Here is a 57,671-nt window from a genome sequence, read left to right on the forward strand (position 1 = left end):
AGCATTTTCAGCTTTTCCTGGTGAAACGCGAGCCAAGCCCCGGCAAACACGGCTATGGCGCCCAGAGAGCCGATTCCTTGTGTAAAGACTTCGGTCAGCGCGGACGGAAAGACCTCGAACCAAAGGCGCAGCAGCATGTAAAAAGAAGCCTTGATGACCAGTCCCGACAGCAGAGCGCTGACCGGAGCCAAAGCACTCCCGTGCGCAGGCGGCAACCAGAAATGGAGCGGAAAAAGGGCAGTCTTCAGCATCAGTCCCACGGTAATCAGGCTCGCCGCCAATGTGTTTGCGGGTTCCGGGCGGAACAATCCCGCCATCCGCTCCAGTGACAAGGTGCCGTAGGCGCCGTACAGCAGGGCTACGCCCATGAGATACGCCAGAGAGCCCGCCAGCGCCGCGAGAAGATAGCGGAGCCCGGCAGCGAGCGAGTCTCGGTCGCCCGCGAGCACGACCAGACCGACGGCGCTTAGACTCAACAGTTCGAGGGTTACGTACAAATTGAAGAGATCGGCCGAGAGAAAAACGGCGTTGAGCGCCCCCCACAAAAGCCACCAAAGCGGCCAGAACCGGATGCCGCGGTTTTCGTCGCCGGCAAAATAACCCAGAGCATAGAGGCTGATGAAACTTCCTACGGTCGCCGTCATGCCCAACATCGCGAGGCTCAGCCCGTCTGCTCGCAGATCGATCCCGAGAGGTGCTCCCCAGCCTCCGATCGGATAGTGCTGGAGACCCGCATTTTCGAATTCGAGAATGAGCCGTATCAGCGAGAACCAAATGCCGGTCATCGTTGCCGCCAGCAGGCTTCTGTGGCCGCGCGGTCCGAACAGGAAGGAAAGAGCTCCGGCCATCAGAGGAAGCAAAATCAGCAAGGGTATCCATGGCGCGGCGAACGAGATGCCGCTCATGGCTCGGGCCGAGGATCGTTCGGCAGGCGAGTTTCTCCGGTCAAGTCGTAAAGACGCCGGACCAGCGCCAGCCCAAAAGCGGTAGCGCTGACCGCGACGACGATTCCGGTGAGTACCAGGGCTTCCGAAACCCGGTCCGGCGGCGTTCCGGCGACTCGCTGCGGCAACCCCACGAGGACCAGGAACACGCCGCTGCCCATGATGTTGAATGCGATCAGTCTCCGTACCAGATGAGCATGGATGATGAAGCCGTAAAGGCCGATGGCGAACAGAACCACGCCGGCCATGGCATAGATCAGCCCGCCGCCGATCATGACTGTCCCGCTCTTTCGCCCTCCGCCGAGTGTGCCGGTCGGGACGGTGACATGCATCGAATGCGGGGAGGTGCCGCGCCGATGAAAGCGGTTGCGAGAATCGCCGCGATCGACACGGTCAGCGCCGATTCCACCACCAGGATAGCCATCGCAGCTTCCGCCGTTCGGTATTCCAGCAGCCTCGAACCCTCGAACAGCGGCAGAGCGGCAACCGCAAGAAATACCCCGAGGCCCACAACGAGGCTTACACGCAACCATGCATTCGGCGACTCGAAGCTTGGAATCGTGCCGGTCAGGCGCAGCAGAACGCCGCCCCCCGCGAGCACAGCCCCCGCTTGGAATGCTCCACCCGGCCGGTGCGCGCCCGCCCATAACAGATATCCCGCAGCGAGAACGATGAGCGGAACTATCAAGCGACTCAGAGCCGCGAGCACGGGGCTCGAATCGGGCGCGGCGTCGGGTATGGAGGCGGGGCCTGGAGGCCGGAATGCCAGGATTCCCAGCACGGCCAACAACAGCACGGCAATCTCCAGAAGAGTGTCGTAGCCGCGATAATTCAGCAGCACGGCCGTTACCGGGTGTCGGACGCCGCTTTCCTCCAGATGCGCTTCGACGAGTTCCGCCAAGCCGAAGTCCGGGCGGGAAAGCGCGACTATCGCGGCGCTAAGGCCGATGCCCAAGATCCAAGCGAGCGCGGCGGCGATCTGTCGGATCGGTCCGTACACCGCGCTCATGATGGGTTCCTTCCCGCACGCCGGCGTCCGCGTTTACCGGTGATGTGCGCCACGGCGTCGAGCATCAGGGCTCCGGTTAGCCCGGTCCCGATGGCGGTTTCGGCCATGGCGATGTCCGCAGCGTGCAACCTTACCCAGGCCAGCGTCATCAGAAGGCCGAAGGCGATGAACAGCACCACCGCATTGAACAGATCAGGGGTTGTCACGGTCCGCCAGGCAATCCAAATCAGGATTGCAGCCAACGAAAAATCCAGTATTTCGCCGAGCATCACTGTGGTTCCTGCCAAGTGGAGACTCTGGTCCGGTGTTCGGACCGCAGGGTATGGCGGGCGAGCAGATGACAGGTCGTGGCGCTGGCCGGCAGCGCGAGCAGCCAGATCAGCAAGAGTTTCAGTATCACCGCCCAGGATTCGGTCTGCAGCATCAGACCGAAAATGACCAGGCCTAACCCTAAATTATCGGCTTTGGTGAGGGCATGAATTCGGGTGTACGTATCGGGAAAGCGCAATAGACCGACGGTTCCGGCAAAAAAGAATGAAACGCCAAGAAACAGCGAGAAGGCAGAAAGCCATTGAAGCGCAATCTCGTTCACGACTCGTCATCCCCGTCGCTGCGATCGGAAAACCGCCTTACGAACGCCACTGTCGCAAGCACCGCGAGCAGCACGAAAGTCAAGGCGACATCACGGAGCGCCGGCAAGTTTTGCGCCTCCGCCAACAACAGCAAGACCGCTACGCCGGTCGTGCCGAACAACTGTGCCGCCAGCATTCGATCGGCCGAGGCAGGACCGCGCACGATCCGGAGCAATCCGGCGGCGATGTTGAGGAGCAGAAAGAAAGCGAGCGCCAGGTTCAGTTCAGGCATGGGGCGTATCCCCGGCTTGATTCAAGGAGAGGCCGAACAGAGCCGCAACCCGTTCTTCCACCGTTCGCAGGGATTCGAGAATGGGCAGCCCCTTGTCTAGGACATGAACCTGCAGCCGCTGCTCGTCCAGTTCGGCGACCAGGGTGCCCGGCAGCAAATTGACGGTGTTGATGAGAAGTACGCAGGCCGCCTCGTCTGTCAGCCGCAGGGAAAAATCCACGAATGCCGGCGCCAGAGGCATTTTCGGATGCAAGGCGCGCCGCGCGACATCGATGCCGCCGAGCAGCGAGTGCCAGAGAAAGAAACCGAGAAAACGGGGCAGACCGTACAGGGGCCTGTATCCGGACGGATTGATGAGGAAGCTTGAAACAAGCGCGATGAGAATGACCGGCACGCCGAAGGCCCAGGCCGACGACCCCTCCGTCAAGGCCCACCAGCATAACGCCAGGAACAGAATGCGCTTGAGTCCTGATTTGACGAAAAAATCGAACATGACCTCGACTTTCCATGTCAACCGAGGCCCCATCATATCAGATCGACCGGAGCGCTCCATCCTCTTTTGAGAACACGCAGAAGCCCACCTATGGGGCTGGCGTAGGGTGCATTACACTGAGGCTAGAGCATTTTCATACCTACTGTACGGGCACTCGCGAGTAGGTCGGGAATCCTTCCCAATCGCAAACGGCGTCTTCGGGAAGGGCGTGGCCGGCGCTCCCGGCCAGGCCGTTTGCGATTGGAGCGCCGAAGCCCCCCTTCCCGACGCCACGTCCCGCCGAGCGTCTTCGTCGGCAAAGGATTGCCGACCTACGAAAGCTTGAGTCGATCTACCCGAGCCGAAGGCGCCAACGACTCCAGCAGGCCTGTTTTGCCGTACGAGCGAGATGAAAACGCTCTAATATGCCGAAAGGGATGTCCCCATGCGGCGAAATGCGCGAGTACGCTATTCCGCCTTATGCAGGCTGATGTTCGGGAATAGCAAGCAGCAATTCCGACGCGCCAAACTGCTGAGCAAGAACATCTTAAAACGGTTTAACTTGTGAGGATGGAACAGCGTCGACCGCAATGCTTCTTGAGAAATGTCAGGCACGTAACGCAGTAATGAACTCATCGGGTGATACGCCGGCTTGTTTGAGAATGCCAGTCAATGTGCCCGCCTTCAGCTCCCGGTGGTTTGGTACAACACACCCGGATGATCCACGGCGAAGAACAACGTGACTGCCACGCTGCCGTACAACGATAAACCCAAGCCATTCCAATGTCCGTACTGCCTCTGCGCCCGAGACGACGGGCAATTTAGGCATGTTCGGCTACGTGAAAAGTTGTCAGTAGTGGACGCCCCATGATGGACAACGGGAATTCTTCGAGGTAAAGCTCGGTCGCCTCACGTAAATTAGCCAAGGCTTCCTCGACAGTCTCGCCTTGCGTAGTTGTCCCTGTTTCAGGATTGAAGGCGACATAGCCACCTTCGGGTGCCGGAGTTAAGACAGCGGAAAGTTCCATGACGATTCCTTCTCTTAAAAGGTGAGGTAAATTTTATAACCGCTCAACGATTTGCTTAACGTGTGGAGGAAAGCGCGCACTGTTTTTCGGAGATAGATCGATTCTATTCTTATGCCACTAACCCAATGTGTATTCATTGAATCTTTGCGCTCTTCTCTAAGGTTGTGACACGCGCACAGAAGTTGAATGTTCTCGGCTTTCAACGATGTTCCGACTTTCGAAAACGGAACAATATGATTAAAATGCAGTTCATTGGTACCGCCACAGGCTGGGTTGAGGAACGAAACTCAGCTCTATGACACCTGGATTAGCTGGGTTTTCGCTATCGCTGCAGTTCAGCCTACGGTCCTCATCCGGAAAGAAAATGTCCTCCCGCTGATCGCCCCGTGCCGTGATGTGGTAAGGAGTGCCGGCATATTTAAATCTCAAGGGGGCTTGCTACACCGAAAGTGTCGACGATGATGTTGGAATGTTAGAACTGACCCCATTTGCCTGTGCCTGGGTGCGGGAGGCGTGGATGGCGGCCTAGGGATCAATCCGTCCATCGTCCCGAAAAACCGGGGCAATGGACGAAGAAAGCCCCGCCCGAGGGCCGCCATCTCGCGAAAAAAGCCCCCTTTAAGCGGAAAATCTCGGCTCGACTCTCGAAATCGCTGGAAGAGCGCACTTGTTCAGAGCTTCCTTACTGTAATCAGTCATCATCGAAATCTTTAGGCTTCCACCCTGCAAGATATTTGTCTGCTAATTCAAACAAATCCCCAATTTCGTCTGGCGGAGTAGCTTTCAACTGTTCGATACGAGCACGTAAAATATCTTCACCCCCGTACAGTTCGACCAAAATATCCCAAGCGAGTTGGGGTTTCCGACGAACAGCGCGACTTCCCATTGACTGACTCCGCGTTTCACTTCTCGCGCTCTTCAGTAATGCGTATGTAACTGCCGGAGTGTCCGGGACTACTAACTCCGGTTCTTCAGATTTCGCTTCCTGTTTAGCGCGCCAAAACGTCCAAAGTAGACCAGTCTCATCTGCAAGTTGCTGAGGAGTTGTCGCGCGTACTTCAGCCCGCCATTCAGCCTCAAGAGTTTTTGCAGCCGCCTCAGAAACCAGCTTATGGCCAGCATTTTCACGGTATCCAACAATACAAATGAGCTTCTCTTTTGAAGACAGAGACTGTATTTGAGGCAGTATCTCTTTAACCGCCATCTCGACGGAATCGGGTTCCTTGAGTGCACGCACAAGACGATACACAACTCTTCCAACGACCATCCTTGTGTCTAGATCAAACATTCCCCGCTGACGATCGGGAAGCAAGGGAAGAAGATTTAGTAACACTATCGTTGCGGGGACAACATGCTCTGCACCGAATTCATCCTCGTATGCTTCAAGTGATGAAATAACGTCCTGTAGCCTCTCTATCGGGAGTGACTGCAGATAGCTCTCAAAAGCTGTCTTGTCAGTGATTCTTGCCCAAGCATTTTCAGCATCTGAGAAGGCTTGTAATTGTTCGCCCACGACACGTTCCAAATAGTAACGGAGTACATCTTCATGGGCCACACGTCTTTCTCGAAGCCAACGATTCTTCCAGTCACCGCCGTAGTGTGAGCCGCCCAAATGTCTAGCGCCGCCGGGAAACAATCGACTAATCAGACTGCGAACACACTCCGCACGTTCACCACCGGCACTTACCAGGTTTTCAATCTGTTCCTTTAAATGTGGCGGTTCATCTCGGTAGCCATAGCCATTTGTCGTAGCCGTTAGCCCCTCTACCGAAGTATGCAAACTATGAAACACATCAGGAAGAAATACGCGAATTGCTTCTAACGCCAACGCATCAACAAGAGCTACCTGTCCATCCAAATCTCGAACGGTGCCATGAATGGCAGCCGCGTATCGACGAACATCTCTCATGTTTCTTATGAGAGGTTGAATGACTTCCATAAATACATCAGGCCAAACTTCTGAATCAAAGTGTCCTGGGTTTTCTATGTCTTCGAGCGCAGAATCAATCGCCTTGAATATTTGAGAGTTTAATACATGGCTGGGCACAGCAGGTAGGTCGATCCCGATTTGGAGGATTTTCTCGAGGTAGTCTCTCCCCGGAATACCTTGTTCTCCCAAAGCTTGTTCAACACGATAGCGGTCGAAAGCCAAGAGATAAATAATGTTTGGGAAGTTCGCTGTTAATCGAACGAGCTTGAATACGTCTCGTATTTCTGGAGTGGATAGACGATCAATATCATCCAAAACAACAACAATTGGCTTGTCTACTTTCTTTAGGGCTTCGCGCAGTTTATTTTGACTCGCCCTAACGCCCTCTTTTTTGCGTTGGAGAATCTTAGCAAGAATGTCAGTTACTACTCGTCCCCGCTCAATCCACGGCCCTATGACTGGTAACCAGCCAAGACCTGAGAAAGTATCGCCATAGTCCTCGACGAGCTCGCCGATTTCAGCCAAGCCAGGGCGAAGTTTCAGCTGAGCAGCAAGTTCTATGAAGAAAAACTGAACGAGTTGATCTGCACCACTAAACATCCATGGGTTAAATTCAAGTACCGTGACACCTGATTCCTTGAGGAAAGCTTGAGATAGGTTCACGAAAGAAGTCTTTCCAGCCCCCCACGGTCCTAAGACACCAACCACCACGCCTTCGCCAGGATCGAGTGCTAATACCTGCTTTGCAAATGAAGAGGCAGGCTTAATACGCCCAAGAGCATCTTCCTCTAATTTAGTTATAGGGTTGTCTGCACTAATGCGAACCACTTTCTGGTTAACTTGGGACGCAGGTGTCTCTGTTTCTTCTTGGTTCACTGTGTCAACTTGCTTCCTTGAAAATATGCTGCGTATCCAGTTCATGGTTTCTTTAGTTGCCTAACGAGGGTGTAGAAAAACCCGATTTTTGATCATTTTTGGGTCTGTAAGTCGTTGATTGTTCATTGACTGAATTGTCGAGTTAAGCGTTTTCCTACACCCTCAACGTTTGAGCTGAGGGGCCGACGCCGGCAAGGCACTTGGCCCGCGAGCCGGTGTGGTCCATCATCCGCTTCGCGGGCCAAGTGCCTTGCCGGTGGAGGTCCACTCGAGCGAAGGGTTAGGCGTCGGCGAGCGCGCGTTGCGCAAGCATGCGTTTACGTGCAGAAGCATTCGCCTGTGCGCCGGACGCCCAGGACTCGAAATGGCCGTTTCCGGGTGACGGGTGAGCCGCGTAGACCCAGAGTGCACCGCCAGCGCGAAAGGCGACTTCGTTGACTGATGAGAAGTTGGCGTACATCCCGGAGAAGATGGCTTTCGTCTTCTTGATGTACGCGTCGGCTGTTCCTAGCAGAACCACGCGCCTCACGCTGGGCGGCAGAGTCTTGAGATGAGTAGCCGCACAGCGTTCGATGATTCTCACCGTGTCAGCATTGGTGAATGCTGAGGGAATCACGTCGCCGCTCGTCTTGCACTCGCCACCCTTCATCTTGCAGAAGCTGCACCTTACCAACGACGCGACGCCAAACTCTCGTTCGCGGGCAGTCATGAGGTCATCGATGGATCTGTCGCGCGGCATCAGCCCAAGCACTGCCAAGACAGTCTCCAGACGGTGACGCGCTCCCGCGAACGCGACTTTGTCGAAGTTTCCGGCTTCTGCGGCGCGGTTCTGAGTAGCTCCTTTGGAGAAGCCGAGCACAAGAGTGCTTGGCGTTGAGCTCCCGTAGTAGCCGGGGTTGTTGTGCAAGCGCCAGTCGCCGAGAGACAGGGTGGCTTCGGTGCTACTGAAACAGAGACGGCATTGCTTGGGGCCGTGAGCGTATGCGGTTGACAAGGGTGGTTTCTGTGTAGATGAACGGCGGCGCGCGCTTTCCGATGCCTAACGCCGCAAATCACCGGCAAATTGGAGCAATGGATATTTTGTGCTATTAAAAGCACAAAATATCCATTGCGGAAATTTGTCCGAGTGAATTTGCCTTGTTAGGCATTTTTCTTAAACCCCTGTGTATCTGATTTTGGCCAGCTTTCAGGAAAATTAACCCAATCATGTTTCGATCTATTCCATGCTGCCGCAACTGGCTCTGGGAACTTCGGATCTTCAAAACACCCAACAGCCACACCAACTGCGTTTGGCATGAACTCAGCTTCCCAATGAACGGTAGAACCGCAATTAGGGCAAAACGAACGGTAGAGTTTTCTCCCATCATCGCTCGTATCAACGAACAACTTTGGGTCGCCTTGTTTTGATACTATTTGGTCGTTACCAAAGTACGCCCCAACTCCAAATACCGAGCCCGTTCGTTTTTGACAGTTTAAACAACTGCACGTAATCACCATCTTTGGATCACCTGCAAGCTCTATTTGTACTTTCCCACACGAACATTTTGCTTTTCTGTTCATTATTGTCTCTTACATATAATTTCTTGACGGAACGAGTAATGCCTAACTTAAATTCGACCTCAAAACTAAAATCGAATCCGGAATTCGCCCATATGCAACGTCTTTGTTTATGTCAACTTTGACGTCTAAAACAACGGCGCTAGCCTTGATCACGTGCCCTGTGCACTGGTTGCCGGCATTCCAATCGCAAACGGTCGTCCTGGGAGCGCCAGGACGACCCTTCATTGCGGACATGACGATGTAGCTAGGCATTATCGGCTGAAAGCGTCTCTCCATCACGCATTATCCGGTACGAAAAAGAACGGGCTGCCTTCGTGGCCGGCGTGCTGGAGCGGGGCGTACTGGGGCATTTGCTCGAAACCGGCTTTGGAGGCCGAGGCTTTGACTTGGCCGGCCACGGCTCGGAAGACGTCGTAGTCTTCCAGGATTCCCTTGTTGCCGCGCAATACGCTGAGAAAGGCGTTGGCGAATACCGAATGGCCGCCGCCGCCCAGGTCGAGCACGGGTTTTACGCCGCCGGAGGTCAGTACCGTCCGCGCCTTGCGGGTGGCCATGATCTTCAGCCACTTGGCGCGCTTGCTTTCGTCCATGGCGTCCGGGAGTTTGGCGATGGCCGAACCGGTCATGGCGCCGGAATAGCAGGAGTCGGCGACGACCAGAACGTGGCGGGCGGGCATGATGCTGAGGAATTCGGTAATGCTTTGGCTGGAAATCCAGTTGGCCGGATTGCCGACTTCGGCGTCGGTGGGCAGCCAGTAGGCGAGGTTCGTGTTGGGGTCGATTTCGCCGTGTCCCGCGTAGTAGATCAACAGGTTGTCTTCCGATGTCAGCTTTTTGTGGATTTCGTTCAGCGCCGTCATGATTTGATGGCGGTTGGCGTTGAGGAGGAGCTTGGTGTTGAAGCCGTAGCGTTCGCGCAGGATGACGTCCAGGCTCTTCGCGTCGTTGGCCGGGGTTTGCAGGGCAGGATAGGCGCTGTAGCTGTTGTTGCCGATGATGAGCGCGTAGAACTTGCCGAAATGGATATCGGTCGGCCGCCCCGCGCGTTTGCTTTCAACCGGCGCCGTGGCCGTCGTCTCTGAAGGCTGCGCGGATTGCCCGATGAGGGTGACGTCCAGGCTGGTGACCTTGTTTTTCTTGTCGGTCGCGGTGATCTTGACCGAACCCGTGGATTCGCCGGGATTGATCGGGTACCGGAAGATACCGGAGGTATCGAGTGTCAGAGGCTTGTCGTTGACGATCAATGAAAGCAGTTCCGCCGAAGACTCGATTTTCCCGACGATCTCCCTGGCTTCCGGCCCCACCTGAATCACCCGCGCGCCGCGGGTCATGGTGACGGGCGGGTCGATGATCTCCACCTGCGGGCCCGCCTGGGCGAGCATTTCCGGAGCAGGCTGTTCCTGAACCTTGAACGCCAGTTGTTCCACCTTTTCCTTGAGCAGGGCGATCTCTCTGGCCTGGTTCTGAAGCTCGGATTTTCGGCGGTCGATCTGCGCACGCGAGACGTCCCCGTTCGGCTTGTCCTTCTGAGTCAGCCATGCGGTCAGTTCGGACGACCTCTTTTGATAGTCCTCCATTTTTGCTTGGAGCGCGGTTTCGGCTTCGTCCAGTTGTTTGCGCGCGGAATTGACGGTTTGGCCGTTCGTTCCGGTTCCTGCCGGGGAACCGGCCTTCGCCGGGGCCGTTTGGGTCCGGACCGCCGCCAGTTCCTGCTTGAGCTTTTGGCGCTCCCGGCCGAATGCGGCCGCCATCTGGCTGACTTTGGCTTGCTGCGTTTTGAGCAGGGCGGTTTTCTGCCGGAGTTCTTCCTCGAGTTCGCGTATCTTCGGATCGTCGCCGGTCGATGAGGCCGCCTTTTGCTTCGCGAGCTTCTCCCGAAGGTTGTCGATCTCATCCTGCGATTTGCGCAGAGCATCTTGCTGTTCCTGTAGCTGCTGCCGGGTCGAGTTGAGTTCGCTGCGGAGTTCCTCGGCTTCGAGACGGCTGCGCTCGGCGGCCTGGCGCAGGGTTTCGATTTCCTGCCGCTGTGCATCGGAAGCCGCGACCGCCGGCGTGAAATTCAAATCGCTGCCTTCGAGCCCGGATGCTTTTTGATACCAGCGGCTCGCGGCAGCGCTGTCTTTAGTGACGCCCAAGCCTTTTTCGTAGAGATGTCCGAGGTTGATCTGCGCCTGGGCATTGCCTTTTTCGGCCGCCTTCCGATACCACTCGGCCGCTTTCCGATAGTCGGGCTCCTGCCCGAGGCCTTTTTCGTAGATCTGCCCGACGTAGAGCTGGGCCGTGGCGTCGCCTTCCTGGGCTTTGGGCAGCCAGACCTTCAGGGCGGATGAATAATTCGCGCGGTCGTAAGCGACATATTCGCCGCCGCGCACCTCGCAGTCGGCGGCCGTGGTTCGGATCGGACGGCGGGCACTGAGATAGGTCATTTGCGACCCGAGTTTTCGCACCTGGCCGGGAAGGAGGCAGTCGACCACGAACAGTTTGTCCGCATCCTCGATATAACCTTCGACGGCGCGCGCCGCTTCCTCCTGACTGACCGGCTGAGAGGCGCAGCCGATCAGAAGGGTGGTGGATAAGGCAAGGGCTAAGGATGTCTTACGCAGCGGCTTCATGGTTGCAGTTTCTCCGGAGATCGGGGCGGGATGGCTTAGAGCGTTTTCCATCCCGGTGTACGGATTCGTGCAAGGAGGGGAGAACGTAGGTCGGCAATCCCTTGCCGACAAAGCCCTTCGCCGAGCCGATACGTCGGCAAGGGATTGCCGACCTACATATCCGAATCCCTTACACCGATTCGGAAAACGCTCTAAAAATGTAGCATTCATTGTGCATGGGCGCTTGCGGAGTTTGATCCGAGATCGGCCGTCTTTTGCAGAATGCCTTTCCAGACTTCTTGCCAGCAACAGTGGTGATCGAAGTTGGGAAGCACGAAAACCTGGGCCTGGGGGCGCCGTTTGGCGATCGGTTCGAAGACGGAGGGCGGGACGATTCGGTCGGTCTCGCCGAGATAATGGTATTCGATGACGCCCTTAGCATTGATTTCGGCCGGGTTCAGCGAGCCTGCAAGAGAGCTGTATCCGTGATGGGCGGTCCAGGCCTCGATGTCGAGATTTCCGGCTAAGGTCACGACTGCGGAGGTTTCCGGGAAACGCGGTGCCAGCAGAACGGCCAGCGCGCCGCCGCCGCTGTGTCCGAACAGAACCAGCCGCTCGAAGCGGTTTTTCGAAAGGAAGCTCCGCAAGGCGTGCGCCAGGCTGTCGACCACCTCGGGGCCGTACCTCCGATGTGTCCACAGCGCCGGCGAACAGCCGAGATCGGCCGAATGCCCGTAATAACAAGGACGCCCGAGATAAAGAGCCGGGCCTTCGTCCAAGGCCATCAGCCTCAACATGACCGGATCGCGGGGAGTAGGGTCGTCCGAGATCGTCCTGCGCGATAGCCAGGGCGTTCCGTCGCCTTCGAGATAGAGATGCAAGCTGTTGCCGGCGCCTGTCGCACCAGGCTTGAAAAATGCCGCGAGCCTGAAGCCGTTTCCCTCCAGATTGAGCGGCCGGTATCCGAAGCGCGCCGCAGCGTGTTCAATCCGCCGAGCGGGCGATGCGCAGCCGGCAATTAGCAGGACCGAAAACAACGCGGCGGCGACGAACCTATTTGGCGGGCGCTTCATCGGTCGGTTCGGGAGATCCCAAGTCGAGCCGGTCGCTGGTTACGCGCAGTTTGATGATGCTTGTGGTATTCGGAGGGATCGCAGCGGAGGCTCGCCATTGGGCCGAATCGAGATCGCGGTAAGCCGCGAACACCCCGACGGCCTTTGCGTCGGGTTTTGCTTCGAAAGAAAGCTCGCGCTTCTCTCCGGGACGCAGAATGAATTCCTCCTTGCCCGCGATATCTGCGCCGAGGACGCTTTTTTCATTCTGATAAAGCTGGAAGAAGTCGGCGCCGTTGAAGGCGGCCAGCTCCTTAAGCTGATACACGCGAAGCAACAAAGGCGACGGACGGCCCTCGCCGTCGAGATTGATATCGGGCAGCGCCTCGATCCTCAACTGTACGACGGTGGGCGGTGGTGGAGTCGGTTTGGGCTCATCCGCCGCACATCCCGCGAGGAGAAGAAAGGTTACAAGGATCGGGAGAACTGTGGTTACACGCATTGGGAAGACTCTGGCTGACTCATAAACGAAGGAAATTTTGGCGTAACACTCTAAATCAGAAGCGTTGTCGGATGGGCACAAATCCGCCGGGAGCAAAACTGAACAGGCGAAGCCTAGAGCATTTTCATACCTAAGTGTACGGGCACTCACGCGTAGGTCGGGAATCCCTTCCCAACGGTGCAGTTGGGCCAACGGGTTCGTCGGCAAAGGATTGCCGACCTACGAATGCTTGAATCCATTCACCCGAGCCGAAGGCGCCAACGACTTCCGCCAAGCCTGTTTTGCCGTACGAGCGAGATGAACAGGCTCTAGCCGAAGGGCGAGCCCCACGGACGGGCGAGTAAAGCATAGCGAGCCCATGGAAGTTGGTGAGCGGTGGGCGCGGCCCAAGGGCCTTTGCCCGTGCAGCGCGGTCTTCTTCCCTCTTTAAGTGATACACCGGCTTTGAGCTTAGCTCTCGATGCCGTGGTCGGCAAGCGGCTGGTATCGTATCCGAACCGCGTTTTGCCTGTCCGGCGTTCGCGTGTAAGCTATCGGCGACTCGATGGAACGAATACAAACGGTTCAGGGAAGGCAGGATGGGCTGAGACCCTGGATCGCTTCGGACATGGCCGGTTTTTCCGGGGGCCTCAGTTTTCCGTCGTTACGATTGTCTATGCTTAATGCCTGACAATCAGGGGCTCAACCGAAGCACGCATCATGGCACTCATCCTCAAAGTTCTCAGCTACAAGGGCGCTCCCGTTCCGGAGGAACCATCCTGCACCTTCGACCAGGAAGGCGGTTCGGTAGGTCGCTCGCCCGACAACCGCTTCGTTTTGCCGGATCCCGACAAGTTCATTTCCCGCAGGCACGGCTCGATCGAGTATCGGAACGGCGTTTACTGTTTCACCGACTTGAGCACGGCGGGCACCTATGTTGTCAATAAAGACCTTCTCCTTCAGCACGACACCGCGCCGCTGTCGAATGGGGACGTACTGAAGATCGGCGAATATGAAATCGCGGTCGTCGAAGTGTCGCTTCCGCCAGCAGAGCCCGAGGAAGCGCCGTTCGGCTTCGATCCGTTCGAAGCTTCGCACGAGGCGCCCGCCGCGCCCGTACCGGAATCTGCAGCTTGGCCCGAGCCGCCGACGTGGGACTCGCCGTTCGATCTTCCTCCGCCGGAACCGGAGAGATCCCAGCCGTCGGGACCGAGTTTCATCGATCAGCCCGACGCATCGCCTTTTCATGACAGTTTTATTCCGCCCGATATCGCTGACAAACCGGAAGAAGCGGCACTGCCCGATTTCGATTTGACAGACCTGTTGCGTGACCTGGATGCGAGTGAAAGTGGATCGGGGCATCCCACACCCGCTCCGGAAAGTTGGGAACCGCCGGACGATTTCTTTAAAGGGCTCGATTTGAACGAACTCGGCCCCGGCGCAACCGAATCCGCCGACTCGCATGACTCGATGCCCGAAATCGGACGGCTCGGCGGATTCGAGGAGATGCCGGGTTCTGCGAGAACCGAGAGCGCCGCTCACGGCGGACAAGCGGCGGGATTGCCGCCCGATGCGCCGATACCGCCTCGTGCCAGCGTTCCGCCAGTGGATGACGCACCGGTAGATCTAAGCGGTGCGGCCACATCGCCGGCCGCTCCGGAACCTGTTTCGGCCGTGCTGCCGGACGGTTCCTCCTCGGTTTCGAAGAGTGCGGCAGACCGCGAGTTGTTCGCGTCTTTTTTGGCCGGCGCCGGAATCGCGCCCGCCACCGGATGGGTGAAGGACGAGGACATGGCGGCGGTCATGAATACGTTGGGTGTTCTGCTCCGCAGCTTCGTCGAGGGCATGATGACCGTCATGCGGGCACGTGCGGAATTGAAAAGCCAATTTCGCGTTTCTGTTACCACCATGCGTCCGGTTGACAATAACCCGCTAAAATTTACCCCGAACGTGGACGACGCGCTCAAGATCATGCTGGCGCGCAACCATCCGGGATTCTCTGATCCCGTCGAGGCGGTGCGGGGGGGATTCGCCGACCTCATGAATCATCAGATGGCCATGACGGCGGGGATTCAGGCGTCGCTGGCGGCGGCCTTGAGGCGGTTCGATCCCCAAGGGTTCGAAAAGCTTTACGAGGATGCCATCGTCTTTCAGAAGAAGGCGAAATGCTGGGATGCCTACGGAAAAGCGTATCCGGAACTGGTCAACGAGATTCTGGAGAACTTTTTCGGAGAGGAGTTCGGGGAAGTTTACGAGCGGCAGATGCGCATACTGCAATCGGCCCGTTCGCGATAAGAAAATACAACAGGAACCGATATGTCCGAATACAGCAGAGTGGTGTGGTCGGAGGGAATGTTTCTTCGTCCGCAGCATTTTCAGCAACACGACCGTTATCTGGAGGCGTTGGTCGACGGCCGGTGCCGCGGTCTGCGACCGTTCGATTGGGGGTTCGGCACGCTGAAGCTCGATCCGCGGCAACTAGCTGTCGGCAAACTGGCGCTGGTTGAAGTGCGGGGCGTTTTTCCCGACGGCACTCCGTTTAATCTGCCGGATGACAACGAGCTTCCCTTGCCCCTGGACGCGCCCGACGACGTCAAAGACAACGTCGTGTATCTGTCGCTTCCCGTTCGGCGCCCGGACTCGGCCGAGATCGACAGCGAAGCGTTCGAGGACAGTTTGGCTCGGTATCGTCTCGGCGAGCGCGAGGTGCGGGACCACAATAGCGGCGCCGACGGACGGTTTCCGGTGCAAATCGGCAAAATGCGCACCCGCTTGATGCTCGAACGGCAGGAGCGCTCCGGCTACGTCTGTCTGGGGGTAGCCCGCATCATCGAAGTTCGCGCCGACAAAACGGTGGTCCTGGACGAGCGATATATCGCGCCGGGCCTCAATTGTTTCGGAACGGGGCTGCTCGGCGGATTCCTCCGGGAACTGCACGGTTTGCTGCATACCCGCGGCGAAGCCCTCGCCGGCCGCGTGGCCGAGGCCGGGAAAGGCGGCGTGGCGGAAATCGCCGATTTCATGCTGCTTCAGATTATCAACCGTTACGAGCCCTTGCTGGAGCATCTGGCCAACACCGCGGCGCTGCATCCCGAGGATTTTTACCGCCTGGCGGTGCAGATGGCCGGCGAATTGGCGACCTTCTATCGTCCGTCCAAGCGGCCGATCGGCTTTCCGGTATACCAGCACGACGATCTGCAGAAATGTTTCACGCCTGTGATGGAGGAGTTGCGGCAGCTCCTCAGCATGGTGTTGGAGCAAAACGCCATTCAAATCCCGCTCAGCAAGCCGAAGTTCGGGGTATACGGCGCGAAACGGCCGGACCTCAAACTTCTGGAGAATGCCGTTTTCGTTCTCGCCGCCAATGCGCAGGTACCGCCGGAATTTCTGCGCAACCACTTCCCTCCCCAGGTCAAGATCGGGCCGGTGGAGGAAATCCAGCAACTGGTGCGGTCGGCGCTTCCGGGAATTTCCGTACATCCCTTGCCGGTGGCTCCCCGTCAGATTCCCTATCACGCCGGCTTCTCCTATTTCGAACTCGACAAGCAAAGCGAGCTGTGGAGAAAAATGTCGGTTTCCGGGGGATTCGCGATCCATATCGGCGGCAATTTTCCGGGGCTCGAACTGGAATTGTGGGCGATCAAGAAAACCTGACGCCAATGCACGCCGCCCGTGAACTGAATCCGACATCCCATCCTGCCGAGTGCATTTTTTGTTGCCATATGGCGGGTTAAATGTTCGAAAACTCGACTAAGGTGCCGCTAAGCGCGGCGATGGTTTCAGAGCGGGGAGCCGCCCCGCACGCGGGGTACGCTGCGAAGTCCGTCCGTGGACCTCGCCTTTCGGGCCAGCGTACCGCTGTCCCAATTCGCTCCCGGCGAATTGGTCTTTGCGTGGCTAAAAGAAAGGAACCAAAGACAAATCGGCCGGGAGCCGATTTGGGCGCCAAGGGCGCGCGAAGCGCGAGCGCCAGGGACGGTGCGAGCCCAAAGGCCACCCGGCGAGCACCCTTATCCTGCGCGTTTCGCCCGGCACCGGGGGCGACCGAAGGCACTTCCGGGTGCCTCGGTCGCCGCACGCGATCCATCGCGTGCTCCTTTGGACAATTCCGGTGCCGGGCTCCAATGCTCGGGGACGCTCGAACGGGACCAAGAAGACGTGTAGCACCCGCTACCGCGGGCACTACACCAAAGCAGAAAACGCCTTAGCCGTCCAGGAAAAGCCAAAGTGAATTCAGACGATCCCTTCGCACCCTTCGACGACGAAGACAAAACCGTAATACGGCCGACGCCCGGCGGGCGTCGCCGTGCCACGCCCGCTGCGGCGGCACCGCCACCCGAACCGCCTCCGATCCGGGTGCCCGACGTGCAACTGGATGCGCGCCGGCAAGCGGTATACGGCGAAAATCCGGTGGTGACGGCGGCGTTGTCGCTGCTCTCCCTGGTTTCCCGGCTGCGCAGCACGGCGGTCCATCAAGCGGTGGCCGAGCTTCAGCAGCAATTGGTCAGCGAGCTGCGCGGTTTCGAAAACCGGGTGCTGCAGCAAGGGGTCACGCAGGAGCATGCGCGCATCGCCAGCTACGCGCTCTGTACCTTGCTGGACGAGACAGTTCTGAACACTCCTTGGGGCGCGCAAAGCAACTGGGGGCACCAAAGCCTTTTGGTGATCTTCCACAAGGAAGCCTGGGGCGGCGAAAAGTTCTTCCTGTTTCTCGAGCATTTGGCGCGCCAGCCGGCCCAAAATCTGAACCTGATCGAGTTGTTCTGGCTGTGTTTGAATCTCGGCCTCGAAGGCAAGTACCGCATCGTGCAGAACGGCGCAAGCCAATTGGAGCGCGTGCGCAGCGAGCTGTATCAGCTGATTCAGCGCCTTCGAGGAGATTTCGAGCGGGATTTGTCGATTCGTTGGCAGGGGCTCAAGGACGTACGCAACCCGATCGTCCGCTACGTGCCGATCTGGGTGATCGCGGCGGGTGCCGCGGCGTTGCTCGTTCTGGTCTATTTGGGCTTCGCCTTTGCCGTCAATTCCGCGTCGGACCCCGTCGCCCGCGATCTGTTCGCTTTGGCGAAAGACGAGGTGAACCTTCCGGTTCAAAAGGTCGCGACGCCGGCACCCGTACCGGCACCGAAACCGGTCTCGAAGACGGAAAGATTCAAACCCATACTGGCTTGGGAGATTTCCCGGAATATGGTGGAAGTGGTGGACGACCGGATCTTGCGGGTTCGAAATTCGTTCGACTCGGGCAGCGATCGCGTGAAGCCGGAATTCGTTCCGATGTTGGCCAAGATCGCCAAGGAACTGGAGGCCGGCGGCGACGGCGCCCTGGTCACCGGCCATACGGACAACAAGCCCATCTTTTCCGCCCGCTTTCCGTCCAACTTCGAATTGTCGACCTCCCGCGCCAAGCACGTCGCGGAACTTCTGGAGACCTCCGCCGCCTTGCAGGGCAGGATTCGCTTCGAAGGGCGGGCCGATTACGAACCGCTGGTTCCGAATGACTCGGCCGAGCACCGGGCCATCAATCGGCGCGTGGACATCCTGATCCAGTGAGGCAAGTCGTGAAAGGCGTCATCAATTTCTTGAAAAAAAAATGGGTAATTCAGGCGATCGGGATGATCGCCCTATGCGCCTTGATCTGGTTCGTCGGCCCATTGATCGGGATCGCCGGTTCAGAACCCTTGGCGTCCGAATGGGCTCGGGGCTTGACCATGGCCGTGGCGGTCGTGGTCTGGGTGATCTGGCGTTTGGTGGCGGAAATCCGGGCGGGACGCAAGGAGCAGCAACTGGTGAAGGATCTCGCCGCACCGGGCGAGGGTGGCGAGGGAAAATCCGCCGAAGCGGTGGCGGCCGACGAGAATATCGAACTGCTGACCGAGAATTTCACGAAGGCTCTGAAACTGCTGCGCGAAACCCGAGGCGACAAGCAGCACCTGTACGAGCTGCCCTGGTACGTCATCATCGGCCCGCCGGGTTCGGGCAAGACGACGGCTTTGTTGAATTCGGGGCTGAAGTTCCCCCTGGCCGACCGGCTGGGCTCGCAGCCCATCCGCGGCGTCAGCGGCACGCGGAATTGCGAGTGGATGTTCACCGACGAGGCCGTACTGATCGATACCGCCGGTCGGTACACCACTCAGGAGAGCTATCAGGCGGTAGATGCGGCGGAATGGGGCGGCTTTCTCAAACTGCTGAAGCAACACCGTCCGCGCCGGCCGATCAACGGGGTACTCGTGACCCTGAGCCTCTCGGATTTGCTCCAGCACACCGAGGAAGAACGCGCTTTGCATGCCAAGGCGGTCCGTCAGCGCGTCCAGGAGCTGTATTCGACACTGGGAATCCGATTCCCCGTCTACATGCTGTTCACCAAGTGCGATTTGGTCGCGGGATTCAACGATTTCTTCGCCGACCTCACGCAGGAAGAGCGCGCTCAGGTTTGGGGCGAAACCTTCCCGGCGGAGGATTTCAAGCAGCCGGTGGATGTATTGGCCCGGTTCTCGTCCGGCTACGACGAACTGCTTCAGCGCTTGAATCGGCGCATGCAGAGCCGCATCCAGGAGGAGCGCGACGTACAGCGGCGCAGCCTGATTCTCGATTATCCGCAGCAGATGGCGCTTTTGAAGCCGGCAATGGAGAAGTTTCTCGAAGACGCTTTCGGCGCGAACCGCTACGAGGTCCGTCCGCTGCTGCGTGGCATTTATCTGACCAGCGGCACCCAGGAAGGAACGCCGATCGACCGGGTGATGGGCATACTCGCCGCCACGTTCCGGCTCAACCGCCAGGCGACGCCGATCTTCAGCGGAAGGGGAAAGAGCTTCTTTCTCACCCGCCTGCTGAAGGAGGTCATCTTTCAGGAAGCCGATTTGGCGGGCCTCGATCCCCGCGTCGAGCGGCGCCGGCGTCTGATACAGGCCGGGGCTTACGCATCGGTGCTGGTCCTGACCCTGGGCTGCATCATCCTTTGGCTGGTGAGTTACCAGCGAAATACCTCCGCAATCGAGCAGGTGGAGAAAGAAATCGAACGCTACCGTGCGGCTCGCATCGATGGGAGCGATTGGCAATCGAGCCTCCGGACCTTGATTCCCAAGCTCGATCCGTTGCTGGCGATCAACGACATCTACGAAAATTCCGGCCGGTTGGCGCATTTCGGGCTTTATCAGGGCGAAAAAATCCAGCTCGCGGCGAATCATGCCTACGAGCACTGGCTCAGGGATTATTTCCTCCCGGTCAACCTTCAGCGCCTGGCGCAGCGCATGACAGGCCCGGAAGCTTCCAACCCCGATATTCTTTACGAACTTCTGCGGGTCTATCTCATGCTCGGCCAGCCGGATCGCATGGACGCCAAGATCGCAGCGCCCTGGATTCGCAGCGATTGGGAAAGCCGTTTCGGCACCGAACCCGATTTGCTCGCCCGATTGAATCTCCACCTCGACAATCTTCTCAAGTTGCGGCTCGATCCTCAGCCCATGGATGAAGCTCTGGTCGCCGGCGTGCGAGCGAAGCTTTCGCAAGTTCCTCAGACCATTCAGCTCTATGCCCGTTTCAAGAACGAAGCGCTACTGGATCGTTCTCACGATTTCAAGCTCGACTCCGCGCTCGGGCCCGACGGTGCGCGGGTGTTCGTCGCGGCGGACGGACGGGATATCGGGACGCTTTCAGTGCCGGGTTTGTTTACGGCTTACGGTTATTCCGAGCTGTTTCTCAAGAAAAGCTTCGATTTCGTCAAGGACGCGGTTACCGAGAACTGGGTGCTCGGCAAGCAGGCGAATGTCGACCTGACCGAAATTCAACGCTTGCACGGCGATTTCAAGACACTTTATCTAGCCGATTACCAGAAGGCGTGGAGCGGTCTTCTAGATAGCATCAAGCTGCGCCGACCCAAGGACATCAATCAGACGATCGAGTGGCTGGACATATTGTCCCGCCCGACCACGCCGGTGCGTCCATTGCTCGAAGCCGTCGAAAAAAATACCTCGCTGACCAAGATCGCCTCGCTTACCGCACAGCTTCTGAACAAAGTTCCGGCTGTCGCCGAGGCGAAGGTCGACGACCGTACCCAGAAACTGCTGGATGCCGCGCGCCTGGTGGACGCCGGCAGCGCTCCGCAAGCCGACCCGGTTCAGAGCGTGGAGACTACGTTCGAAGACCTCAGCTATCTGGTGCGGAGCAGCGCGGATCGGCCGGCGGCCCTGGATTCGACCCTGCAAACCGTGGCCTCTCTGCGGGATTACATGCTGCAAATCGGCAGCGCGGCTCTCAGCGGCGAACAGGCGCTGAAAAGTGCCTCCGGGCGAGTCGCGGGTGGTGGCGGAGACGTGCTGCTCCAGGCCAAGAGCGAATTCGGGCGCTTGCCGGAACCCTTGAAAAGCTGGTTTCTCTCGTTTCTGACGGTGGGATGGAGGCAAACCCTGGCCGGAGCCAAGTCCGAATTGAACGGCATGCTCAAGACGGCGGTGGCCACTCCGTGCAAGGCCGCTTTCAGCGGTCGCTACCCCTTCGTGGGCGGCAGCTCGAAGGACGCGACGCTGATGGATTTTGCGAAATTCTTCGCGCCGAACGGCGCCCTGGATCAGTTTTTCCAATCCAATCTGAAGACCTTCGTCGACGTCAACCGCCCGGTGTGGACGGAAGTCGCCATGGACAACCAATCTCTGGGACTTTCGCCGGCGACCATCCGCCAATTTCAGAATGCCGCCGCCATTCGTTCCGCTTTTTTTTCCGCGGGGGGGCAAATGCCCGCGGTGTCGTTCGAACTCAAACCGATTTCTTTGGATGAGAACGTGGCGACTTTCCGCTTCAATCTGGAAGGGCAGGAGGTCGTTTATCGGCACGGCCCGGAACAAGTCACGCGGCTTCAGTGGCCGGGGCCGTCGGCCGGAGCCGGCGTTCGAGTCGTGTTCGAGGCCGTGGACGGAAGGCAGGTCAGCCGCTCGAAAGAGGGCAGTTGGGCTTTTTTCCGTCTGCTGGATGAGGCCGTGGTGCAACAGACCGAGCTTCCGGAGCGGTTCCTGGTCACGTTTCGAGTGGAGGGTTACAGCGCACGCTACGAACTGCGTGCCGGCAGCGTGACGAATCCGTTCGGGCTCGCGGCGTTGAAGTCCTTCAGCTGCCCGGATGCTCTATGAATCGACTCGCTCAAGTCGGCTTTTACGGCAAATTGCCGGCTCTTGGAGATTTCGTCTCCCGGCGTCTTCCCCGGCATTTCATCGATCATTGGGATCAGTGGTTGCAGAGCGCCATAGCTGCCAGCCGGGAACAATTACGGGATTCGTGGCTGGATGTTTATCTGACCAGCCCGATTTGGCGTTTCGGGCTGAGTGCGGGCGTCTGCGGGACTGACGCCTGGGCCGGCATTTTGATGCCCAGCGTGGACAAGGTCGGACGGTATTTTCCGTTGACCTTGGCGGTGCCCGTGGCCGAACCGCAGAACCTGCCTTTTTTGTTCCGCCGGGACTGCGGCTGGTTCGCGGCTCTGGAAGCGCTGGCCTTGTCCGGGCTGGAAAATGATTTCGATCTCGCTGAATTCGATCGGGAGTTGGAGACATTGTCTCTGCCGGATTTCATGAAAAGCAGTTCGGGCATTAGCCGTTCTCAAAATCCGCGGGCGGGCAGATTCGCACTCCACTTCGAGATGGAAAACCTGAGTCAGGTATCTGACGTGCTTATGGGGCTCAGTGGATGTTTGCTCGACCGTTTTCTTCCGGCTCATAGCTTGTGGAGTACATCGGGATCGGAACACATCGAAGCCTCGTTCCTGGTCTGCGAAGGGTTGCCGCCGATAGACGCATTCGTCGCCCTGATGACTGGAAGCTGGGAGCAACGCGGATGGGCCATCAGTACCCGGCGCTTGCCCGATTTGCCGGCTCGGACCTCGGCTGAGCCGAAAAGCGCAGACGGAACCAGCCGACCTGCGTCACCGGAAAGCGGGCCGTCCGGACTTCGTCGCTGGCTTTCTCACGGCATCAGCGTGGTTGGCAAGCGGCGGAAAATCAACGAGGACGCATTCATCGAGCGTCCGGACATCGGCCTGTGGGCGGTGGCCGACGGCATGGGAGGACATCAGGCCGGCGATGTCGCGAGCCGTGCGATCGTCGAGGCATTGGCGGCTCTGCCCGCTACGTCCGATCTGGATGAGTCCGTAAAAAACGTCGAGTCGGCTCTGAAACGCGTGAACGACGAATTATGGGAACTGGCCCGCCAGAGTTCGACCGGTCAAATCATCGGCAGTACGGTCGTCGTGTTGTTGGCGATTGATGATCGATGCGCCTGCCTGTGGGCGGGCGATAGTCGGCTTTATCGCCATCGCGCGGGCCGATTGGAACAACTGACGCACGATCATTCGCCGGAGGGGGAGCTTTCCTGTTTCGAAATTCTGACGAATGAGAAACGGACCCAGCGGGAACGTAGCAACGTCATCACCCGCGCGGTCGGGGCGGACCCGGTGCTCGTGCTCGATATCATGACGTTCGACTTGATGGAGGGCGACGGGTTTCTGCTATGCAGCGACGGTTTGGATAAAGAAGCGGGACCGATCGAAATCGAAGAGATTTTGGAAGCCGGCGATTGCCGGGAGCGCGCGGAGTCCTTGATTGCGCTCGCTATGGATCGCGGCGCACGAGACAATGTGACCGTGATTGTCGTGCAGTCGCCTTGACAGGTTAAGACTGCGACGGCTAAAAGATAAAACAAAAAATAAGAAGACAAATAGCTTCCCGGGGGAGATATGTGGGAACTCACAGAGGAAAAGAACGTTCGGGCGACGATACCCGCACGTACTTCGATGATTCGTCGAGGACTGGTGTGGTCATGTACCATGTGCTGGATCTCGGCGGCAGCCGCGAATCCGTTGACGAGCGGAGCGACGCTGAACCAGACTCAAACCGACATGGCCAATGTCGCGTTCGACGCCTGTACTCAAAGAAACTCGCTGCTTTCCGAGGATTTCAGAGACCGCTGCGACGCTCTCGTTGGCGCCGCGATTTCCGCTTCGGATAGCCAGATTCCTACGGTCGGCTCCGAGCCGGTCGAAAATGCCCTTCAAATAGTCTCGCCGGAGCAAATTCTCCAGCACGGAACGACAGCCACCCGGGTAACTGCCGGCCAAGTGGCCCTGGTCGATTCGACCATAGGCGCGAGGCTCGCAACTTTGCGCACCGGCTTGGGCTTGGCCGGATTACAGATGTACCGAAACGGCTTATCGGCGGACCGCGCCTATGCCTGTTTGGGCAATTCCTTCGCCACCGGAGGTGCGGCCGGCGACGGCTCGTTCAGTCCTCTCGGCGTCTGGATCAACGGTAATTATCATTTCGGCGACGTCGATTCCACCTTCGATCAAAAAGGCTTTCAGTTTAAAAACTTCGGTTTTACCGCCGGCGCCGATTACCGCTTTACCGACAATTTCATAGCGGGTCTCGCTTTCACCTACGCCCGCACCAACGCGAATTTCGACCGCTCCGCCGGAGGTACGGACAGCGATGCGTACACCGGATCCATTTATGGGTCGTTCTATGTGACGGAAGGGTTCCATATCGATGCGCTCGGTTCCTTCGGCGGCATCGATTACGAGACTACCCGGAACATCAGTTATACCTTGCCGGGGTTCGAGACCGTCAATACTCAGGCTGTCGCTAATCCCGGCGGAACTCAATATTCCTTCAGTATCGGCGGAGGCTATGACTATTCGATAGCCGGGTTGACCCTAGCGCCCTATGCGCGAACGGAATACATCGGCCTGGATGTGGATGCCTATCGCGAGCGGCAGGGCAATGGTTGGGGGATGAGGTTCGACGAGCAGCACGTCCAGTCGCTCATTTCCACGGTGGGAAGCCAGATTTCGTACGCTTTCGGTTTACCCTGGGGCGTGATCACGCCCCAGCTGCGAGGCGAGTGGCATCATCAATTCAAGGATGACAAGCGGACAATCGGCGCCAGCTTCCTCGGCGATCCCGCCGCGCAGCAGTTTGCCGTCGTGACTCAAGGACCCGATCGGGATTATTACACCTTCGGCGCCGAGGTTTCGGGGGTATTTTCTCACGGCATTTCGGCATTTTTAGCCTATGATTTATTGCTGGGCTATCGCGATATCGAAAGTCACAAGTTTACCTTGGGAACTCGCGTCGAGTTCTAGCCGGAAAGTCCGCGTAAACGAGATCGAACAATAAATATTCTCGTGATCCTGGTTGAAAGCCGGAGTCGTCGAGACCAAACGAAAAAATGCTTGCGACGATCGGGGGATTATGGGCGAGCTAAACGTAGAAGCCTTTCTGACGGAAGTATCGCCGGATGCGCCTTGTGGGGAAGATCTTCAGTACGACAACGCATTCATCGCACTGGAGCAGAAAGCCAAAGGTACGCCGGAGCAACAGATCGGGGATCGGATCGAGCCGGCACAGCCGCCGAACTGGAAAGAAGTACGCCGAGACGCGATCGAATTGCTGGAGCGCACGCGCGACCTGCAAGTGATCCTCTATCTCATCCAGGCTCTTGTTCATACCGCCGGGCACCCGGGACTGCGCGACGGCCTGGCGCTTCTGGAAGGCATCGTCAGCAAGTTCTGGCCCAATCTATATCCGCTCCTCGATCCTGAAGACGACAACGATCCGACGCAGCGCGTCAACATCCTGATGGGATTATGCGACTTCGAGTCGGTATTGCGCCCGGTCGCGCTTGCGCCTCTCGTTGAGTCGCGTGCGCTCGGACGCTTTAGTCTGCGGGACGTGCAAATCGCGACCGGAAAGTTGCCACCGCCCAGCGACGGAAGCTCCTCGCCCGAGATTGCAACCATCAATGCAGCGTTCATGGACGCCGACCCGGAGGTTCTGGCGTCGACCCGCGAGGCGGTTGTCTCGAGTTTGGAAAGCATCAAGGCCATCGAAAGTTTCGTAACGGATCAGGTCGGTGTCGGCGATGCGCCGAACTTGGCTCCGTTGAGGGACTTGCTCAAAGAAGCACAGCATGTGCTCGGAGAGTATGCGGAGGAAGGCGGCGCCAGCGATGCGCAGCCCGAATCCGAGGGTGAAGGGGCGTCCGCGCACGATTCGGCCGCCAGACCATCTGCGGCTCGGCCGGGGGAAATCGGCAGCCGCCAGGATGTGATCAAGACCCTGGATTTGATTTGCGACTATTACGCTCGATGCGAACCCTCCAGCCCGATTCCCTTGCTGCTGAAGCGAGCCAAGCGTCTGGTTTTTATGGATTTCATCGAGATCGTCAAAGACCTGGCTCCGGACGGCCTTTCGCAGGTGGAGTTCATCAGGGGGCGTGACCAGTCCGAAGACGGCCAGTATTAGAGCAAATAACGAAAGCGTGAGCCCTACACTGATTCATAAATTGGCGACGCAATCGCCGTTCCTTCTCGTCCGGTTAGTCATAACCGTCGATCGCCCAGATATCAAAAATACGATATGTCGTAACAGATACGAAATATCGCAATATTGTTTTGCTTGAACTGGGTGAGTTTGATGGCTCGAATTATTGCCAATGTGAACAAAAGCGATTCAAAACAGTGTGTTGGTCTATTTCAATGGAGAGATATTGATGGTTGGCATCGTTATTGAATTTGTTTGGTCACGCTGGTCGATGATGTCGTTACTAAGGAATGAGCGGAGTGGGGTGGTAGACATGCCACGATAACCGGTGCGCTGGGGCGCGATTTCGAAGCTGCAAGCGATTTTAGCGATCGAATAAAGCCCCACGTAACCATGAAAATGTGAGATTGCTGTAGTTCTATAGCCTAAGAGGAGATTTGCCGTGGCAGAAAGTAGCCAGAAATTTATAGCTCGAAATCGCGCACCGCGCGTACAGATCGAATACGACGTGGAAGTTTACGGTGCGGAAAAGAAGGTCCAGCTTCCTTTCGTAATGGGTGTCATGTCGGATCTTTCCGGCAAACCCACAGAGCCGCTGCCCCCGGTCGCGGATCGGAAACTGCTGGAAATCGATGTCGATAACTTCAATGAGCGGCTCAAGGCCATGAAGCCGCGGGTTGCGTTTCAGGTGCCCAACACCCTCACCGGGGAAGGCAGTCTCAGCGTCGATATCACTTTCGAAAGCATGGACGATTTTTCGCCGGCGGCGGTCGCCAGGAAAGTCGAGGGCCTGAACAAGCTGCTCGAAGCGCGCAGCCAGTTGGCCAACCTGATCACCTACATGGACGGAAAGACAGGCGCCGAGGAGCTCATCGCTAAGGTAATAAACGACCCGACATTATTGCAGGCACTCGCCTCGGCTCCGAAGCCGGCGGACGAAGCCGCTGCGGACTCTTCGAGCAGCGAGGGATAAGCCATGGCTGAATTAGAAACCCAAACCTCAGCTCAGGGCGCCGAGCAGCTCGGCGAGCTTGGTGATTTTACGAGCCTCTTGAACAAAGAGTTCAAGCCGAAATCCGACCGAGCCAAAGAGGCGGTCGAGTCGGCGGTGACCACTCTGGCGGAATTCGTCCTTAAAGACGTATCCAAGGTCTCCGAGGACGCCGTCAAGACCATCCAGTCCATCATCGCCGAAATAGATCGCAAGCTCACCGAGCAGGTGAATGCGATCATGCATCACGAGGACTTCCAGCAATTGGAAAGCGCGTGGCGCGGCTTGCAGTATCTGGTAAACAATACCGAGACCGATGAGATGCTCAAGATTCGCGTCTTGAACATCTCGAAGAAAGAGCTCGGAAAAACCCTGAAGAAATTCAAGGGAACTTCCTGGGATCAAAGCCCGATCTTCAAGAAGCTTTACGAAGAAGAGTACGGGCAGTTCGGCGGCGAACCCGTCGGCTGTATCGTGGCCGACTACTATTTCGACCACTCTCCGCCGGATGTCGAACTGCTGGGGGAGATGGCGAAAGTCTGCGCGGCTGCGCATGCACCTTTCATCGCAGCGGCGGCACCGACCGTGATGCAGATGGATTCATGGAACGAGCTGGCCAACCCGCGCGACCTCACGAAGATTTTTCTGACTCCGGAGTACGCGGCGTGGCGCTCGCTACGCGAGTCGGACGACTCCCGTTATATCGGCTTGGCCATGCCGAGATTCCTGGCTCGGTTGCCTTACGGGGCGAAAACCTGTCCGGTCGAGGAATTCGATTTCGAAGAGGAAACCGAGGCGGCAGACAGCCGAAAGTATGTCTGGGCCAACTCGGCCTATGCGATGGCCGTCAATATCAATCGATCCTTCAAGCTTTACGGCTGGTGTTCGAGAATCCGCGGCGTGGAATCGGGCGGCGCTGTGGAAGGGTTGCCGGTGCATACCTTCCCGACCGACGACGGCGGCGTGGACATGAAGTGTCCGACCGAGATCGCGATCAGCGACCGGCGTGAAGCGGAGTTGGCCAAGAACGGCTTCATGCCTCTGATTCACAAGAAAAATTCCGATTTTGCGGCGTTCATCGGCGCGCAATCGCTCCAGAAACCGGCCGAATACGACGACCCCGACGCGACGGCCAACGCCAATCTGGCGGCGCGGCTGCCCTACCTGTTCGCCACCTGCCGGTTTGCCCACTACCTGAAGTGCATCGTCAGGGACAAGATCGGTTCGTTCAAGGAGCGGGACGACATGCAGAAATGGCTGCAAAGCTGGATTTACAACTATGTCGACCCGAATCCGGCCATGTCCGACGACATCGACAAGGCGCGCAAGCCTCTCGCGGCGGCCGAGGTAATCGTGGAAGAGGTGGAAGGCAATCCAGGCTATTACACGTCGAAATTCTTCTTACGGCCGCACTACCAGCTAGAGGGGCTAACCGTTTCGCTGCGTTTGGTGTCCAAACTACCCTCCGTGAAAGGCGGCTAGCAGATCGAGTCGAAGAGCTGGCAACTAGGGGGATTCGGAGGTGACGATATGAGATGACACGGCAAACTCACATTGCCCAGCGGAGCCGGACGGAGTGTATTCCATCCATGTTTGATCAAGTTTCAATCAACCAACAAGTACCAATAAGTAAAGGAGAAGACCATGGCAGTCGACATGTTCATTAAGATCGACCCGATTAAAGGGGAATCTAGAGACGATAAGCATAAAGAAGAGATCGACGTTCTGGCTTGGAGCTGGGGCATGTCCAACAGTGGCACCACCCATATGGGAAGCGGCGGCGGAGCGGGTAAAGCCAACGTGCAGGATCTGAGCTTTACGAAATATATCGATAAGGCGAGCCCGGACTTAATGTTGAGCTGCTGCAACGGCAAACATTTCGACAAGGCCGTGCTGGTGGTTCGGAAAGCCGGCGAAAAGCCGGTGGAATACCTGACCATTACCATGGAGGAAGTCCTGATCACCTCGGTTTCTACGGGCGGCTCCGGCGGCGAGGACCGCTTGACCGAGAACGTCACGCTCAATTTCGCCAAGGTCAAGGTGAAATACATAGAACAGACCGAAAAGGGCGCGGAAGGCGCCAAGCCGGAGATGGGCTGGAATATTGCTGCGAACGTAAAACAATAAGTTTGCGCGGTATTTTTCGGCAGTGCCCGCCGCTGAGCGGGCACTATTCATCCCCTCAATTTCTCCCATCCGCCTATGTCAACCATCGCTGCTGAAGAAAGTCTTCGGGAAGGCCGCCTGGAAGATGCGCTAGCGCAACTCCAGGACCAGGTCCGCCAGAATCCTGCCGAAGCGAAGTACCGGATTTTTCTCTTCCAGTTGTTGGCCCTAATGGGGCGCTGGGAGCGCGCTCTCACGCAGTTGAGCGTGTGCGGCGATCTGGATGCGGCCAATCTCGCAATGGCGCAGACCTATCGCGAAGCCATACGATGTGAAGTCCTTCGCGAGAAAGTTTTCCGCGGGGAGATTTCTCCGCTGATCTTCGGCAAGCCCGAGCGATGGATCGCGCTTCTGATAGAAGCATGCAAATGCGCCGCGCAGGGAGATTATCCGATGGCGATCCAGTTCCGGGATCAGGGTTTCGAATCGGCGCCGGGGACGTCCGGTACCATCGACGGGAAGCCGTTCGAATGGGTGGCGGATAGCGATAGCCGTCTGGGACCGGTTGTGGAAGCCATAGTTAACGGTCGCTACTACTGGATACCTTTTTGCCGGATTGCCCGCATCGAACTCGATCCACCCAGTGACCTTCGAGATTTAGTCTGGCTTCCCGCACAATTCACCTGGGCCAACGGCGGTTCTGCCGTGGGTCTGATTCCTTCCCGTTATCCCGACTCGGAAAAAGCCGATGACGTAGCGATTCGCATGGCCCGGAGAACCGAATGGCAAGAGCCGGTCGAGGGCTACTCGTTGGGCATGGGACAACGCGTATTGGTAACGAACGAGGGCGACTTCTCGCTGTTCGATGTTCGAGAAATTGCGATGAATACGGACACGATCGAAAACGATGGCTGATCTCACGCCGAAGGAACGCCTGCAGCCGTCGCTGCTGGATCGCCTTACCGACGACGAACCGGACAAACAACAGGAGTCCCGCGACCAGCGGGTGATGAATATACGGAATTTGCGCCACAGCGTATTGCGCGACTTGGCGTGGTTGCTGAATACCACCGCCATGGAGTCGCTAGTAGATTTGGAAAAATATCCTTTCGTGGAGCGTTCGGTATTGAATTTCGGTATCCCGGCCCTGGCCGGCACCCCTCTCTCCGGTGCCGACCTTCCGGCGATCGAACGAAAGGTCAAACAGGCTATTCTCGACTTCGAACCGCGCATCCTGGCGGATTCAGTGAGGGTGAAGGTCGCCGCCTCGGATAGCATGAATCTCAAGGCCATGACGTTCACCATCGAAGGTGATCTGTGGGCTCAGCCGCTTCCCTTGCATCTTTACATCCGCACCGAAATCGATCTCGATACCGGCTATGCGCGGGTCAGCGATTTGAACGGATAGACTATGGACCCTCGATTGCTTCAGTACTACAACCGCGAGCTGCAGCACATTCGGGAGGTGGGTGCCGAGTTCGCCAAAGAGTTTCCGAAGATTGCGGGCCGGCTGGGGCTGGACGAGTTCGAGTGTTCCGATCCGTACGTCGAGCGCCTGCTCGAGGGGTTTGCGTTTCTCGCGGCGCGGGTTCAACTCAAAATCGACGCCGAATTTCCGCGTTTAACCCAACATCTTCTCGAGGTCGTTTATCCGCATTATCTCTCGCCAACACCCTCGATGGCCGTGGTGCAACTCCAGCCCGATCTTTCCGAGGGCGCGCTGGCCGAGGGATTCTTGGTGCCGCGCGCGACCTCGCTCAGAAGTCAAATCGGCAAAGGTGAGCAAACCGCCTGCGAATATCGGACCGCTCATGACGTCACGCTATGGCCCCTGCAACTGGTGGAAGCGCAATACCTCGCCACGCCCAGCGCAGTCGCCAATTTGGGCGTGCCGACCAAACCCGGCGTGAAGGCCGGGTTACGTCTTTGTCTCCGGACCAGCGCGGGTCTGCACTTCAATCAGCTCAAGCTGGACCGGTTGCCGATTTTCTTGCGCGGTACCGGCGAACTGCCGTTCCGTCTTTACGAGCAATTGCTTGCCGATACGCTTGCGTTGGCGGTCCAACCCGCATCGCGGCCATCGGAATGGGCCGAGATCATCGACCGGACGCCGATATCTCGGCTGGGATTCGGCGATGATGAAGCCTTGTTGCCGTTTGGTCCGCGCTCGTTTCAGGGCTACAGGCTGCTGCAGGAATATTTCGCGTTTCCGGAGCGCTATCTGTTCGTCGGGTTGAACGGCTTACAAAAGGCCGTCAGTCGTTGTGACGGCACCGAGCTCGAGGTCATCGCCCTGTTCAAGCGCGCCGAGCCTCATCTCGTCAACGCCGTCGATGCCGGCAATTTCTCGCTGTTCTGCACGCCGGCGATCAATTTGTTTCCGAAACGCACCGATCGTATTCACTTGACCCATTTCGTGCCGCACTATCATGTCGTGCCGGATCGAACGCGACCGATGGATTACGAGGTCTATGGCGTCAGCGAAGTGACCGGTTACGGAGCCACGCCGTCCGATGAACGGGAGTTCTTGCCGTTCTACGGGTCCAGGAGCGGTTATCGGCGGCGCGACGAGAACGCCTATTACACGCTGCATCGTGAAAAGCGCGTGTTGTCGTCCAAGCAGCGCCGGCAGGGGATGCGCTCCAGCTATATCGGCAGCGAAGTTTTCATCTCGCTGGTCGATGCGGCCGAAGCGCCGTATCGCGGCGATCTGAAACAATTGGGCATGGAAACGCTCTGCACGAATCGCGATTTGCCCCTGCTGATGCCCGTCGGCATGGGCGCTACCGATTTTACCTTGCAGACCGGCGCTCCAGTGCAAGCGATACGGTGTTTGGCCGGTCCGACCAAGCCGAGGCCGTCGTCCGCCGACGGCGAAATGGCGTGGCGTCTGATCAATCATCTGTCGCTCAACTATCTGACGCTGACGGATAGCAGCGAGACCGAAGGTGCGGCGGCGCTTCGCGAGTTGCTCGCCCTTTATGCGGATCCGAATGATGCGACGGTACGCCGTCAAATCGAGGGCGTTCTGTCGATCGGATCCAAGAACGTGGTTCGTCGGGTGGATGCTGCCGGTCCCATTGTATTCGGGCGCGGCTTGGAGATTGCCGTCGAGTTCGACGAATCCGCATTCGAGGGCTCCGGCTGCTTTCTTCTGGGGGCCGTTCTCGAACAATTCTTCGCCCGTTATGTATCGTTGAATTCGTTCGCTGAAACGTCGGTAAGGACGGCGGAACGAGGGGAGATCATGCGATGGCCGCTACGTATCGGGCAGCGACACACGATCTGATCGAGCTCCTTCGCCGCGAGCCCTATCGCTTCGACTTCTTCGAGGCATTGCGGCTGATCGAGTGCCATTACGCGGACAAGCCGAGATTGGGGAAATCGGTTAAAGCCACTGATGATCCGATTCGGTTGAGTCAACAGCCGGAACTCGAGTTTGCGCCGTCGACCCTGGCTTCGTTCGCATCCGGCGCGGACGGTTTTCCGCCGCGTCTGTCGGCGCGTTTTCTTGGGCTGTTCGGACCCAACGGACCCATGCCCCTGCATTTGACCGAGTACGCCCGCGAGCGGGTCCGGCATCATGGCGATCATACGTTTTCGCGTTTCGCGGATGTGTTTCACCACCGGATGCTGTGCCTGTTTTATCGGGCTTGGGCCAATGCCCAGCCTACGGTGTGCCACGATCGCCCCGAATCGGATCGCTTTGCGGCTTATTTGGGCTCCTTTTTCGGGATCGGTGTTCCGTCCGTTCAAAATCGGGACGCCATGCCGGATCGGGCTAAGCTTTACTTTACCGGTCTCTTGGCCGGACAAACCAAGCATCCCGAGGGTCTGCGCGCACTCATCGGCGATTTTTTCGGGATCAGCGTTAGCTTGCGGGAATTCGTCGGCGAATGGATGGAGATCGCGACGCACGAACAGTCCCGGCTTGGAGTTTCGCCCTGCAGTGGGTCCTTGGGGTTGTCCGTAGTCGTGGGCGCCCGGGTTTGGGGTTGCCAGCATAAGTTCCGAATCGTGCTGGGCCCGATGGGAATCGATCGATATCGGGCGCTGCTGCCGGGCGGCGAAAGTTTGGTCGAGTTGATCGCCATCGTACGCAATTACGCCGGGGACGAACTGGTTTGGGATCTGAATCTGGTTCTTCGATATCAGGAAGTCCCATCTTTGCGATTGGATGGCAGCGCGCAACTGGGCTGGACAAGCTGGCTGGGGACGAGACAAGAAGAAAAAGACGCAGACGAGTTGATGCTGAATCCGTTTTTTCGGTGCTCGGCGCTTTGATTCGCCTGCCTGTACAGAGTTGAATTTTCTAAACGATTAAAAACACCGGATCTAGGGGGATCGCTTCATGGGAGAAATCAGCCGGGTCAAGCTTTTCGGCAAGCTTAACCGCATTTGCTACAAAGCTATCGAAAGCGCGACCGTGTTTTGCAAATTGCGGGGCAATCCGTACGTGGAATTGGTGCACTGGCTGCATCAATTGCTTCAGCTTCAGGATTCGGATTTGCACCGCCTCATCAAGCAGTTCGGCATCGATCCGGGCCGCCTCGCCAAGGATTTTACCGAGTCGCTCGACCGCTTGCCGCGGGGAGCTACGTCCATATCCGACCTGTCGTCGCACGTCGAGGAGGCGGTCGAGCGAGGATGGGTATACGGAACGCTAATGTTCGGCGAAAACCAGGTCCGCTCGGGCCACCTGCTCGTCGGCATTTTGAAGACTCGGGGGCTGCGCGGCGAACTGGTCGGCATTTCGAAAGAATTCGAAAAGATCGGCCTCGAAACGCTGACCGAACGGTTGGCTGAGTTTGTTGGCGGTTCGCCCGAAGACGGATTGGCCGCGACCGACGGATTTCAGGCAGGCGGAGCGGCTCCTGGCGAAGCGAGCGGAGCTATATCGCCTGCTGCCATGGGCAAGCAGGAGGCGCTCAAGCAATTTACCGTCGACCTGACGGAACAGGCGAGGCAGGGAAAGATGGACCCTGTCGTGGGACGCGACGAGGAGATCCGCCAGGTCATCGATATCCTTATGCGCCGTCGTCAGAACAATCCCATCCTGACGGGCGAGGCGGGCGTCGGCAAGACCGCGGTCGTCGAAGGATTCGCCCAGAAAATCGTGGCGGGCGATGTGCCGCCGCCTTTGCGCGATGTGAGCTTGCGCACCTTGGATGTCGGGCTCCTCCAGGCCGGGGCCAGCATGAAAGGGGAGTTCGAGAATCGATTGCGGCAAGTCATCGAGGAGGTCCAGGCCTCGCCCAAACCGATCATCCTCTTCATCGACGAGGCTCATACCTTGGTTGGCGCGGGCGGAGCTGCCGGTACCGGCGATGCCGCCAATCTTTTGAAGCCAGCCTTGGCGCGCGGCAACCTGCGCACGGTGGCGGCGACGACCTGGGCGGAATACAAGAAATACATCGAAAAGGATCCGGCATTGACGCGCCGCTTCCAGGTCGTCCAGGTGCACGAACCGAGCGAAGAGAAAGCCATACGCATGATGCGCGGCGTGGTTTCCGTGATGGAAAAGCATCATCGGGTGCAAGTTTTGGACGAGGCGCTGGAATCCGCCGTCAAGCTTTCGCACCGTTATATCCCGGCGCGTCAGCTCCCCGACAAAGCCGTCAGCCTTCTCGACACCGCCTGCGCCCGCGTTGCCATAAGCCAGCACGCGGTGCCGCCCGAGGTGGACGATTGCCGAAAGCGCATACAAGCACTCGAAACCGAGCTGGACATCATCGGCCGGGAACGTTCCGTAGGGATCGACACGACAGCCCGCGAAAACCGCGCGCTAGCCGAACTGGAGGCCGAACGTGAGAGGCTGGCGGCGCTGGAAGGCCGCTGGAACTCCGAAAAGGAAGTGGTCGAAAAGATTCTGGCCCTGCGTCAGCAACTTCGGGAGCAGACCGGAAAAGTTGAAGGCACCGGCAGCTCCTTGGAGCAGGCGGCGGAACAGGCGGAACCCGCACCCGCCGTCGACCGGGATGCGCTGTTGTCCGAACTCAAGGACCTGCAAAGTCGGCTGCACGCGTTGCAAGGCGAACATCCGCTGATCCTGCCCACTGTCGACGGCCAAGCGGTCGCTTCCGTAGTCCAGGATTGGACCGGCATTCCCGTCGGACGCATGGTTAAGAACGAGGTCGAAACCGTGCTGAAGCTGGCCGATATCCTGGAACAGCGCATCATTGGCCAACGCCACGCCTTGGAAATGATTGCCAAGCGTATTCAGACCTCCCGTGCCGGTCTCGATAACCCCAATAAGCCGATCGGCGTCTTCATGTTGGCCGGCAGTTCGGGCGTCGGCAAGACCGAAACCGCCCTGGCTTTGGCCGAGGCTCTCTACGGCGGCGAGCAGAACGTCATCACCATCAATATGAGCGAATATCAGGAGGCGCACACCGTATCGACCCTCAAGGGTGCTCCGCCGGGTTACGTCGGTTACGGCGAGGGTGGCGTTCTGACCGAAGCGGTAAGGCGTAGGCCCTATAGCGTGGTGTTGCTGGACGAAGTCGAAAAAGCCCATCCCGACGTTCACGAGATCTTCTTCCAAGTATTCGACAAGGGCTGGATGGAGGACGGCGAAGGCCGGGTGATCGACTTCAAGAACACCCTGATTCTCCTGACTACCAACGCGGGGACGGACCTGATCATGAATCTGTGCAAAGACCCGGAACTGATGCCCGAACCCGACGGCATCGCCAAGGCTCTGCGCGAACCCTTGCTCAAGGTTTTCCCGCCTGCCTTGTTAGGCCGCCTGGTCGTCATTCCTTATTACCCGTTGAGCGACGAAATGATCGGTGCCATTGCGCGGCTGCAGCTCGGCCGCATCGAAAAGCGCATCCGGGAAACCCACAAGGTGCCGTTCAGTTATGACGACGAGGTGATCAAACTCATCACCAACCGTTGCACCGAGCTCGAGAGCGGCGGGCGCATGATCGACGCGATTTTGACCAATACCGTGTTGCCGAGGATCAGCGAAGAGTTCTTGATCCGGATGATGGACGGGAACGCCATAGAGCGGGTGCATATCGACGTGCAGGATGGACAATTCGGCTACCGGTTTGAATAAAAAATAAGGCCGCGACAAAGTCTCGGCAGCATCCTCGTGGTGACCCTGTTGCTACGAGTCTGTAATCAAAACAAGAGTACGAACCTGAGGGGGAAATTCGGATGGACGTGTTCACCGAAGTCTATGACAAGAGTATCGAGTTGCTTAAGACGTCATCGCTGCAAAAGGACTGGAAAGACATCGAGTCCGGATTGAAGAAGCTGCTTCAATCCGATGGTCCGTCGGTCGATGCCGCACCGGTACTCGACAAGCTGCGCAAGCAGTTGGAAGAAGCCGCGAAGGGGAAAGCCTTGAGCGGCCGCGCGCAGTCCCAGGAGATCCTCAGCGCCTGTCAGACCGGCAGTTCCGGCTACCAAGACCGTGCGGCGTGCATCAAGCAGTTCCGGCATTTCTATCTGGTGGCGAAGAAAGGTAACCAGAGCATATGGGTTGTCGACTCTCCGAAGCACTATGGCAAGTGGACCTATGATCTCTTCGCCGGGAGGAACGAAGCCCAACTCAAATCGGATCTCAACCACTGGCGCGAGGTGTTCGGTGAGGGTAATCGGAAGATGATGTCCGAGGCGCTTCAGCTCGCCCGCAAGTGGAGTTCCGATGTGGAGGTCAAGCTGAGCGGCAAGTCCGGGGATGCGAACGACACGATCCGCCGCTGGTTTCACACCGACGGTGCCAAGGCCGGTGATCTCGATGCCAGCCGGGGCAAACTGCTCGACGGATTCAAGAAGATCACAGCGGCCTGTAATTCCGGCAAGGTGATATTTTCCGACCGTCCCCACAAGCGCGCGGACGGGTCGATGAAAAACACCTTCGCCTCGGTCAACAGCTTGGACGTCATGCCGGTGATCTACATTTACGAATTGTTTCTGCGCACCGGCAAGCGTACGCGTCTCGGAAACATTCCGAAGCTGTGGCTGTGCGCCCTGACGGTAGTCCACGAATTATCCCACAAGCTGGTTAAGACCGAAGACATCCGTTACGACTACGACGGACTCAAGCCCGGCAACGGATTCAAAACCGAAGATGCCTTGAACAACGCCGATAGCTGGGCTTACTTCGCCGGTGATCTTGTCGGCGCGATTCCCAAAAGTGCGATCAAGGAAGCACTAAGCTAAACCAGACGATTGCCCCATGTGCACACTTTTCCGGCAAAGACTTTGTAAGCTCATCATCGTGGCTGCGACGGTGTTTCCTATATTCGCATGGGGCGACGCAGCTACGCTGCCCCAAATAAAGGAGTCAGGCATGGAATCTTCCAAGAGACGTGCGCCGGCGGCGAAGCCGGTCACCCACAAAGGCATACGCTACGAGCAACTGCGTGCGGCGCGCTCACGAGGCTTCGGACAGAGCGGCGGCGTTATCGCGGCGGTCGACGAAGCCAGCGGTCAGGAACTCTGGACCTTGCAATTGTATACCACGCAGTACGACCCCCACGAGGAAACCGATGCACAGGAGGTTTATATCGAGGAACTGCGTATCGATAAGAAGTCCGAGACGTTGATCGCACGCGACGAGCGCGGGCGCACGTTTATAGTCAATCTCAAGGATCGCACGGTCACCGAAAAGCACTAGGCGACTGGGGCGTCCGACGGGCTGGAGCGCGGCGCAGGACGCACGAACACGGCGAATTGGCTCGGGTTTTCTGATTCGCTCGATGGAGGCGAATCCCATCGATCGAGGGCACTGAGTGTCCCGGATCAGGGATTTGGGTACGGGTTCGGGTCATTTTTTCAAAAAACGCGGCATAAAATGCTGCACGTGAGCCCCGACGGGGATTAGGAGAAAGCATGGCCGAGCAGACTGCTCGTGATTTGGTGGCGTACAAGAACTACACGCCGACGGGTCTCACTGAGACGAGACTAACCAGAAAGCTTACCCTGGACCAGGAGTGGGTATTCGGTGGATCGGGCGGCGTCGATATCATGATCAAGTTCGACAAGAACTTTTTCAAAAAGCACCTGTTTACTTACTCCAAGAAAACCAATGAGGTCGCACAGATCGCCTTCTTCCTCTCAAAGGAGGCCGGCGACCCGCCCGGCAGAGAAATGGACTTCTGGCTCCAGGCCGAATTGATCAAGCTCAATCAAAAACTTCGGAAGGCGCTGGAACACCGTGCAGAAGCCTATCGGTGCACTTGCGGGCACTATCTGATCTCTCACGCCTGTACAAACTGCGGGCATGGCCCGGCAAAACACAAGACCGGGAGTGGGGCGAATTGCGCATGCAAGGAAGACACTGGTGCCGGAATAAAATGCGGCTGCACCACCTATACCAACAGATGTGTCGAATCCGGCTGCGCTTGCGGCGGGTTTACGAATACACCGACAGGGGCGTACGCAACATCCCGAAGCAATAGCGGAAAGGGACCCGATAACCCTTTGCAAGGAGCTCCTACGCAAGTAAATACGTGCATTATTCTCGACCGGATACCCATGGAAAAATTCAAAGACGTGGTCATCAAATCGTTCGAGACCGCAGAAACGACATCCCACACCTGGGCGATCAATACCGAAAAACACCTGACATGGGATTTCGGAATCGCAAACTGTGTGGTCAATGCTTCGCTTGGGCAAGCTCCGAAAGATTGGACAACCAGCACCGGTGTAACGGTATCGGCCAAAAAACTCAGTTTTACCCCGGCCAGCAGCGGAAAGCGGGACCTGTACACTTATCAGGTTTTCCACTTGAGCAATTGACGCGAGATACCGGTATAGCGGACTTACAAAGGCAATCTAGGATGTCCGAGATATCCGGTGTAAGGTCCGTAGATCAAGGCCAAACCCATCCTGTGTATCATCCGGATCGTATTTCGACCCCAGAGATGCATAGGATGAGCTAAGTAGCTTCTATAATTTCCTCTTGTGTTCCTTTAATCCCGATTCATTTTCTATTAGGCGTTATTTCGAATGGAGATTACATAAATGCCGCTAGCACAACCGAATACGAGAGGAGTATTCCCGGCGACGATGGGAGGGCAACCCATACCCGAGATAAAGGTCGCGGATAATACTGCATTAAGCGATATGGAAGATATCCATTTTGGTATGAATATCGATGAGGCCGTCAATGCCGATCTTTATCGGGATCTCGATCGCGGAAATCCGGTGGAGGCCGACCTTGTCGGCCTTGGCGCAAGAACCATCGATATCAAGCGGCGCGGCGGGAGAACCGCGGAGGATGACTGGGAAATACACTGGGGAAATGCGAGAGCGCGCGGGCTCAAAGGCATGGACGACACGAAGTTCCAAAACTTTAACCAGGCTAGGCCCATTAAGCACCGCCAGTTTCCGGCGGGTGCGCATCTGGGCGGCGTCGACGTAGGGGGAACGAACAAAGAATATAGCCTCGGTGCCACCACAAAAGCGGATACCGAAGGCCTTGAAATGGGTACGAGGTGGTCCAAAACCGCGCTTGAATATTCGCTGGCGCATGGCGGCGGAAAAATCCATTTTCACCTGGACGGAATGGGTGAATTATCCGGTATTTTCGATAAAACCGGGGATTATGGCTATAACGTCACCAGCCGCGAACTGCGGTACGTCAAGAGATTCTGGATGAGATTCCAGCATAAGGTGATATTTTATAACGGATATACGGCCGCTCTATTGCCGGTGATTGTCTGTCCTCCCTGGATACCGAACTGGGAACCGGATAGCGCGACGAACACGTGCCGGGTATGCAATAAGGAATTCAGCAGAGTATTTCCGGTCCGGTGGCGTCATCACTGCCGCTTGTGCGGCAAGAATGTTTGCGACGTCTGTTCGCCCGACCGCGTCCGGTTGACGTTTCCGGTTCAGCGGCCCGGGCACGTACGTGAAACCGGCCCGGTAAGGGTCTGTAGACCCTGTTATTTGGCCTTCAATCGTGCGCTTCCCGCTCCGATATAAGCGTCGGCGATGCTGAAAAAGAAAGGCCCGAATTTCCACGCTCTGTACTATTCCGAAAGTTGATCTATGTTGGACGACGAACCGTCAGATTTCCGCATCGAGGAAGTAACCCCCGAGTTGGCGTTGAGCGGTGCGATTCGCTTGCTGCAAGCGAATCGCCTCGATGACGCCGAGCGGATTTTCAGCGTACTACTGGAGAATTATCCGGACATTCCCGAAATTCTTCATTTCTACGGCATCCTCGCGCATCGGAGAGGCAGAGACGATCTGGCCGTCGAGTCGATCGAAAAGGCCATCGCCATTGCGCCGACCTATGCCGATGCGTACAACAACCTCGGCAACATCTATAACAAGGCCGGCAAGCCCGAAAAGGCGGTGGACGCCTACCGGCGCGCGATCGAGCTGAATCCCGGAAACGTTGCTGCGCACAACAATCTCGGCACCGTTCTCAAGGATCTGGAGCGCTTCGAGGAAGCCGCGGAGCAATTCGCCAAGGCGATCGAACTGATGCCGGACAACGCCGAGCTCTATCACAATTTCGGAAACGTATTCCGGAAGCAGGGCAAATTCGGGGAGGCCGCCCAGGCTTACCGCAGAGCGATCAATCTCCGGCCGTACCGCTCGGACGATTACGAAAATCTTTGCCATGTGCTGTACCTGCAAGGCTTGGTCGAGGAAGCATTGCCCACGATCCGTCAATGGCTGGAACACGATCCGACCAATCCTCTGGCGCTGCACCGGCTGCATTCGTATGCCGGGACGGACGTCCCGGCGCGCGCTTCGGACGACTACGTCCGCATGACGTTCGACAGCTTTGCCGATAGTTTCGATTACGTGCTTAAGGGACTCGACTATCGGGCTCCGGGTTTGGTCAAGGAAGCCGTCGCCGCATTGTACGATCGGGATCGAGTCGACCTCGAAGTGCTCGACGTCGGCTGCGGGACCGGGCTGTGCGGGGAATTCTTGCGTCCTTATGCGCGTCGGCTGACCGGCGTGGATCTGTCCGTCAAAATGCTGGAGAAGGCCCATGCCAGACGGCAATACGACGATTTGATCGAGAGTGAATTAACAGCCTACATCGGACGGCACACGGATCGGTTCGACCTGATCGTCTCCGCCGATACGCTGGTTTATTTCGGCGATTTGAGCGCGGTTTTCGAGCGGGTAGGGCGGGCACTGCGCCGGGGCGGATACTTCATTTTCACGGTGGAACGTAACGACGAGCGGCCGTCCGAAGGGTACAAGATCAATCTCCACGGGCGTTACAGCCATACGGAGGATTACCTGCAACGTGAGCTGGAAAGCGCCGGGCTTTCCCTTCGGAGGGGCGAGCAGCAGATGTTGCGCTACGAGGCCGGTGTGCCTGTGGAAGGGTTTCTGATCGTTGCCGCGCGGTCTTGAATTCGGTGGTTGCTCGCTGCGACCGGAAAGGTGTCTCGGGCGGAATCGCCTGAAATCATCGGTCTATATCCCAGGTTTGTTAGTATTCGACAAATTGTCTCCAATCATTCTAATGGGTTAGTTTTATGTCGTTCACCCAGGATTTCCGCTCCGCTTCCGTAACGAGTCCTTTGGGCAAAGACGTCTTGTTGTTCTTCCGAATGCAGGGGCGGGAGGAATTCAGCCGTTCGTTCGAGCTTGAAGTGGATTTGCTCAGCGAGAATCGGAATATCGCCGCCAAGGACGTTCTGGGAAAGAAACTGACCGTCGCGCTTGAACTTTCCAACGGGGGCAAACGTTATTTCAACGGCTATGCCGTTCAATTCAGCCAGGAACCCGATCTCGGCGAATTCGCGCATTACCGGGCGGTTTTGCGGCCGTGGCTATGGTTTCTGACGCGCAAGACGAATTGCCGCATTTTTCAGGACAAAACCGTACCGGAGATCGTCAAGGCCATTTTCGAGGAGCATGGCTTCAGCGGCGACATTCAGGAATCGCTGAGCGAAACCTATCGGCAGCGCGAATACTGCGTACAGTATCGCGAAAGCGACTTCGATTTCGTCAATCGGCTCCTGGAAGAAGAAGGCATCTACTATTTCTTCAAGCACGAAAGCGACAAGCACATTCTCAATCTCATCGATTCCGCCAATGCCCACTCGGCGGTTTCCGGGTATGCGGAAGTCCCTTTCTTTCCCCCGGAGAATCAAGAACGGCGGCTCCGGGATCACATCTTCGCCTGGTCCTTCAAGCGGGTTATTCAGCCTGGGACTTACACGGTCAACGATTTCGACTTTGAAAAGCCCAAAGCCTCCTTGATCGAAAAGACAAACCGGCCGACGGAGGACGATTACAGCAAATACGAACAATACGATTATCCGGGAGGATACGTTGCGAATGCCGACGGGTCGCATTACTCGAAAGTGCGGTTGGAGGCGCTCCAGTCGGATTACGAGCGGTTTTCGGGCGAGGGTAACGTCGCGGGCCTGGAAGTCGGAGCCTTGTTCAAGCTGATCGATCATCCCCGGCAGGATCAGAACAAGGAATACGTGGTTACCGGAATGGAATTCCGGCTGCAATCCAACCGCTATAAGTCGGCGAGCGACTCGGCCGGCGATTTCGCGGAGAAGCTCGGCATTTCCGCCATTGCCAAGACGCAGCAGTTTCGTGCCGCCCATCGCACGCCGAGACCCATGGTTCGCGGGCCGCAAACCGCCATAGTGGTCGGCAAATCGGGCGAGGAAATCTGGACCGACCAATATGGACGCGTGAAGGTCAAGTTTCACTGGGACCGCGCGGAGAATCGGGACGAGACCAGTTCGTGCTGGGTGCGGGTGTCCCAGCCGTGGGCGGGAAAAGGATGGGGAGCGATTGCGATACCCCGTATCGGCCAGGAAGTGATCGTTGATTTTCTCGAAGGCAATCCGGATCAGCCGATCATTACCGGCCGCGTCTACAACGCGGAGCAGACCGTGCCCTATGCCTTGCCCGGCAAGGCCACGCAAACCGGCATCAAATCGCGCAGCAGCAAGGGCGGGGGACAGGACAATTTCAACGAGATCCGCATGGAGGACGATAAGGGGAAGGAGGAAATCTATATCCATGCCGAGAAAGACATGAATGTGGTTGTCGAAAACAGCGCCACGCTCAAGGTCGGTTTCGACAAGAAGGACCCCGGCGATCAGACGATAGACATCTACAATCACCGGACGACGACCCTGGAGCAGGGCAACGACAAGCTGCAGCTCAAGCAGGGCAATCGGGAAGTGGTGCTGGACATGGGCAACCACACCTTGTCGATCAAACAGGGGAATCAGGAGACCAAGATCGATCTGGGCAAAAGCACGCTGGAGGCGATGCAGTCGATCGAACTCAAGGTCGGGCAGAACAGTATCAAGATTGATCAAAGCGGCATCACGATCAAAGGCATGATGGTCAATATCGAGGGAACCAGCATGGCGGAACTGAAATCGCCCATGACGACGGTAAAGGGCGACGGAATGCTGACCGCCAAGGGCGGTATCGTCATGATCAATTAACCGAGTTGTAATCTCCGAGACTGAAAAGCAAAATGACTGAACCCGTTTTCACCAAGGTCTCTGCGCCCAACGCCGCGGCCGTGTGCCGTGATATCGACCTCGACGAAGCCGCACTCCGATTGCTGAATCCCGAAATGAGCCCGGCTGGCTTTTTACGCCTCCTTATGGAAAACGCCTTGTATCCCGAGGCCGTTAAATTCCTCGCACGGGCGCTTCCGAAACGGGAGTCGACCTGGTGGGCCTGCCTATGCGCCCGCAGCGCTTTAGCCAATGATCCTGCTTCGCCAGCGATAAAACCGCTCGAACTCGCCGAGCGCTGGGTTTACAAACCCAGCGAGGAACATCGGCGTTCGGCTTTTGCTGCGGCGGAGGCGCATCAGTTCCAAGGGGCGGGGAGCTGGGCGGCGGTGGCGGCGTTCTGGAGCGGGGGCAGCATGGCTCCACCGGATGCGCCGGCCGTTCCACCCGCGGACAATCTTACCGGGAAAGCCGTTGCCGGAGCGGTCATGTTGGCTGCGGTTCAGAACGAGCCGGAAAAAGCGCCGGAAAAGTACCAACGCTTCTTGGCGCAGGGCATCGACATTGCCTGCGGCGGCAACGGCCGGTTGGCCTCCAAGCTTGCCGGTGCGAATGCGTAATGGCGCGATCGAATGACTGATACAGTGAGGGCAATATGAGCAAACCCGCGGCCCGCCTCACCGATATGCATACCTGTCCCATGTTCGACGGCCCCAAACCCCATGTGGGAGGGCCGATCACGGCTCCCGGCGCGCCCACGGTGCTGATCGGTTCTTTGCCCGCCGCTCGGGTCGGCGATGTGGTAACCTGTGTCGGACCGCCGGATACCATTGCTCAGGGTTCGGCCACGGTGATGATCGGCGGTCAGCCGGCGGCGCGCATGGGCGACATGACCGCCCACGGCGGTGTGATCGTCGTGGGCCAGCCGACTGTTCTCATCGGCGGATAAACGGATCGACCGTCATTTAAGGAATGCACCGGAAACGCGACGCCTCTCCGGCGGAGCTTAAGGTATTATCCGGTGTGCGTTCGGACCTTTTGCGCCGCTCTCCGGAATCAGGGGGATTTTTAAGTAAGTAAACACATCATTTCAGATTTTTAAAAGCCATTCATTCCACGACTTTTCTCTCGTGTGTTCGTCTGTTGTTCCCGCCGCGCCGGCTGTCCCTGCCTTCGGCGATTTAGAAAACCTCTGCGCTTGCCACGAATGTGATCTTTTGCAACGCAAGGTCCCGCTTGCGCCGGGGCAAAGCGCCCGCTGCTGCCGCTGCGGAGCGCAGCTCTATCATGCGCCGAAAGACACCCTGAACCGGACATTGGCCTTTTCCCTTGCGGCATTCATTCTGTTTTCGGTCGCCAATCTGTTCCCTATTCTGGGGCTGAGCATCCAGGGCAAGCACACGGAGGCGACGCTTCTCGGTGCCGTGCTCGAGTTGCAGAAGCAGGGCATGGGAATGATGGCCGGCCTGGTTCTGTTTACCACCATTGTGGTACCGGCCATGGAGCTTCTGGGACTGTTATATGTGCTGCTGCCGCTGAAGCTGAATAAGAAGCCGCCGGGTCAGGCCGCCGTGTTCAGATTGATTCAGGTGCTGCGGCCATGGGGCATGATCGAAGTCCTGATGCTGGGCATCCTGGTTTCCCTGGTCAAGCTCGCTCACATGGCGACTGTTCAGCCGGGCTGGTCGCTGTGGCTTTTCGGCGGTTTTATTTTCGTGATGGCGGCGACCGCTGCCTCGCTGGATAGCGAAGAGATTTGGGCGCGGTTGGGGCGGCGCTGTCCCGTCGCCACTCAGCAAAACTCAGGGGCCGGCTATTTGACGTGCCATGCCTGCGGAATGCTTTCCTATGCCCCGGCCGGGAAGCACGAGCAGCACTGCCCTCGGTGCGGTAGCGTGCTGCACGTCCGCAAACCGAACAGCGTCGGTCGATGCTGGTCTCTCCTGATCGCCGCCATGATTTTATATGTTCCGGCCAATGTGTTGCCGGTCATGTCCACCTCTTCGATCGTCGGGGCTCAAGTCGACACCATCATGAGCGGGGTGATCTATCTGTGGGTATCGGGATCGTGGCCTTTGGCACTGCTGGTGTTCTTTGCCAGCGTTATGGTGCCGCTGCTGAAACTGATGGCTCTCACTCTACTCTTGGTGACGGTTCAGACCGGATCGCGCTGGCGGCCGCTGGACCGCACCCGGCTATATCGGCTGACCGAAAAGGTCGGCCGTTGGTCGATGGTGGATATTTTTGTCGTTACCATGCTGGTGGCCCTGGTGGATGTGCGCCCTCTGGCGGCGGTCCAAGCCGGGCCCGGAGCCATTGCCTTCGGCGCCGTAGTGGTGCTCACCATGGTTGCCGCCATGAGCTTCGACCCGCGACTGATATGGGATTCCGTACAAGAAAATGTTCATTCGAGATAACGATTCAAATTCCGCTTCGAAGACCGACAAGGGCGATGCGTTGCCGACGGCGGTCGCAGCGCCGCCGAGCCGGTTCGCCTTTTCCGTCGTTTGGGTCATACCGCTGGTTGCGGCGCTGATCGGTGCCTGGCTGGCCTGGAAAGCGATCTCGGAACGAGGCCCTGTGATCACCCTTATTTTCATGAGTGCCGAGGGTTTGGAGCCGGGCAAAACGCCTATCAAGTATCGGGACGTAGAGGTGGGCAAAGTCGCCGATGTCGCCCTGAGCGAAGATCGGACCAGCGTCATCGTCACCGCTCAAATGCGTGACGGAACCGAGGATTGGCTGGTGAAAGACACCCGTTTCTGGATCGTGCGTCCGCGCGTGGTCGCCGGGAACATTTCGGGTTTGAGTACTTTGCTTTCCGGCTCTTATATCGGCTTGGACGTGGGGAGTTCGACGGAGCGGAAATACAAATTCCGCGGTCTGGACGTCCCGCCCATTCTAACATCGGATCTGCAGGGCCGGCGCTTCGCTCTCAAGGGCGAGGATCTGGGCTCTTTGGATGTAGGATCTCCTATCTATTTCCGGCACATTGCGGTTGGCAAGGTGCTGGGCTTCGAAATGGATCCTGCGGGGACCGGTGTAACCATACAAGTTTTCGTGGAAACGCCCTATGACCGGTTCGTGACCGCCGACACCCGTTTTTGGCACGCCAGCGGTCTCGACTTAACACTCGATGCCAATGGCGTCAAGATCGACACGGAGTCGCTGATGAGCATCATGCTCGGCGGAATCGCTTTCGCCATGCCGGCCGGCGACGGAAAAGTCGAGCCTGCGGTGGAAAACACGGCGTTTACCCTTTACGCCAATCGGTCCGCGGCCTTCGCGCCACCCAAAACCGAACGGCGCGCGATGGTTTTGTATTTCGACGAAACGATACGAGGGCTTTCGGTCGGTGCGCCGCTCGATTTTAGAGGCTTGCCTGCCGGAGAGGTCACCGGCATCCGGGGCGAGTGGGATACGCAGAACCACCGTTTCCGTATTGCGGTTGATATCGGCCTGAGTTGGGGTGGGATGATACGCAATCAAAAACGCGAACTTATCACCACGACCCGCGAGGCCGTGGAGAGACAGTTGAGCCGAATGGTGGAGAAAGGGCTTCGTGCGCAATTGCGCACGGGCAACCTAATCTCGGGGCAACTCTATGTCGCTCTCGACTTCTTCCCGTCTGCGCCGTCGGCACATTTGGACTGGACGCGGGACCCGCCTGAGTTTCCGACCATGCCGGGCACTTTGCAATCGCTCTCGGACAGCGCGGAACATATCGTGAAAAAACTGGACAAATTACCGCTCGACGAGATCGCCGCGGACCTGCGGAAAACCATGGCATCGTTGAATCAGACACTTAAGAGCGTGGAGCGGCTGACCTCCAATTTGGATCGCGAGCTGATGCCGGAGATGAAGACCACGATTATCGACGCTAGACGGACCCTGACCGAAGCCCAGAAGACGCTTGCCACCGACGGACCGCTCCAGCACGATGCGCGCGACGCGCTGAACGAGGTTTCCCGGGCAGCTCAATCGTTACGCGTGATGTTGGATTATCTGGAGCGCCATCCGGAATCGCTTCTTATGGGTAAAGAGAAACAGCCATGATCCGTTTTCTGTGGATGACGATATTCGTTAGTCTTTTCGCCGGGTGTGGCGGTTCCGCGCCGGCACGTTTCTATACGCTGATGCCGGCGAACGACCCGGTGGCCGCACGGGGCACTCTGAGCGATAGCGCGAAAATAATCGTGGTGGGGCCGGTGACGATTCCCGCCGCTTTGGATCAGCCCCAGCTAGTCGTTACCAAGGGCGAACATGAAGTCGAGGTTCTGGAGCAGCATCGCTGGGCAGCGCCGTTGAAGGACGAAATCACGAGCGCACTGGCCGCTCGCCTTTCCCGTCTGGTTGGCGATGCGACGGTAACCGCCTACGCCCAATCGACGTCTCTTGATCCGAATGTGCGGATTCTCATAGATATTTCCCGATTTGAACTTCGCCCGAAAGATAGAGCCGTTTTCGAAGCGCTGTGGACGATCAAAATGAATGACGAAACGGCGGTCCGCCGCGGACATACCAACGTGGCCATCCCTGCCGCGAATAGCAGTTACGTAGGGTTGGCAACCGCGCAAAGCCGGGCGCTCGACGCCTTGGCGCAGGACCTCGCCGCCGCGTTGCGAACTCGGTGACTCGATGCCCGATGTTCGTAAGCTGAAGAAATTACCCGAGGGATAGACGGGACCGGTTGGCTGAGGCTGCCGACCGATTCCGTTGAACCGGCCGGCGCTCGAAGTCGATTGTGCTGATTAGCTACGGCGGTCGTTATAACTCCCGTTACGCCTTGCTGCGGTAACGAAAGGGTTGGAGCTGCCGTTGCGCTCACCTCTGTCTTGGGGAGGACGGGCTTCGTTTACCGTTAGGCTGCGGCCGCTTACCTCCTTACCGTTCAAGGCCGCAATCGCGGCCTGAGCTTCCTGAGCGCTGCCCATTTCCACGAATCCGAAACCCTTGGAGCGCCCTGTTTCCCGATCCATAATCACATGGGCCGAGTATACCGTACCATGTGGCGCAAAAAGCTGGTGCAGATCATCGTTTCCAAGGCCGTAATTCAGATTTCCGACATACAATTTCCTGTTCACTAGATAACTCCTCAATACCCACTCAAATAACATGTGCGCCGAAGGTCAAAACATATATCCATCAATAACGGCTTCAGCTCCGCTCCTTGGTACGATAAATAAACTATCTTTCCGCACCTAATTCCATAAGTAATCGCCCGTAGGTAACTATATTCCCGTATAGCATTACGGCAGTCGCACTCTTCGGGGTATATCTGTGTCGCGACATCCGTAACGCTAATTTAACGAAAACGCAATAAATTTGGTTGACTCTCGAATACTTTCGGATCGTTCGTTGTCGTAAATCGACACCGCTTCTCAAGTAATATCGAGCCGGGTTTCTTGTTCAAGATGAGCGCCCTTAACCGCCTGTCCGGACAAGATCACTTGTTTGATTCCGTTTTTGTCAATATGAACCACGCTTTCCTCGCGTTTAAATGTCTCGGGGATAGCCGACTCATCATCGAGAATTACTTTCGGCGGATTTTGTTTGACTTTGATAATGAATTGAGGACTCCTGATTTCGCGTATATTGATACGTTCCATCTGAATCTTGAGATATTGCCTTAAACCGGCCGCACGAGTTTCCAAGGCTCTGCGTCGCCGGTTCATCCGCTCTTCGGCCTGACGAATCAGTTCGGCTTCGCCCTCCATGTGCAGGAGGGCGGCAGCGATGTTCCATGCTTTAAGCGAGATCTCGCCCGTAAGTGCTTCCAATGTGTCGTTGATCACATCCGGAGGCAAATCCAGATCCGTAAGGTTATTCAAGGCTTCCTGGTATTGCTCGGCAATCTCATAAAGCTTTGTTTCCACGCCGCTTACCCCTTCTCAGTCGCGTCCGGTTTAGCCCAGTCTTCCAATTTCTGAACGAGCCTATCGTAGACTTCAGGCGTCAACTCTTCGAACGCGTTCAACTTGTTCTTGCTCGCGGCTTTGACCCAACGCAGCACGCGCTCGCGGTCCAAGCCGAGTTCCTTGATCCGTGTCTCCAATTGCTCGATCTGTGTGAGGGAAAGGCTGCAGAATCTGTAGCCCCGGCCGCCAACTTCCGAAGACGGTGTCGATTCGGCCGGAATCCGATCGTTGGCATCGCCTTCGCCCTCGGTGAATTTGCCGGTAGTAACAGCGGCTTGTGGCTTCGAGGCCGGCCCTAGCTGCATGTCCTCAAGGTCTTGCGTAAACACTTCGCTTAAGCCCGCCATCCGCAGAGTCGCATCGATATGCGCCGACTTTCCCGCCATCTTGAGGGCTTTATTCAGGTCCCCATTGTCCTGCTGCACGCTGCGTGCTCCAATGCCTTCCGCGACCGTCCGTTCCTGACTGTCTCGCAGTTCGCAGCGGAGAATGATCGTACCGAGACGCTGTCCCGACAGGGCGGCCTGCTCATAGGCGGTGAGATTGGGATAATGCACCGTCACTCCGAGCATCCCGCAAATTTTTTCGGCACCCGGCTTGAATAGACTCGGCTTGCTCCAGTGGCTGTTGATCGGGCACGACTCCGCTTCGCCGCGCCTGGCAAAGGCGCATCTTTCCCGATTGAAGAGGTGAATGCGGCCGTAGTCCGTGCCTTCCACCAAGGCTTCCCTTATCCAATTGAGTATCGCCGCACGATTATGCTTGCGCCGCGCCAGTCCCGCTTCGAATACATCATTCGGCAAATCCAGAGGGGAAACGCTCGGTAGTTCGGCCTTTGCCGTTTTCCTCGCGACTTTTCGCGCTGTCGGCTTTTCGGGGCTCGCCACGGGCTGTTCTTCGTGTTCGAGATAGGCCGTGGACGGAATCGAAGCCGCTGGGGCGTCTACGGTGTCTTCGCGTTCTTTTTCGTGATTCATAACTTGGTTACTCCTGCCGTACACATCACCTTTAATGCATTTCCCTGGGGCAAGGCTTGCTTGCGGGGTGCTATGGCGTTGTACCGCTCGTCTGGGAAGTAGAAAAAAGCTGCCGGAATATCCGGATCGAAGAGTGGTTATTTAAGGCGCCTCAGGTTACTGCCGACGCATCACAGCGCTGTCCTATGGTGGGGGTGGAAGATTGGCACTGGGGAATCGCTCCAAAAACACTTACAGTGACAATTTGCGGCCGAGATTTAGCGGGAAGCGACGTTGAGCCTGGCGCAAGACAATAGGTCAGGACCGAAGGCTAAGACTTGATTCCGGCTTGATTTAGGCAAAGTTATGCTCTTTAGATGCTGTGAATAAATAACCGGTTTTCCATGTAACATTAAACAAAATCCGGCGGCGAAAGTTCCCTCAAGAATTAAAGAAAAATGTGATAATACAAAGAGTTGTCTTGGCTATGGCGGGGCAGCCAAGGGCTCGTTCGGATCTAAAGGACGTTGCGTTGGATTGACCTCGGAAAATACTTCGCTTGTCGGTCTATAGGTCGATTGCCTAAACGCATTGTGATCGATCATGAGGTTGAGGAACCTTCGTATCTCGAGTCACCATTTCTTTGGCCGGGGTGGTTTCGTTCTTGGTTTGATGTTGCTAGCGCCTTTGTGGAGTGGAGGAGGAATGGCGGGAGCGCTCGAAGACTATGTTAATGCGCCGGACACCGCGTACCATTGGCGGTATGAGTCGGAAGCCCAAGAACCGTGGGGAACGCTGATCCGTTTGGAGTTGATATCCCAGAAGTGGCGTGGCGAAACGTGGAGCCACGGTCTTGTGATCGTCCGGCCGCTCGAGCTGCGTAATCCCAAGACTGCCTTTCTTCTGATAACCCACGATGGTGCCGCCAGCATCGATCTGTTGAAGACGGTGGCGGAACGAGCCGGAGCCATTGCGGCTGCGATTACCGGCGTTCCCAATCAACCATTGTATGGGCGTAGCGAAGATGCGCTTGTCGCTTATACGTTCGATCGGTATGCGGAAACGAACGACAAGACCTGGCCGTTGCTTTTCCCTATGGTGAAAAGCGCGGTGCGGGGCATGGATGCGGTTCAGGAGTTTGTGGGGCGGACATTGAGTGTCGGCATCGAGAAGTTTCTGGTCGCCGGTGCCTCCAAACGAGGTTGGACGGCCTGGTTGACGGCAGCCGTCGATGGGCGGGTCAAAGCCATCGCGCCCATGGTGTTCGACATGTTGAACATCAAGACGCAACTGCAATGGACCGAGAAAGTCTATGGCCGGCAAAGCGAGTATATCCACGATTACACCGATCTGGGGCTGCATCGGGCCCTGGACGACAGTCCTCTGCAGCGGTTGCGCGTGTGGGTGGACCCCTACGCTTATCGCGAACGTTACAGAATGCCGAAGTTGCTGTTGCTAGGGACTAACGATCCTTATTGGACAGTCGACTCGCTGCGTCATTACTGGCATGACCTGCCCGAGCCCAAACTGCTGTTCCAGGCGCCGAATGCGGGTCACGGTGCGGGTAGTACTCTGGAAGCCAGGCAGACGCTTGCAAGCTTTTTTGAAATGGTCGCCGACAATCATCCGCTGCCCAGGCTGGCATGGACGCATACGCAACGGGGGGATGATACCGAGATGATACAGGTCAAGACCAACGCGAAACCGACCGCGATACGTCTTTGGACCGCCGAGTCCTCGGATCGCGACTTTCGTAACGATGCTTGGTCGAGTCGTAGCCTGGCGCTCAATCCGGAGCGGAATGGCGCCGCCATTCTCGTGCGTGCGCCCTGTGACAAATATCGTGCGTATCTGGTCGAAGTGGAGTTGCGCTCTCCGAGCGGCCACCCTTATCAACTATCGACCGAAGTCCGGGTTCTTCCCGATCTTGCCCGCATCGAATAAAACGGTTTCGGATGGCAGCTCAGCGTATCGGGTGTCATGTCGGAGCGAGAAATTGTCGTCAGATCCCGACGTCCAGGAGCGAGATTGCTCTTTTGGCTCCAATTTATTGATGACTACTGTATTGGAATTGAGCGAGTTGGATCCGCTATCACGATAGGCGGGAATCCTGGCCTTGCCTTTGCATAAAATACGCGGCGTTTTGCAATCAAGGGGGGAGTTCCAATCCATGCGCATTTTGATGTTGAAGCCGATCCTGGCCGTATTGCTTATCGTGTTTAGCGGATCTTCCGTGGCTTCGGGAAAACATGCCCACAAACATAAACATCATAAGCACCGCCACCACAAAACTGTTCATGTCCACGAGCATCACCACCACTATTACGACGACAGGCATCGGTATGTTCCGATAGAGCGACCGGGCTTGCCACGGCTACCGGAGCTGCCTCGCCTTTCTGATTTGCCGGCGCCTCCGCTGCCGAGATTGCCGCCTTTGCCGGGCAGGTAGAATCGCTTGGTGCCTGCCCTCGAGTAATGGTCTGGATCGGCTTGATCGTTATCTCGCGGAGAACGCACTCCGCTCGAATACAGGATCGACCTCGTTCCAAGACATTTGGCTTGTCGCCACTGTAGAGATGTTATAAAGTAACATAAAAACGCAGCGCTTGAGGTCCAAGCAATGAATGTCAGGACTCCGCCTAGTCAAAAAGTGTACACGATGCCCACCCATGATCACCGCGGCTGTGTCGACCGAGCGCTCCGCGTGGCGGAGCAGCTGTGCGCCCAGCGCGAAGTTCGGCTGACGCCGATCCGCCGCAAGGTGCTCGAACTCATCTGGGAAAGTCATCGCGCGGTCAAGGCTTACGACCTGCTCGACAAAATCAAACCGTTCGAGCAAGCCGCAAAGCCGGCGACGGTTTACCGGGCCTTGGAGTTTCTGATGGAGCAGAGCCTGATCCACCGTGTGGAAAGCCTCAATGCGTTTATCGGTTGCAACTGTTCTGAGCGGAGGCACGAGCAGCTGTTGCTGATTTGCGAACATTGCGGGAATGTCGAGGAGCGACCGGGAGCCGAGGTAATGGCAGCGGTCGCGAGTGAAGTGGAGCAGGCGGGATTTATTCTCCACCGGAAAGCTATCGAAATTCACGGCTTGTGCGCCCATTGCGCGCAGGACGCGGCTGACGCCTGAGCCAAAGCGTATCGGGCCGAGAGCTGTCGACTCGCTCGAATTCGTAACGTATATGTAACGCTATAACATTAGCTCGATAGGACCTTATAAGAAACATGAACAAGCGAGTCGTCCTGCTGATGGCTTCAGCCGCATCTTTTGCTTCGTCCGTGGCAGCCGAAGAGGAATCCGTAAAAGAATTGGAGCCCGTATTGATCACCGCGCCGGTGCATAAACTGGCCGAGGAAATGGCACGTCCCTTCAATGCCTTGAAGGGTGATGAGCTGTCTCGGAAAGTTGGCAATACCCTCGGCGAAACCTTGAATCAGGAACTCGGGGTGACCAGCTCGTCTTTCGGCGCCGGCGTCGGCCAACCGGTCATCCGCGGGCAAAGCGGTCCGCGCGTGCGAGTCATGCAAGACAGCCTTGGAATTCAGGACGTGTCTACCCTGAGTCCGGATCATGCCAATGCCGTCGAGCCGATTCTCGCTGAGCGTATCGAGGTGCTGCGGGGGCCTCAAACTCTCTTGTACGGCAGCGGAGCCATCGGTGGTTTGGTCAATGTCATCGACAACCGAATTCCCGATCGGCTGCCGGAGAAGGTCGTTACCGGCGCGGCGGAACAGCGCTACAACACCGTATCCGACGAAACTACGAGTGTTTTGCGCTTGGACGCGGGGCAGGGCATCTTCGCCCTGCACCTGGATGGTTTCTATCGCGATCGGAACAATGTCGAGATTCCGGGGTTCGCCATCGATGAACAGGCGGAAGCGGCCTCGCACGGCGAGGAAGGCCATGAGGAAGCCATCGCCAATACGAAAGGATATATCGCCAACACGGACGCGAGGGCACGGGGCGGCACGGTAGGCTTCTCGTTCATCGGGGACCCGGGCTTTTTCGGATTCTCCGTCAACCGACTGGAAAACGATTACGGCATTCCGCCCGGCGCGCATAACCATGGACATGAGCACGGTGACGAAGAAGCGGAGGGGCAGGATAGAATTCGGGTCGATATGGAGCAGTCCCGCTACGATTTCAAGAGCGAGCTCTACGATCCCGCGCCTTTCGTCGAGACGCTCAAAATGCGCCTCGGTTACACCGATTACCGCCATGTCGAGCGGGAGAACGGCGCCACGGGCACCGTGTTCAGCAACGAGGCGGTGGAAGGGCGGATAGAGCTGGTTCACAAGAACGTCGGTTCCTGGCACGGAGTAGTCGGCGTGCAGGTTCAGGACAGCGAATTCTCCGCCGTTGGCGAAGAGGCGGTAGTGCCGAAATCGGATATTTCCTCCTACGGTTTTTTCGCCGTGGAGGACATGCATTGGCGCAACGTCCTGTTCGAGTTGGGGTTGCGCGTCGAAGATCAGACTATTACCCCCGATAGCTTGAAGAGCGTTTCGCACACGCCGGTCAGCGCCTCGGGCTCGGCCGTGTGGAACGTTCGCGACGATGCGGCTGTGACCTTCGCGGTAACCCGCTCCCAGCGGGCGCCCCAGGTCCAGGAGCTTTTCTCGAACGGTTTCCACGCCGCGACCAGGAGTTTCGAGCTCGGCAATCCGGCGCTTTCGGAAGAGACCTCCTACAATCTCGACCTCGGTTTCCGCTATAACCCCGGTTGGGTCAGCGCCGAAGTCAATTTGTTTCACAATTGGGTCAACGATTACATCTTTCAGCGTAGCCCCGGCACGGTTTTCAACCGGGAAACCGAGGAATTCGAAACCGTGTGCTCCGAGGAAGACGCGTGTATTCCGGTGCTGGAAAGTACGCAGTTGGACGCCACGTTCAAGGGTTTCGAGGCGAGCCTGAAGTTTCCGGTGTTCGACCAAGCGTTCGGGAAGCTGGATCTCACTTTGTTTTCAGACTACGTGCGCGGCCGCTTCGATCATGGCGGCGATGTCCCGCGCATGCCGCCGCTCCGATACGGTTTTCAGCTGGATTACGGCTTCGAAAAACTCACCGCCTTCGCCCGGCTGATGAATGCCGAGGCGCAGAACAATCCGGGTGAGAATGAAACGAAAACGGACGGCTATTTGTTGTTCAATGTCGGCGCCGAGTACCGACTGGCGGTCGCCGACTATGCCGAGCTCATGGTATTCATAAGAGGCAAGAACCTGCTCAATGAAACCATTCGCAACTCCACGTCTTACCTCCGCAATATCGCACCGGAGCCTGGCCGCGCCGGAGAATTCGGGATACGCGTCAATTTCTGATGCTCGGAATCGCCCCGAAATTCACGAAATCGGAATGAATGCCGATCGGCAAACATTTTCAGCGCCCCTCGGCACACTTTAAGCCGACAACTTTCCATCCCGCCAACTCCACGCCGCGGCGAGAGCCTGGAATGCAGAAGCACGTCCCAGAGTGTCGGTTGCCGGCGAACTTACTCAGGATGGTCGCAATCAAATAAGACAAATTTGTACCTGCATCGTGGGCTTTGTCGTTCGTCGTCTGATGCCGGCTTATGAACCGACAAGCGGTCAAAAAACGCATATCGAATAGCCGGTCGACACTCGAACACTAATTATGTTCGTTGAGACTCTCCTTTGGCCGTATGCTGCGCGGGAGTAAACTGGAGTCTAGGTCTATGGAAAGCCGCTATTTCTAGTCAGATCAAATCCAAACGGAAACCACTATGACCAACGAATACATCAATTTGACCGATCCTGAAGGCAGACGTCTTACGTCTTTGCCGGTGATCAGGGGAACGATGGGGCCGTCCGTCCTAGATATTTCCAAGCTCTATTCCGAGGTCGGTTGTTTTACCGTAGATCCCGGTTTTGCGATGACGGCGAGCTGTGCGAGTGGAATAACCTTTATCGACGGCGAACAAGGAATTCTGCTGTATCGCGGATACCCCATCGAACAGTTGGCGGCCCGCAGCAACTTTCTGGAGGTCACTTATCTGTTGTGGTATGGCGAGTTGCCGAATGAAAGCCAATTAAGGCAGTTTACCCATGAGGTCGTGCACCACACCATGATCAACGAATCCCTGAGGCTCTTTTACCAGGGGTTTCATCATGACGCCCATCCGATGGCGGTTTTAGTGGGGGTAGTGGGATCGCTTTCGGCGTTCTACCACGATTACTTGGATATCCACGATCCGAGATCGCGGGAACTGGCGGCGCTCCGCCTGGTTGCCAAGATGCCGACCATAGCCGCGGCGGCATACAAATACACCATGGGACAGCCGCAAATCTATCCCGATAATTCCCTGAGCTATACGGGCAATCTTCTGCATATGATGTTTGCCATGCCGACTCAGGTCTATGAGGTCGATCCGGTCGCCGAGCGGGCTTTGGACTTGCTGCTGGTGTTGCATGCCGACCATGAACAGAACGCGAGCACCTCGACGGTGCGCTTGGCCGGGAGTTCGGGGGCCAATCCTTTCGCCTGTATCGCCGCGGGAATTGCGGCACTGTGGGGTCCGGCACACGGCGGCGCAAACGAGGCGGTCATCAAGATGCTTCAGGAAATCGGGGATGCGAAGCACATACCCCAATACATCGCCCGCGCCAAGGATAAGAACGATCCGTTCCGCCTCATGGGATTTGGTCACCGCGTGTACAAGAACTTCGACCCGCGCGCGACGATTATCCGCGAGACCTGTTACGAAGTACTGGAAAAGCTGGCCGATACCAAAGATCCGCTGTTCGATCTTGCCCTTCGATTGGAAGAGATCGCGTTGAAGGATGACTATTTCATCGAACGCAAGCTATATCCCAACGTCGATTTTTATTCCGGCATCATTTACCGCGCTTTGAAGATTCCGATGAGCATGTTTACCGCAATGTTTGCGGTAGCGCGTACCGCCGGTTGGATGGCCCACTGGATGGAGATGATGGCCGACCCCGAACAGCGTATCGGCCGTCCGAGACAGCTTTATACCGGCCCGGTCACGCGCGATTATGTGGCGTTGAAAGAACGGGGCTAGCCTGTTTCGCATCGAATAGATCCGTATTCAGAGCTTCGCCAACGAAAAGCCGGAGCCGCATGGCTCCGGCTTCGCTTGTCGGTTACGCCGTGCCGTTCAGGCCTTCTTTCT

Annotated in this window: 49 protein-coding genes (1 of these 49 running past the window's edge); 29 read left to right on the forward strand and 20 right to left on the reverse strand. The window is 57.3% G+C overall.

From position 1 onward, the window contains the following. The 15 genes from B2A78_RS15865 to tssJ form a co-directional block, all read right to left on the reverse strand. Positions 1-905 (reverse strand): proton-conducting transporter membrane subunit (locus tag B2A78_RS15865; RefSeq protein WP_205780802.1); only part of this gene is annotated, 905 nt, incomplete at its 3' end. After that, positions 902-1,219: an NADH-quinone oxidoreductase subunit K gene (locus tag B2A78_RS15870; RefSeq protein WP_077730989.1), complete on the reverse strand. Its 318-nt coding sequence runs from the start codon at positions 1,217-1,219 to the stop codon at positions 902-904. The genes B2A78_RS15865 and B2A78_RS15870, both read right to left, overlap by 4 nt. Continuing rightward, a complete protein-coding gene (locus tag B2A78_RS15875; RefSeq protein WP_077730990.1) occupies positions 1,216-1,953 on the reverse strand; it encodes an MnhB domain-containing protein in 738 nt (245 codons plus the stop codon). Before B2A78_RS15875 ends, B2A78_RS15870 begins: the two co-directional genes overlap by 4 nt. Further along, entirely contained in the window at positions 1,950-2,222 is a 273-nt protein-coding gene (locus B2A78_RS15880; RefSeq protein ID WP_077730991.1) for a DUF4040 domain-containing protein, read from the reverse strand. Before B2A78_RS15880 ends, B2A78_RS15875 begins: the two co-directional genes overlap by 4 nt. Next, a complete protein-coding gene (mnhG, locus tag B2A78_RS15885) occupies positions 2,222-2,545 on the reverse strand; it encodes a monovalent cation/H(+) antiporter subunit G (protein WP_205780803.1) in 324 nt (107 codons plus the stop codon). The genes B2A78_RS15880 and mnhG overlap by 1 nt, the downstream gene beginning before the upstream one ends. Beyond that, the gene (locus tag B2A78_RS15890; RefSeq protein ID WP_077730992.1) at positions 2,542-2,817 is read right to left on the reverse strand and encodes a monovalent cation/H+ antiporter complex subunit F; all 276 of its coding nucleotides are present in this window, start codon (positions 2,815-2,817) and stop codon (positions 2,542-2,544) included. Before B2A78_RS15890 ends, mnhG begins: the two co-directional genes overlap by 4 nt. Next, on the reverse strand, positions 2,810-3,310 hold the full coding sequence (locus B2A78_RS15895; protein ID WP_168175451.1) for a Na+/H+ antiporter subunit E: 501 nt from the start codon (positions 3,308-3,310) through the stop codon (positions 2,810-2,812). Before B2A78_RS15895 ends, B2A78_RS15890 begins: the two co-directional genes overlap by 8 nt. 586 nt (positions 3,311-3,896) lie before the next feature. Next, complete coding sequence (locus tag B2A78_RS15900) at positions 3,897-4,118, reverse strand: type II toxin-antitoxin system HicA family toxin (protein WP_077730994.1); 222 nt, start codon at positions 4,116-4,118, stop codon at positions 3,897-3,899. Continuing rightward, the gene (locus tag B2A78_RS15905) at positions 4,111-4,317 is read right to left on the reverse strand and encodes a HicB family protein (protein WP_077730995.1); all 207 of its coding nucleotides are present in this window, start codon (positions 4,315-4,317) and stop codon (positions 4,111-4,113) included. The genes B2A78_RS15900 and B2A78_RS15905 overlap by 8 nt, the downstream gene beginning before the upstream one ends. 691 nt (positions 4,318-5,008) lie before the next feature. Continuing rightward, the gene (locus B2A78_RS15915) at positions 5,009-7,168 is read right to left on the reverse strand and encodes a P-loop NTPase fold protein (protein WP_077730997.1); all 2,160 of its coding nucleotides are present in this window, start codon (positions 7,166-7,168) and stop codon (positions 5,009-5,011) included. 235 nt (positions 7,169-7,403) lie between these two features. Further along, entirely contained in the window at positions 7,404-8,030 is a 627-nt protein-coding gene (locus B2A78_RS15920) for a hypothetical protein (protein WP_143735193.1), read from the reverse strand. A gap of 233 nt (positions 8,031-8,263) precedes the next feature. Beyond that, the gene (locus B2A78_RS15925; RefSeq protein ID WP_077730999.1) at positions 8,264-8,683 is read right to left on the reverse strand and encodes a GFA family protein; all 420 of its coding nucleotides are present in this window, start codon (positions 8,681-8,683) and stop codon (positions 8,264-8,266) included. A 275-nt stretch (positions 8,684-8,958) separates the two neighbouring features. Beyond that, the gene (locus B2A78_RS15935) at positions 8,959-11,295 is read right to left on the reverse strand and encodes a caspase family protein (protein ID WP_143735194.1); all 2,337 of its coding nucleotides are present in this window, start codon (positions 11,293-11,295) and stop codon (positions 8,959-8,961) included. A gap of 206 nt (positions 11,296-11,501) precedes the next feature. Then, positions 11,502-12,347 (reverse strand): hypothetical protein, encoded by an 846-nt coding sequence (locus B2A78_RS15940; RefSeq protein ID WP_077731002.1) that lies wholly within the window; start codon positions 12,345-12,347, stop codon positions 11,502-11,504. Next, positions 12,328-12,828 carry a type VI secretion system lipoprotein TssJ gene (gene tssJ, locus B2A78_RS15945; protein ID WP_077731003.1) on the reverse strand — a complete coding sequence of 167 codons (501 nt, stop codon included), beginning with the start codon at positions 12,826-12,828 and terminating at the stop codon, positions 12,328-12,330. The genes B2A78_RS15940 and tssJ overlap by 20 nt, the downstream gene beginning before the upstream one ends. 699 nt (positions 12,829-13,527) lie before the next feature. Between tssJ and tagH the strand changes: the two genes are divergently transcribed. From tagH to B2A78_RS16035, 18 genes are all read left to right on the forward strand, one after another. Further along, positions 13,528-15,102 (forward strand): type VI secretion system-associated FHA domain protein TagH, encoded by a 1,575-nt coding sequence (tagH, locus tag B2A78_RS15950; protein WP_077731004.1) that lies wholly within the window; start codon positions 13,528-13,530, stop codon positions 15,100-15,102. Between the two features lie 21 nt (positions 15,103-15,123). Beyond that, entirely contained in the window at positions 15,124-16,461 is a 1,338-nt protein-coding gene (tssK, locus tag B2A78_RS15955; RefSeq protein WP_077731005.1) for a type VI secretion system baseplate subunit TssK, read from the forward strand. 573 nt (positions 16,462-17,034) lie between these two features. Next, positions 17,035-18,357, forward strand: a complete 1,323-nt coding sequence (icmH, locus tag B2A78_RS15960) for a type IVB secretion system protein IcmH/DotU (protein ID WP_077731006.1) — start codon at positions 17,035-17,037, stop codon at positions 18,355-18,357. An 8-nt stretch (positions 18,358-18,365) separates the two neighbouring features. Continuing rightward, positions 18,366-21,926 carry a type VI secretion system membrane subunit TssM gene (gene tssM / locus B2A78_RS15965; protein WP_240502560.1) on the forward strand — a complete coding sequence of 1,187 codons (3,561 nt, stop codon included), beginning with the start codon at positions 18,366-18,368 and terminating at the stop codon, positions 21,924-21,926. Continuing rightward, on the forward strand, positions 21,923-23,455 hold the full coding sequence (tagF, locus tag B2A78_RS15970) for a type VI secretion system-associated protein TagF (protein WP_077731007.1): 1,533 nt from the start codon (positions 21,923-21,925) through the stop codon (positions 23,453-23,455). Before tssM ends, tagF begins: the two co-directional genes overlap by 4 nt. A 69-nt stretch (positions 23,456-23,524) precedes the next feature. Further along, positions 23,525-24,928, forward strand: a complete 1,404-nt coding sequence (locus B2A78_RS15975; RefSeq protein WP_077731008.1) for an autotransporter outer membrane beta-barrel domain-containing protein — start codon at positions 23,525-23,527, stop codon at positions 24,926-24,928. Positions 24,929-25,037: 109 nt separating this feature from the next. Next, a complete protein-coding gene (gene tssA, locus B2A78_RS15980; RefSeq protein ID WP_077731062.1) occupies positions 25,038-26,090 on the forward strand; it encodes a type VI secretion system protein TssA in 1,053 nt (350 codons plus the stop codon). A gap of 460 nt (positions 26,091-26,550) precedes the next feature. Continuing rightward, the gene (gene tssB, locus B2A78_RS15985) at positions 26,551-27,081 is read left to right on the forward strand and encodes a type VI secretion system contractile sheath small subunit (RefSeq protein ID WP_077731009.1); all 531 of its coding nucleotides are present in this window, start codon (positions 26,551-26,553) and stop codon (positions 27,079-27,081) included. 3 nt (positions 27,082-27,084) lie between these two features. Continuing rightward, positions 27,085-28,581, forward strand: coding sequence for a type VI secretion system contractile sheath large subunit (gene tssC, locus B2A78_RS15990; RefSeq protein ID WP_077731010.1), 1,497 nt, complete (start codon positions 27,085-27,087; stop codon positions 28,579-28,581). Between the two features lie 162 nt (positions 28,582-28,743). Beyond that, positions 28,744-29,226 (forward strand): type VI secretion system tube protein Hcp, encoded by a 483-nt coding sequence (locus B2A78_RS15995; protein ID WP_077731011.1) that lies wholly within the window; start codon positions 28,744-28,746, stop codon positions 29,224-29,226. 75 nt (positions 29,227-29,301) lie between these two features. After that, the gene (locus B2A78_RS16000) at positions 29,302-30,120 is read left to right on the forward strand and encodes a type VI secretion system accessory protein TagJ (protein ID WP_077731012.1); all 819 of its coding nucleotides are present in this window, start codon (positions 29,302-29,304) and stop codon (positions 30,118-30,120) included. Next, on the forward strand, positions 30,113-30,613 hold the full coding sequence (tssE, locus tag B2A78_RS16005) for a type VI secretion system baseplate subunit TssE (RefSeq protein ID WP_077731013.1): 501 nt from the start codon (positions 30,113-30,115) through the stop codon (positions 30,611-30,613). The genes B2A78_RS16000 and tssE overlap by 8 nt, the downstream gene beginning before the upstream one ends. Before the next feature lie 3 nt (positions 30,614-30,616). Continuing rightward, positions 30,617-32,494: a type VI secretion system baseplate subunit TssF gene (gene tssF, locus B2A78_RS16010; protein ID WP_077731014.1), complete on the forward strand. Its 1,878-nt coding sequence runs from the start codon at positions 30,617-30,619 to the stop codon at positions 32,492-32,494. After that, entirely contained in the window at positions 32,458-33,489 is a 1,032-nt protein-coding gene (tssG, locus tag B2A78_RS16015; protein WP_077731015.1) for a type VI secretion system baseplate subunit TssG, read from the forward strand. The genes tssF and tssG overlap by 37 nt, the downstream gene beginning before the upstream one ends. Before the next feature lie 67 nt (positions 33,490-33,556). Next, complete coding sequence (gene tssH, locus B2A78_RS16020) at positions 33,557-36,268, forward strand: type VI secretion system ATPase TssH (protein ID WP_077731016.1); 2,712 nt, start codon at positions 33,557-33,559, stop codon at positions 36,266-36,268. Between the two features lie 101 nt (positions 36,269-36,369). Continuing rightward, positions 36,370-37,380 carry a M35 family metallo-endopeptidase gene (locus tag B2A78_RS16025; protein ID WP_077731017.1) on the forward strand — a complete coding sequence of 337 codons (1,011 nt, stop codon included), beginning with the start codon at positions 36,370-36,372 and terminating at the stop codon, positions 37,378-37,380. A gap of 130 nt (positions 37,381-37,510) precedes the next feature. Then, positions 37,511-37,837, forward strand: a complete 327-nt coding sequence (locus tag B2A78_RS16030) for a hypothetical protein (RefSeq protein WP_077731018.1) — start codon at positions 37,511-37,513, stop codon at positions 37,835-37,837. Positions 37,838-38,052: 215 nt separating this feature from the next. Then, positions 38,053-38,961 (forward strand): DUF2934 domain-containing protein, encoded by a 909-nt coding sequence (locus tag B2A78_RS16035; RefSeq protein WP_077731019.1) that lies wholly within the window; start codon positions 38,053-38,055, stop codon positions 38,959-38,961. A 318-nt stretch (positions 38,962-39,279) separates the two neighbouring features. On the opposite strand, the gene B2A78_RS26705 is transcribed toward B2A78_RS16035, so the two are convergent. Further along, a complete protein-coding gene (locus B2A78_RS26705; RefSeq protein ID WP_240502561.1) occupies positions 39,280-39,714 on the reverse strand; it encodes a hypothetical protein in 435 nt (144 codons plus the stop codon). Between the two features lie 504 nt (positions 39,715-40,218). On the opposite strand from B2A78_RS26705, the gene B2A78_RS16045 reads away from it, so the two are divergent. From B2A78_RS16045 to B2A78_RS16075, 7 genes are all read left to right on the forward strand, one after another. Further along, positions 40,219-41,553 carry a tetratricopeptide repeat protein gene (locus B2A78_RS16045; RefSeq protein WP_077731021.1) on the forward strand — a complete coding sequence of 445 codons (1,335 nt, stop codon included), beginning with the start codon at positions 40,219-40,221 and terminating at the stop codon, positions 41,551-41,553. 125 nt (positions 41,554-41,678) lie between these two features. Then, positions 41,679-43,628, forward strand: coding sequence for a type VI secretion system tip protein VgrG (locus B2A78_RS16050; protein WP_077731022.1), 1,950 nt, complete (start codon positions 41,679-41,681; stop codon positions 43,626-43,628). Positions 43,629-43,660: 32 nt separating this feature from the next. Then, positions 43,661-44,266 (forward strand): hypothetical protein, encoded by a 606-nt coding sequence (locus B2A78_RS16055; protein WP_077731023.1) that lies wholly within the window; start codon positions 43,661-43,663, stop codon positions 44,264-44,266. Positions 44,267-44,301: 35 nt separating this feature from the next. After that, positions 44,302-44,595: a PAAR domain-containing protein gene (locus tag B2A78_RS16060; protein ID WP_077731024.1), complete on the forward strand. Its 294-nt coding sequence runs from the start codon at positions 44,302-44,304 to the stop codon at positions 44,593-44,595. A 181-nt stretch (positions 44,596-44,776) separates the two neighbouring features. Further along, the gene (locus tag B2A78_RS16065) at positions 44,777-46,063 is read left to right on the forward strand and encodes a paraquat-inducible protein A (RefSeq protein ID WP_077731025.1); all 1,287 of its coding nucleotides are present in this window, start codon (positions 44,777-44,779) and stop codon (positions 46,061-46,063) included. Further along, complete coding sequence (locus B2A78_RS16070; RefSeq protein ID WP_077731026.1) at positions 46,047-47,702, forward strand: MlaD family protein; 1,656 nt, start codon at positions 46,047-46,049, stop codon at positions 47,700-47,702. Before B2A78_RS16065 ends, B2A78_RS16070 begins: the two co-directional genes overlap by 17 nt. Beyond that, positions 47,699-48,280, forward strand: a complete 582-nt coding sequence (locus B2A78_RS16075) for a PqiC family protein (protein WP_077731027.1) — start codon at positions 47,699-47,701, stop codon at positions 48,278-48,280. The genes B2A78_RS16070 and B2A78_RS16075 overlap by 4 nt, the downstream gene beginning before the upstream one ends. A gap of 117 nt (positions 48,281-48,397) precedes the next feature. On the opposite strand, the gene B2A78_RS16080 is transcribed toward B2A78_RS16075, so the two are convergent. The 3 genes from B2A78_RS16080 to B2A78_RS16090 all read right to left on the reverse strand — a co-directional run bounded on the left by B2A78_RS16080 (position 48,398) and on the right by B2A78_RS16090 (position 50,541). After that, positions 48,398-48,730 (reverse strand): RNA-binding protein, encoded by a 333-nt coding sequence (locus B2A78_RS16080; protein WP_086133961.1) that lies wholly within the window; start codon positions 48,728-48,730, stop codon positions 48,398-48,400. Positions 48,731-49,027: 297 nt separating this feature from the next. Beyond that, positions 49,028-49,522 (reverse strand): siphovirus Gp157 family protein, encoded by a 495-nt coding sequence (locus tag B2A78_RS16085; RefSeq protein ID WP_077731029.1) that lies wholly within the window; start codon positions 49,520-49,522, stop codon positions 49,028-49,030. Between the two features lie 5 nt (positions 49,523-49,527). Continuing rightward, complete coding sequence (locus tag B2A78_RS16090; protein WP_240502562.1) at positions 49,528-50,541, reverse strand: hypothetical protein; 1,014 nt, start codon at positions 50,539-50,541, stop codon at positions 49,528-49,530. 684 nt (positions 50,542-51,225) lie between these two features. On the opposite strand from B2A78_RS16090, the gene B2A78_RS16095 reads away from it, so the two are divergent. The 4 genes from B2A78_RS16095 (at position 51,226) to B2A78_RS16115 (ending at position 57,560) form a co-directional block, all read left to right on the forward strand. After that, positions 51,226-52,464 (forward strand): PhoPQ-activated protein PqaA family protein, encoded by a 1,239-nt coding sequence (locus B2A78_RS16095; protein ID WP_166642424.1) that lies wholly within the window; start codon positions 51,226-51,228, stop codon positions 52,462-52,464. A gap of 715 nt (positions 52,465-53,179) precedes the next feature. Beyond that, a complete protein-coding gene (locus tag B2A78_RS16105) occupies positions 53,180-53,650 on the forward strand; it encodes a transcriptional repressor (protein ID WP_240502563.1) in 471 nt (156 codons plus the stop codon). Between the two features lie 95 nt (positions 53,651-53,745). Next, positions 53,746-55,839: a TonB-dependent receptor gene (locus B2A78_RS16110; RefSeq protein WP_077731033.1), complete on the forward strand. Its 2,094-nt coding sequence runs from the start codon at positions 53,746-53,748 to the stop codon at positions 55,837-55,839. Positions 55,840-56,261: 422 nt separating this feature from the next. Beyond that, positions 56,262-57,560 carry a citrate synthase gene (locus B2A78_RS16115; RefSeq protein WP_077731034.1) on the forward strand — a complete coding sequence of 433 codons (1,299 nt, stop codon included), beginning with the start codon at positions 56,262-56,264 and terminating at the stop codon, positions 57,558-57,560. Between the two features lie 96 nt (positions 57,561-57,656). Here the strand turns inward: B2A78_RS16115 and B2A78_RS16120 are convergent, their stop codons facing one another. After that, positions 57,657-57,671 carry the end of a diguanylate cyclase gene (locus B2A78_RS16120; protein WP_077731035.1) on the reverse strand. The gene runs 1,515 nt beyond the window's last position, so 15 of the gene's 1,530 nt are visible here — the last part of the coding sequence; the start codon falls outside the window, past its right edge; its stop codon occupies positions 57,657-57,659.

This window comes from Methylocaldum sp. 14B (genome assembly GCF_002005105.1).
GTDB lineage: Bacteria > Pseudomonadota > Gammaproteobacteria > Methylococcales > Methylococcaceae > Methylocaldum.

Coding starts and splice junctions, on each gene's coding strand:
- B2A78_RS16050 (WP_077731022.1), top strand. CDS start 41,679: ATGTCGTTCACCCAGGATTTCCGCTCCGCTTCCGTAACGAGTCCTTTG.
- tssJ (WP_077731003.1), bottom strand. CDS start 12,828: ATGCGTGTAACCACAGTTCTCCCGATCCTTGTAACCTTTCTTCTCCTC.
- B2A78_RS16075 (WP_077731027.1), top strand. CDS start 47,699: ATGATCCGTTTTCTGTGGATGACGATATTCGTTAGTCTTTTCGCCGGG.
- tssA (WP_077731062.1), top strand. CDS start 25,038: ATGGGCGAGCTAAACGTAGAAGCCTTTCTGACGGAAGTATCGCCGGAT.
- B2A78_RS26705 (WP_240502561.1), bottom strand. CDS start 39,714: ATGGATTTTTCCGCCGCCATGCGCCAGCGAATATTCAAGCGCGGTTTT.
- B2A78_RS15975 (WP_077731008.1), top strand. CDS start 23,525: ATGTGGGAACTCACAGAGGAAAAGAACGTTCGGGCGACGATACCCGCA.
- B2A78_RS16000 (WP_077731012.1), top strand. CDS start 29,302: ATGTCAACCATCGCTGCTGAAGAAAGTCTTCGGGAAGGCCGCCTGGAA.
- B2A78_RS16095 (WP_166642424.1), top strand. CDS start 51,226: ATGGCGGGAGCGCTCGAAGACTATGTTAATGCGCCGGACACCGCGTAC.
- tagF (WP_077731007.1), top strand. CDS start 21,923: ATGAATCGACTCGCTCAAGTCGGCTTTTACGGCAAATTGCCGGCTCTT.
- B2A78_RS16025 (WP_077731017.1), top strand. CDS start 36,370: ATGGACGTGTTCACCGAAGTCTATGACAAGAGTATCGAGTTGCTTAAG.
- B2A78_RS15875 (WP_077730990.1), bottom strand. CDS start 1,953: ATGAGCGCGGTGTACGGACCGATCCGACAGATCGCCGCCGCGCTCGCT.
- B2A78_RS15870 (WP_077730989.1), bottom strand. CDS start 1,219: ATGATCGGCGGCGGGCTGATCTATGCCATGGCCGGCGTGGTTCTGTTC.
- tssE (WP_077731013.1), top strand. CDS start 30,113: ATGGCTGATCTCACGCCGAAGGAACGCCTGCAGCCGTCGCTGCTGGAT.
- B2A78_RS16105 (WP_240502563.1), top strand. CDS start 53,180: ATGCCCACCCATGATCACCGCGGCTGTGTCGACCGAGCGCTCCGCGTG.
- B2A78_RS15880 (WP_077730991.1), bottom strand. CDS start 2,222: ATGCTCGGCGAAATACTGGATTTTTCGTTGGCTGCAATCCTGATTTGG.
- tssK (WP_077731005.1), top strand. CDS start 15,124: ATGTCCGAATACAGCAGAGTGGTGTGGTCGGAGGGAATGTTTCTTCGT.
- tssC (WP_077731010.1), top strand. CDS start 27,085: ATGGCTGAATTAGAAACCCAAACCTCAGCTCAGGGCGCCGAGCAGCTC.
- B2A78_RS15905 (WP_077730995.1), bottom strand. CDS start 4,317: ATGGAACTTTCCGCTGTCTTAACTCCGGCACCCGAAGGTGGCTATGTC.
- B2A78_RS16110 (WP_077731033.1), top strand. CDS start 53,746: ATGAACAAGCGAGTCGTCCTGCTGATGGCTTCAGCCGCATCTTTTGCT.
- tssG (WP_077731015.1), top strand. CDS start 32,458: ATGGCCGCTACGTATCGGGCAGCGACACACGATCTGATCGAGCTCCTT.
- B2A78_RS16070 (WP_077731026.1), top strand. CDS start 46,047: ATGTTCATTCGAGATAACGATTCAAATTCCGCTTCGAAGACCGACAAG.
- B2A78_RS15895 (WP_168175451.1), bottom strand. CDS start 3,310: ATGTTCGATTTTTTCGTCAAATCAGGACTCAAGCGCATTCTGTTCCTG.
- B2A78_RS16035 (WP_077731019.1), top strand. CDS start 38,053: ATGGCCGAGCAGACTGCTCGTGATTTGGTGGCGTACAAGAACTACACG.
- B2A78_RS16060 (WP_077731024.1), top strand. CDS start 44,302: ATGAGCAAACCCGCGGCCCGCCTCACCGATATGCATACCTGTCCCATG.
- B2A78_RS16090 (WP_240502562.1), bottom strand. CDS start 50,541: ATGAATCACGAAAAAGAACGCGAAGACACCGTAGACGCCCCAGCGGCT.
- B2A78_RS16115 (WP_077731034.1), top strand. CDS start 56,262: ATGACCAACGAATACATCAATTTGACCGATCCTGAAGGCAGACGTCTT.
- B2A78_RS16045 (WP_077731021.1), top strand. CDS start 40,219: ATGTTGGACGACGAACCGTCAGATTTCCGCATCGAGGAAGTAACCCCC.
- tssF (WP_077731014.1), top strand. CDS start 30,617: ATGGACCCTCGATTGCTTCAGTACTACAACCGCGAGCTGCAGCACATT.
- B2A78_RS16055 (WP_077731023.1), top strand. CDS start 43,661: ATGACTGAACCCGTTTTCACCAAGGTCTCTGCGCCCAACGCCGCGGCC.
- B2A78_RS15890 (WP_077730992.1), bottom strand. CDS start 2,817: ATGCCTGAACTGAACCTGGCGCTCGCTTTCTTTCTGCTCCTCAACATC.
- B2A78_RS16030 (WP_077731018.1), top strand. CDS start 37,511: ATGGAATCTTCCAAGAGACGTGCGCCGGCGGCGAAGCCGGTCACCCAC.
- tssH (WP_077731016.1), top strand. CDS start 33,557: ATGGGAGAAATCAGCCGGGTCAAGCTTTTCGGCAAGCTTAACCGCATT.
- tagH (WP_077731004.1), top strand. CDS start 13,528: ATGGCACTCATCCTCAAAGTTCTCAGCTACAAGGGCGCTCCCGTTCCG.
- B2A78_RS15900 (WP_077730994.1), bottom strand. CDS start 4,118: ATGCCTAAATTGCCCGTCGTCTCGGGCGCAGAGGCAGTACGGACATTG.
- B2A78_RS15915 (WP_077730997.1), bottom strand. CDS start 7,168: ATGAACTGGATACGCAGCATATTTTCAAGGAAGCAAGTTGACACAGTG.
- B2A78_RS15995 (WP_077731011.1), top strand. CDS start 28,744: ATGGCAGTCGACATGTTCATTAAGATCGACCCGATTAAAGGGGAATCT.
- B2A78_RS15935 (WP_143735194.1), bottom strand. CDS start 11,295: ATGAAGCCGCTGCGTAAGACATCCTTAGCCCTTGCCTTATCCACCACC.
- B2A78_RS15925 (WP_077730999.1), bottom strand. CDS start 8,683: ATGAACAGAAAAGCAAAATGTTCGTGTGGGAAAGTACAAATAGAGCTT.
- B2A78_RS15940 (WP_077731002.1), bottom strand. CDS start 12,347: ATGAAGCGCCCGCCAAATAGGTTCGTCGCCGCCGCGTTGTTTTCGGTC.